General features: G+C 54.5%; 45 protein-coding genes, 5 tRNA genes and 1 riboswitch (1 of these 51 running past the window's edge). Of the genes, 16 read left to right on the top strand and 34 right to left on the bottom strand.

What is annotated here, in order from left to right; all coding sequences use genetic code 11:
- The 7 genes from argH to F605_RS0105115 form a co-directional block, all read right to left on the bottom strand.
- On the bottom strand, positions 1-78 hold the start of the coding sequence (gene argH, locus F605_RS0105145; protein ID WP_022864832.1) for an argininosuccinate lyase. The gene continues 1350 nt to the left of window position 1, outside the view; 78 of the gene's 1428 nt are visible here — the first part of the coding sequence; its start codon is at positions 76-78; its stop codon lies beyond the left edge, outside the window.
- A 1-nt stretch (position 79) separates the two neighbouring features.
- A complete protein-coding gene (locus F605_RS0105140; RefSeq protein ID WP_027723615.1) occupies positions 80-1294 on the bottom strand; it encodes an argininosuccinate synthase in 1215 nt (404 codons plus the stop codon).
- Positions 1291-2538 (bottom strand): aspartate aminotransferase family protein, encoded by a 1248-nt coding sequence (locus F605_RS0105135; protein ID WP_022864830.1) that lies wholly within the window; start codon positions 2536-2538, stop codon positions 1291-1293. Before F605_RS0105135 ends, F605_RS0105140 begins: the two co-directional genes overlap by 4 nt.
- Positions 2531-3427, bottom strand: coding sequence for an acetylglutamate kinase (argB, locus tag F605_RS0105130; protein WP_022864829.1), 897 nt, complete (start codon positions 3425-3427; stop codon positions 2531-2533). The genes F605_RS0105135 and argB overlap by 8 nt, the downstream gene beginning before the upstream one ends.
- Positions 3424-4605, bottom strand: a complete 1182-nt coding sequence (gene argJ, locus F605_RS0105125) for a bifunctional glutamate N-acetyltransferase/amino-acid acetyltransferase ArgJ (protein ID WP_022864828.1) — start codon at positions 4603-4605, stop codon at positions 3424-3426. The genes argB and argJ overlap by 4 nt, the downstream gene beginning before the upstream one ends.
- Positions 4602-5660, bottom strand: coding sequence for an N-acetyl-gamma-glutamyl-phosphate reductase (argC, locus tag F605_RS0105120; RefSeq protein ID WP_022864827.1), 1059 nt, complete (start codon positions 5658-5660; stop codon positions 4602-4604). Before argC ends, argJ begins: the two co-directional genes overlap by 4 nt.
- Before the next feature lie 219 nt (positions 5661-5879).
- Positions 5880-6368 carry a flavodoxin domain-containing protein gene (locus F605_RS0105115; protein WP_022864826.1) on the bottom strand — a complete coding sequence of 163 codons (489 nt, stop codon included), beginning with the start codon at positions 6366-6368 and terminating at the stop codon, positions 5880-5882.
- 76 nt (positions 6369-6444) lie between these two features.
- On the opposite strand from F605_RS0105115, the gene F605_RS11025 reads away from it, so the two are divergent.
- Positions 6445-7449 carry a hypothetical protein gene (locus tag F605_RS11025; protein WP_022864825.1) on the top strand — a complete coding sequence of 335 codons (1005 nt, stop codon included), beginning with the start codon at positions 6445-6447 and terminating at the stop codon, positions 7447-7449.
- Here F605_RS11025 and F605_RS10005 read toward each other — a convergent pair.
- Both F605_RS10005 and F605_RS0105100 read right to left on the bottom strand, forming a co-directional pair.
- Positions 7442-8239, bottom strand: coding sequence for a CDP-alcohol phosphatidyltransferase family protein (locus F605_RS10005; RefSeq protein ID WP_022864824.1), 798 nt, complete (start codon positions 8237-8239; stop codon positions 7442-7444). The genes F605_RS11025 and F605_RS10005 overlap by 8 nt on opposite strands.
- Before the next feature lie 81 nt (positions 8240-8320).
- On the bottom strand, positions 8321-9799 hold the full coding sequence (locus tag F605_RS0105100; RefSeq protein WP_022864823.1) for an alanine/glycine:cation symporter family protein: 1479 nt from the start codon (positions 9797-9799) through the stop codon (positions 8321-8323).
- A gap of 65 nt (positions 9800-9864) precedes the next feature.
- Between F605_RS0105100 and F605_RS0105095 the strand changes: the two genes are divergently transcribed.
- Positions 9865-12534 (top strand): DEAD/DEAH box helicase, encoded by a 2670-nt coding sequence (locus tag F605_RS0105095; protein ID WP_244865164.1) that lies wholly within the window; start codon positions 9865-9867, stop codon positions 12532-12534.
- 52 nt (positions 12535-12586) lie between these two features.
- Positions 12587-13309, top strand: coding sequence for a YggS family pyridoxal phosphate-dependent enzyme (locus tag F605_RS0105090; RefSeq protein ID WP_022864821.1), 723 nt, complete (start codon positions 12587-12589; stop codon positions 13307-13309).
- 19 nt (positions 13310-13328) lie between these two features.
- Here the strand turns inward: F605_RS0105090 and F605_RS0105085 are convergent, their stop codons facing one another.
- From F605_RS0105085 to F605_RS0105075, 3 genes are all read right to left on the bottom strand, one after another.
- Positions 13329-14621, bottom strand: a complete 1293-nt coding sequence (locus F605_RS0105085) for a hypothetical protein (RefSeq protein WP_022864820.1) — start codon at positions 14619-14621, stop codon at positions 13329-13331.
- A gap of 234 nt (positions 14622-14855) precedes the next feature.
- A complete protein-coding gene (locus F605_RS0105080; RefSeq protein ID WP_022864819.1) occupies positions 14856-15545 on the bottom strand; it encodes a GNAT family N-acetyltransferase in 690 nt (229 codons plus the stop codon).
- 6 nt (positions 15546-15551) lie between these two features.
- A complete protein-coding gene (locus F605_RS0105075; RefSeq protein WP_022864818.1) occupies positions 15552-16763 on the bottom strand; it encodes a molybdopterin molybdotransferase MoeA in 1212 nt (403 codons plus the stop codon).
- A gap of 115 nt (positions 16764-16878) precedes the next feature.
- Between F605_RS0105075 and F605_RS11020 the strand changes: the two genes are divergently transcribed.
- The 3 genes from F605_RS11020 (at position 16879) to mscL (ending at position 18870) form a co-directional block, all read left to right on the top strand.
- A complete protein-coding gene (locus F605_RS11020; protein ID WP_162138272.1) occupies positions 16879-17490 on the top strand; it encodes a 5-formyltetrahydrofolate cyclo-ligase in 612 nt (203 codons plus the stop codon).
- Between the two features lie 161 nt (positions 17491-17651).
- Positions 17652-18413, top strand: coding sequence for an SAF domain-containing protein (locus F605_RS0105065; protein ID WP_022864816.1), 762 nt, complete (start codon positions 17652-17654; stop codon positions 18411-18413).
- Between the two features lie 19 nt (positions 18414-18432).
- Positions 18433-18870, top strand: a complete 438-nt coding sequence (mscL, locus tag F605_RS0105060) for a large conductance mechanosensitive channel protein MscL (RefSeq protein WP_022864815.1) — start codon at positions 18433-18435, stop codon at positions 18868-18870.
- 12 nt (positions 18871-18882) lie between these two features.
- Here mscL and F605_RS0105055 read toward each other — a convergent pair whose 3' ends face one another.
- Entirely contained in the window at positions 18883-19074 is a 192-nt protein-coding gene (locus F605_RS0105055; RefSeq protein ID WP_022864814.1) for a hypothetical protein, read from the bottom strand.
- Between the two features lie 2 nt (positions 19075-19076).
- The gene (locus F605_RS09995) at positions 19077-23246 is read right to left on the bottom strand and encodes a hypothetical protein (RefSeq protein ID WP_022864813.1); all 4170 of its coding nucleotides are present in this window, start codon (positions 23244-23246) and stop codon (positions 19077-19079) included.
- Between the two features lie 191 nt (positions 23247-23437).
- Between F605_RS09995 and F605_RS0105045 the strand changes: the two genes are divergently transcribed.
- A tRNA-Arg gene (locus F605_RS0105045) sits at positions 23438-23510 on the top strand.
- Between the two features lie 110 nt (positions 23511-23620).
- On the opposite strand, the gene F605_RS0105040 is transcribed toward F605_RS0105045, so the two are convergent.
- The 4 genes from F605_RS0105040 to F605_RS0105025 all read right to left on the bottom strand — a co-directional run bounded on the left by F605_RS0105040 (position 23621) and on the right by F605_RS0105025 (position 27990).
- Positions 23621-25255, bottom strand: coding sequence for an inorganic phosphate transporter (locus F605_RS0105040; protein ID WP_244865162.1), 1635 nt, complete (start codon positions 25253-25255; stop codon positions 23621-23623).
- Between the two features lie 193 nt (positions 25256-25448).
- Complete coding sequence (locus F605_RS0105035; protein ID WP_022864811.1) at positions 25449-26783, bottom strand: MFS transporter; 1335 nt, start codon at positions 26781-26783, stop codon at positions 25449-25451.
- Positions 26784-26948: 165 nt separating this feature from the next.
- The gene (locus F605_RS0105030; RefSeq protein WP_022864810.1) at positions 26949-27281 is read right to left on the bottom strand and encodes a branched-chain amino acid transporter permease; all 333 of its coding nucleotides are present in this window, start codon (positions 27279-27281) and stop codon (positions 26949-26951) included.
- A gap of 1 nt (position 27282) precedes the next feature.
- Positions 27283-27990, bottom strand: coding sequence for an AzlC family ABC transporter permease (locus F605_RS0105025; RefSeq protein WP_022864809.1), 708 nt, complete (start codon positions 27988-27990; stop codon positions 27283-27285).
- A gap of 287 nt (positions 27991-28277) precedes the next feature.
- Here F605_RS0105025 and F605_RS0105020 point away from each other — a divergent pair.
- Positions 28278-28365: transfer RNA gene (locus F605_RS0105020), tRNA-Ser, on the top strand.
- 475 nt (positions 28366-28840) lie between these two features.
- Positions 28841-29869: a hypothetical protein gene (locus F605_RS0105015; RefSeq protein WP_022864808.1), complete on the top strand. Its 1029-nt coding sequence runs from the start codon at positions 28841-28843 to the stop codon at positions 29867-29869.
- Positions 29870-30215: 346 nt separating this feature from the next.
- On the opposite strand, the gene F605_RS0105010 is transcribed toward F605_RS0105015, so the two are convergent.
- On the bottom strand, positions 30216-30485 hold the full coding sequence (locus F605_RS0105010) for a hypothetical protein (RefSeq protein ID WP_022864807.1): 270 nt from the start codon (positions 30483-30485) through the stop codon (positions 30216-30218).
- Positions 30486-31145: 660 nt separating this feature from the next.
- Here F605_RS0105010 and F605_RS11015 point away from each other — a divergent pair.
- Complete coding sequence (locus F605_RS11015; RefSeq protein WP_022864805.1) at positions 31146-31928, top strand: DUF4190 domain-containing protein; 783 nt, start codon at positions 31146-31148, stop codon at positions 31926-31928.
- Positions 31929-32254: 326 nt separating this feature from the next.
- Here F605_RS11015 and F605_RS11010 read toward each other — a convergent pair whose 3' ends face one another.
- From F605_RS11010 to F605_RS0104985, 3 genes are all read right to left on the bottom strand, one after another.
- Positions 32255-35788, bottom strand: coding sequence for a CAP domain-containing protein (locus F605_RS11010; RefSeq protein ID WP_022864804.1), 3534 nt, complete (start codon positions 35786-35788; stop codon positions 32255-32257).
- A 259-nt stretch (positions 35789-36047) separates the two neighbouring features.
- Positions 36048-36119 (bottom strand) — tRNA-Asn (locus F605_RS0104990).
- Between the two features lie 38 nt (positions 36120-36157).
- Entirely contained in the window at positions 36158-36676 is a 519-nt protein-coding gene (locus tag F605_RS0104985; protein ID WP_022864803.1) for a hypothetical protein, read from the bottom strand.
- Positions 36677-36732: 56 nt separating this feature from the next.
- Here F605_RS0104985 and F605_RS0104975 point away from each other — a divergent pair.
- Positions 36733-36807: transfer RNA gene (locus tag F605_RS0104975), tRNA-Ile, on the top strand.
- A 94-nt stretch (positions 36808-36901) separates the two neighbouring features.
- Here F605_RS0104975 and pheT read toward each other — a convergent pair.
- Positions 36902-39550 carry a phenylalanine--tRNA ligase subunit beta gene (gene pheT, locus F605_RS0104970; protein WP_022864802.1) on the bottom strand — a complete coding sequence of 883 codons (2649 nt, stop codon included), beginning with the start codon at positions 39548-39550 and terminating at the stop codon, positions 36902-36904.
- Positions 39551-39552: 2 nt separating this feature from the next.
- Positions 39553-40638 carry a phenylalanine--tRNA ligase subunit alpha gene (gene pheS, locus F605_RS0104965; RefSeq protein WP_022864801.1) on the bottom strand — a complete coding sequence of 362 codons (1086 nt, stop codon included), beginning with the start codon at positions 40636-40638 and terminating at the stop codon, positions 39553-39555.
- Positions 40639-40832: 194 nt separating this feature from the next.
- Here pheS and F605_RS0104960 point away from each other — a divergent pair, with 194 nt between their 5' ends.
- From F605_RS0104960 to ppgK, 3 genes are all read left to right on the top strand, one after another.
- The gene (locus F605_RS0104960; protein ID WP_022864800.1) at positions 40833-41657 is read left to right on the top strand and encodes a substrate-binding domain-containing protein; all 825 of its coding nucleotides are present in this window, start codon (positions 40833-40835) and stop codon (positions 41655-41657) included.
- Between the two features lie 128 nt (positions 41658-41785).
- Positions 41786-42697 carry a type I methionyl aminopeptidase gene (gene map, locus F605_RS0104955; protein WP_022864799.1) on the top strand — a complete coding sequence of 304 codons (912 nt, stop codon included), beginning with the start codon at positions 41786-41788 and terminating at the stop codon, positions 42695-42697.
- 3 nt (positions 42698-42700) lie between these two features.
- On the top strand, positions 42701-43459 hold the full coding sequence (gene ppgK / locus F605_RS0104950; RefSeq protein ID WP_022864798.1) for a polyphosphate--glucose phosphotransferase: 759 nt from the start codon (positions 42701-42703) through the stop codon (positions 43457-43459).
- Positions 43460-43646: 187 nt separating this feature from the next.
- On the opposite strand, the gene F605_RS0104945 is transcribed toward ppgK, so the two are convergent.
- A complete protein-coding gene (locus F605_RS0104945; RefSeq protein ID WP_022864797.1) occupies positions 43647-44516 on the bottom strand; it encodes a hypothetical protein in 870 nt (289 codons plus the stop codon).
- A 171-nt stretch (positions 44517-44687) separates the two neighbouring features.
- Between F605_RS0104945 and F605_RS0104940 the strand changes: the two genes are divergently transcribed.
- The gene (locus tag F605_RS0104940) at positions 44688-46088 is read left to right on the top strand and encodes a class II fumarate hydratase (RefSeq protein ID WP_022864796.1); all 1401 of its coding nucleotides are present in this window, start codon (positions 44688-44690) and stop codon (positions 46086-46088) included.
- A 7-nt stretch (positions 46089-46095) separates the two neighbouring features.
- Here the strand turns inward: F605_RS0104940 and F605_RS0104935 are convergent, their stop codons facing one another.
- The 5 genes from F605_RS0104935 to glyA form a co-directional block, all read right to left on the bottom strand.
- Entirely contained in the window at positions 46096-47727 is a 1632-nt protein-coding gene (locus F605_RS0104935) for a DUF6056 family protein (protein WP_022864795.1), read from the bottom strand.
- Positions 47717-48562, bottom strand: coding sequence for an exodeoxyribonuclease III (locus F605_RS0104930; RefSeq protein WP_022864794.1), 846 nt, complete (start codon positions 48560-48562; stop codon positions 47717-47719). Before F605_RS0104930 ends, F605_RS0104935 begins: the two co-directional genes overlap by 11 nt.
- 26 nt (positions 48563-48588) lie before the next feature.
- Positions 48589-49698, bottom strand: coding sequence for a BMP family lipoprotein (locus tag F605_RS0104925; RefSeq protein WP_022864793.1), 1110 nt, complete (start codon positions 49696-49698; stop codon positions 48589-48591).
- Positions 49699-49712: 14 nt separating this feature from the next.
- A complete protein-coding gene (locus F605_RS0104920) occupies positions 49713-50615 on the bottom strand; it encodes a bifunctional methylenetetrahydrofolate dehydrogenase/methenyltetrahydrofolate cyclohydrolase (protein ID WP_022864792.1) in 903 nt (300 codons plus the stop codon).
- Between the two features lie 74 nt (positions 50616-50689).
- Positions 50690-51982 carry a serine hydroxymethyltransferase gene (glyA, locus tag F605_RS0104915; protein WP_022864791.1) on the bottom strand — a complete coding sequence of 431 codons (1293 nt, stop codon included), beginning with the start codon at positions 51980-51982 and terminating at the stop codon, positions 50690-50692.
- Positions 51983-52007: 25 nt separating this feature from the next.
- A riboswitch (ZMP/ZTP riboswitch) is annotated at positions 52008-52079 on the bottom strand.
- Positions 52080-52242: 163 nt separating this feature from the next.
- Between glyA and F605_RS09975 the strand changes: the two genes are divergently transcribed.
- Complete coding sequence (locus tag F605_RS09975; RefSeq protein WP_022864790.1) at positions 52243-53718, top strand: amino acid permease; 1476 nt, start codon at positions 52243-52245, stop codon at positions 53716-53718.
- A 344-nt stretch (positions 53719-54062) separates the two neighbouring features.
- Here F605_RS09975 and F605_RS0104905 read toward each other — a convergent pair whose 3' ends face one another.
- The 4 genes from F605_RS0104905 to F605_RS0104890 form a co-directional block, all read right to left on the bottom strand.
- Positions 54063-55262, bottom strand: a complete 1200-nt coding sequence (locus tag F605_RS0104905) for a glutamate--cysteine ligase (RefSeq protein ID WP_022864789.1) — start codon at positions 55260-55262, stop codon at positions 54063-54065.
- Positions 55263-55272: 10 nt separating this feature from the next.
- Positions 55273-56028 carry a glutamine amidotransferase-related protein gene (locus F605_RS0104900; protein ID WP_022864788.1) on the bottom strand — a complete coding sequence of 252 codons (756 nt, stop codon included), beginning with the start codon at positions 56026-56028 and terminating at the stop codon, positions 55273-55275.
- Positions 56029-56060: 32 nt separating this feature from the next.
- On the bottom strand, positions 56061-57152 hold the full coding sequence (locus F605_RS0104895; protein ID WP_022864787.1) for a pseudouridine synthase: 1092 nt from the start codon (positions 57150-57152) through the stop codon (positions 56061-56063).
- A 316-nt stretch (positions 57153-57468) separates the two neighbouring features.
- Positions 57469-57553 (bottom strand) — tRNA-Ser (locus tag F605_RS0104890).
- Positions 57554-57671 lie beyond the last annotated feature (118 nt).

Raw genomic sequence — 57671 nt, 5'->3', positions numbered from 1 at the left:
AGATACTGAAAGTGCCGCTAAAGCCTGGGAAGGGCCGCCCGAGAAGCGTCCTCCCCATAGCGATACCTGCTCGCTCATATTATTTCTTGCTTTCTTTTTGTTCCCGCGCCGCTGCCAACTGGGTTGAGAGCCCATAGATTCCGATGAATCCCCGCGAGAGGGACTGGTCGAAGCTGTCTCCTGAATCGTAGGTCGCCAGGTTGAAGTCGTACAAGCCGACTGTAGAGCGCCGGCCATCAACTACTGCCCGCCCGCCGTGCAGAATCATCCGGATATCGCCGGTGACGTATTTTTGACTGTCCTCTACGAAGGCATCGAGCGAGCCTTTCAGCGGCGAATACCATTGGCCTTCATAAACCAGTTCTGACCAGCGCTGTTCCACTTGCCGTTTAAAGCGTCCTTGTTCGCGCTCCAAGGTCAGGTTTTCTAGGTTTTGGTGGGCAATAATCAGCGCCACTGCGCCGGGAGCCTCATAGATTTCCCGCGACTTAATCCCTACCAGCCGGTCTTCCACCATATCCAGGCGACCTATCCCCTGGGCGCCCGCCCGACGATTCATTTCCTGAATAATCTGCAGGGATGACATTTCTTGTCCGTCTAAAGCAACTGGAACACCCTGCTTAAAACTAATAACTACCTGGTCAGGAATCGGTGGATAGGCGGGATCATCGGTGTAAACATAGACGTCTTTAGTGGGCGGATTCCATAGATCCTCTAGGTATCCGGTTTCTACTGCGCGCCCCCACACGTTCTGGTCGATCGAGAAGGGGTTATGTTTGGTGGTTTCGATCGGGAGCTCGTGTTCTTCCGCGTACTTAATAGCCACGTCCCGGGTTAGCGCCAGGTCACGTACCGGAGAGATACATTTAATTTCCGGGTTTTGACTGGTGAGCGAAACCTCGAAACGTACCTGGTCATTACCTTTCCCGGTGCAACCATGAGCCACGGTATCGGCACCAAAGTCTTTCGCTACTTTCACCAAGTGTTTACAGATCAGCGGCCGAGAAAGCGCAGATACCAGCGGATATTGATCCATGTAAAGACCATTAGCTTTGATTGCCGGCAGGCAATATTCTTCGGCGAACTCATCTTTCGCGTCAGCCACATACGCATCTACTGCCCCGCAATCCAGGGCACGCTGGCGAATTACCTCCAGGTCTTCCCCGCCTTGCCCTACGTCAACGGCGCAGGCGATCACCTCTTTGCCAGTTTGTTCTCCGATCCAGCCGATGGCCACCGACGTGTCCAATCCGCCCGAATATGCTAGTACTACCCGATCTTTACTCATGGTTATTCTCCTTTTGCTAGGTCTAGTTCTACCTGCGTGAGCGCTTCTTTTAACGCCGGTATTAGGGTTTTTGCTTCCTCGAGTTCAATAATTAGGGGCGGCGCCAAGCGAATAATATTCGCCGCCGGAGCATTGACGATAAATCCCGCCTTAAACAGTGCTTTTGCGAGCTGGGGGGCAACATTTTTTTCGAGGACGAGGCCGCGTAACAGTCCTTGCCCCCGGGTCGTTTTGATCCCCGGGATTTGCGCTTCGGCGATCGCCCGCATCCAGGCGTCCCCCACTTTAGCGACGTGAGCCGGCAAATCCAGTTCCTCCATCAGGGTGATGGTACGCGTTATTACTGCACTTACCAGCGGGTTCCCTCCGAAAGTGGTGCCGTGACTTCCCGGTTTGAGGGCGCTGGCAGCGCGCTGGTTCATCGCTACGCAAGCCCCCACCGGCACCCCGGCACCTAGGCCTTTCGCCAGGGTCACCACATCCGGGATTATTTCTTTTCCGTCATGATAAATCCCCTGGTGGGCAAGCCATTTTCCGCATCTACCCATCCCGGTTTGTACTTCGTCAAAAATTAGTAGGGCGCCGGTTTGGTCGGCGAGCTGGCGTGCGGCCGCTAAAACTGCGGGGGCTAGGGGGATTACGCCTGCTTCGCCTTGTAGTGGTTCCAGGAAGATCGCGGATATTCCTTTCGGATCTACTCCCTGAATGCCGGCTACCGAAGCCTCTACGAACTCCGTAGGGCCGACGAAGGGAGCAAAAGGCTCACGGTAAGGAGCTTTATAGGTCAGTGAAAGCGACCCCAGGGTGCGGCCATGAAATGCGCCTTTTAGCGCAATCGCCCGGCCTCCCGGCTGAGCAGCTAGCGCCATTTTCAAGGCGGCCTCATTGGCTTCGGTTCCGGAGTTAACAAACAACACCCGCGCCTGGGCAGCGATTTTTTCGCTCGTCTGACTTGACCATCCGGCAGCGCAGATTCTTTTTACTGCCGCCGCGGCCTCTACCTGCTGCGGGGTAGTGAAAAAGTTAGAAACGTGGGTAAAGCGGCTGACCTGCTCCCCGATAGTCTTCACTATTTCTGGATGGGCGTATCCGAGGGCATTAACCGCAATCCCCGCCAATAAATCTAGGTATTCTTCCCCGTCGGCGTCCCACACCCTACTGCCTTTACCGTGCGTAAAGCAGGCTTGCGGCTGCCCGAAAACCCCTAACAGGTTTTCTTGATAGGCGCCTATCCATTCGGCATTAGTCATGGTTATCTCCCATCACCATAGTTCCAAATCCGGTATCGGTGAAGATTTCTAGCAACATCGAGTGCGGCACTCGCCCATCAATAATGGTGGCTCGGGGTACCCCTTGCTCACAGGCCTGGATGCAGGCCTGTACCTTGGGGCGCATTCCCGCTTCCAAGGTAGGTAACATTTCGGCGGCTTCACTGGCTTTTATCTGTGAGATCCGGGTATTCGGGTCTGGCCAGTTACGATAGAGCCCTTTTACATCGGTGAGTACGATCAACTTCTTAGCCCCTATAGCTCCCGCGACCGCAGCGGCTGCTAGATCCGCATTGATATTTAACACCTGCGTGGGGTTGTCTTGATTGACTGCGATTGAGGACACTACCGGGATCCGTCCGGACTGTAGTAAATCTTCTATTGGGCCGGGGTCAACTGCGGTCACTTGCCCAACTAACCCTAAGTCGACAGGCTTTCCTGCTACTGTGGCACTTTTTTTGACTGCCCGCAGGAATGCCCCGTCCTCTCCGGAGATGCCAATCGCGGCAATCGATTTTTCATTGAGTAGGGAGACCAGTTCCCGCTGCACCATCCCGGTGAGCACCATCCGCACAACTTTCATTACTTCCGGGCTGGTGACTCGCAGACCGGAGACGAAAGGAGCCTCGATCCCCAAAGTTTTCAGCATAGAACTGATTTGAGGCCCGCCGCCATGAACAACTATGGGTTCAATCCCCCATTCATGCAGGAAGCTTACATCCTGGGCGAAAGCTGCCTTGAGGTCTTCGGAGATCATGGCATTGCCACCGTATTTGATAACGATTCGCGAGCCGGAATATTCGCGCAGCCACGGCAGGGTTTCTAGCAGGATTCCGGCTTTATCTCCGGCAGATAGGTTTTTTGCACTCATGATGAATAGTCCGCATTGATATGAATATATTCGTGGGTAAGATCGTTGGTTAGCACGCTGGCCTGAGCTTTTCCAGCTCCTAGGCGTACCTCTAAATGCACCTCGCGACTGTCAAAGGGGACGTCTTCCCGGCTGCCCCAGGCGGCGCCGTTTTTACATACTTGTACCCCGTTGAACAGCACCGATACTTTGGAGGGGTCGTAGGGGCAAACACTTTCGGGAACGGTTCCCAGTTCGGAAACGATTCTGCCCCAGTTCGGGTCGCATCCGGCGATAGCGGTTTTTACCAGGTTTGAGCGGGAAATAGTTTTCGCCGCGATCAAAGCGCCGGCTTCGTTTTCGGCTTCGGTAACCGCGATCTCTACGGTGTGCTGTGCCCCTTCCGCGTCATCAGCGAGCTTGCGCGCCAACTGGGCGCAGGTTTCGGTCAGTGCCGCGGTAAATCCGCTGGGGACTTTTCCACTTTCCCCGGAGGCCAGCAAAATCACGGTGTCGTTGGTGGACATGCACCCATCAGAATCTAGCCGGTTAAAGGTTTTCGCACAGGCCACTTCCAGCGCTTTTTGGGCAGTTTCAGCATCGAGGAGGGCGTCGGTGGTGATCACACAAAGCATGGTGGCCAGAGCCGGGGCTAACATACCGGCTCCTTTCGCCATCCCCCCAATTTGGTAGCCGTCTGCCTGGTAATGAACAGTTTTCGGTTCGTTATCGGTGGTGAGAATCGCCCAAGAGGCATCAGCGCCGCCCTCTTCGCTAAGACTGGCGGCCGCAGTTTCAATCCCGGAGAGCATCTTGTCCATCGGCAGGGGCGTCCCAATCATCCCGGTAGAGCACACCAGTACTTGCCGCGGATCCATTTCCAGGGCTGTTCCAACTGCTTTCGCGGTGGCCACCGTATCTTTAAGACCGTTTTCCCCGGTACAAGCATTGGCGCTGCCGGAGTTAAGCACTACCGAGCGCATCCCGGTAGCCCCTTTACTGAGCACTGCCCGCGAGTAAAGTACGGGAGCGGCCGCGAAACGATTGGAGGTAAACACCCCGGCGGCCACCGGATTTTTCCCAGTGTTGAGGACGAGGGCTAAGTCCTTGCGTCCGCTGCGACGCATCCCGGAAGCGATTCCACAGGCCTTGAATCCCGGTATGCTGGTTACGCCTTGGAGTCTTTTATCGTTTTTCATGGGGCAACTCCAATCTGGTTAATGCCGCTATATTCGGGCAGGCCCAGCGCTAGGTTCGCTGATTGCACGGCAGCCTGCGCGGTGCCTTTACCCAAGTTATCGAGGGCGCTAAGGGCAATAATCTTGCCGGAACGCTGATCTAGCGCCACCTGTACCTGCACGTTCGCACTTCCGGTCACCGCTTGGGTTTGCGGCCAAATACCGGCTGGAAGTACCTGAATAAGGTTTTCTTCTTGATAAAAATCTTGATAGAGGGCGTGCAGCTGCTTCGTAGAAGTTTTTTCGGTAGCCCCGGCGGTTACGGTCGCCAAGATTCCCCGCGACATGGGCACTAACACCGGAGTAAGGGTGACTTTGTAGTCGCTAGCGTTTCTGCCGCTACTAACTGCAAAATTTTGCGCGATTTCAGGGATGTGTCGATGAGTTCCGCCCACTGCATAGGGTTGGGCGTTTCCCAGGGCAGAGGTGGCCAAAAGGTGTGGCTTTAGCGATTTTCCGGCCCCGGAATACCCCACCGCTAAGGTGGCCACAATATCTTCCGGATCTATCAAGCCCGCGGCCACCAGCGGCTGAAAGGCCAAGGTAACGGCAGTTACGTTACAGCCAGGAACTGCGATCTGCTTAGTTTGTTCCAACAGCTGGCGCTGACTCGAACCACCGAAGCCCTGCAGTTCCGGCATCCCATAGGTCCAGGCCCCACAGTATTCACCGCCATAGTAGTGGTCCCAGGCGTCTTGGGAAGTGAGCCGATGATCGGCTCCGCAATCTACCAGCAGGCTTTCCACCCCGGCCGCACGTAACTGTTCCGCTATTTTCCCGGATTGTCCGTGCGGGAGAGCCAAGAAAATCACGGCGCTGTCTTTTAGCACCCCCGGGTCAACTGCTTTTAATTCCTGCTGCGCTAATTGCGGAAGTTGGGGATGAAATTCCCCTAGCTTTTTGCCTACCGAGGAGGACGCGCACAGCTGGTCAACCTCAAAGACGGGGTGGGCAGCAACTATCCGCAGGATCTCTCCGCCGGCAAATCCGCTAGCACCAATAATTGATACCTTCATAGTGAATATTTATATCAAGTATTGAATACTTATACATAACTGCCGGGCGAGGCTGTGACTAGAGACACCTATAAAAGCTGGGCGCTACAAAACCGGATCAACTTTGCACAACCGTCCCTCAACCACCTCTATATATACAACTGTCCGCAGGTTGGCACCTAGCGAGGAATTCTCGCTAGGTGCCAACCTGCGGACAGTATCGAAAGAAAAGGAAAAGGTCTAAGCCTTGATTTCTTTAATAATTTTCTTTGCCCAGTCGCGGACTAAGTGGTCATCACGGAAGTCGCCCTCAACGGCTCCCCCCAGGCGGGCTACGGTGCGCTCGCGCAAAGACAGCTCCGTGGGGTCAAGTCTGCCGGGGAAAGTAATGTACTCTTTGGGCTCAATATTCAAAAGTACCGGACCAACCCGCGAGGGGTCTTGGACTTTGTCTTTCGGTACTCCCGACAGCCCTACCGAAAATGCCCACAGCGGCGTGCGGCGCAGTTCCGAAGCAAAGCGGCGACAAAAGTCATTGGCATTATCCATCCATTTGGTTAGATAAACCGCTGAGCCAATAATGACTGCTCCGTATCCATCTAGACTGTAGACTTCTTCTGGTTTTTCCAGATCCACTTCCAGACCGGCATTCTCCAGTTCCTCTACAATAACTTTTCCAACTTCTTCCGTCGCTCCATGCTTGGACGCGATAGTTACTAAAACCTTCATATCTCTAGTATGACCATTTTTTTCTTTCTTGTCGCGAAAAGACCGGAATTTCTAGATTTCTCATAGACTTGAAGCCATGGCGATGATCGATCCCTCCTTCAAAAATGGGCAAAAGCTCACCGATCTCGCTGTGGTATCCAAATATGCCTTGGATCCGGTGGTTATTTGTCGCAGTGCCGGTTTGCACCGCATCTCTGAACTGGGACGCGGCTGCACCCGGGATGTTTCTTGGCTATTTTCTCTTCCGGAACAGAGCCTTGACCACTTCCTGGCGACGAAAGAGGGCGACCAATTCTTAGGGCAGCTACGGGCAGATTTACAGAGGGCTTTCACGGTATGGCTGGGGGCCGGCACCCGAGAAGAGGCCGAACGGTTTTCTCGGATGCTAGGTACTGGAAGAATCCTTGATGTCGCGCAATACCCTAATGGCCGGGATTATCCCCGGCGACTAGTGGGAGCGATTATTAGCTCTCCGCAGGAAGAAGCTACCAAAATCCCCTGGATGCTCGATCCTGAAGACCTGCTGAAAGCGATCATTGACCGTTGGGAAGGTCTGAGTGTTCATGCCCGGCAGCGTATCCGCCACGCATTTTTGGGGATTGATGCGACCCATCTTCCTCCTAAGATATCGGGTGGCCTGAAGGCCTGTGGGATTATCGAGACTCGGCGTTCACCGCTAGTAAAATGGCTAACTGACCCCAAGGTGCTGGCTTATCTGGTGGTAATTACCTACTCCAGCCTGCGGGTGTTACCGGTGAGTCTAGTAAAAGAGTTTCATGGATCTCTGCTGGTGCTATGGACTATGGATATTGTTACTGCTATCCCCTACACCTGGGGGGTACTGGCCATGTTTACCGCCAAGCGCCAAATGGTTCGCATCGTAGGTACGTTTACTACCGCGATTACTTTCGCGGCTCCCTATGTATATTTCGCTATGACCGGCAAAGATTACCCTACATACGTGATAGTAATCGTCATTTTATTTATTATTTCTGGGTTCTTTGTAGAAGGCTCCAAATATCTACGCGAACGTTACCTGGTGAATTTTTTACTAAACCCACAAGAAACCGGAACTAACTGACATCTTTAGGGTTTGGTTGCGCCTGCTTGCGTTCCGCTTGCGGACCTACAAAAGTACGGATCACGCCGTTCCCGATAAAGTAAATGCCACTAATCCACCATGCCCACCACACGAAGGGGTTACGTTCGGGGAAGTAAATAGTCAGCCAAATAATGCAGGCCAGCCAAATTACCACTGACAAAATATTGAGCCACCGCAGTTTTTCTACCCGGAAGGGGTGACAGAAAGTAAGCGGAGAAAGCGTTAACACAATAAACAGCAGCACGATTGTCAGGTTGAACCACCAGGGCAACGCCACCAGATATAGATAGAGGATTACGATATTCCAGGCGGCCGGGAATCCCACGAAATAGTTATCGGAACTTTTGGCTTTCTTATTGCAGTAGCAAAACATGGAGGAGGCACAAACTGCTACCATCAGCAATTCTGTCACTATCAAGTCAATTCCCTTACCGGGAGTTCCCGGGGCGAAAACTAAGGTTTGAGACATGAAAATTGCGGGAATAAATGTCCAGGTCAAGTAGTCGACGATAAGGTCTAGAGCGGAACCATCAAACCAGGGAATAACTTCTTTAACCCGATAACGCCGCGCCAGGGTTCCATCCAAGCCATCAACAATCAGACTAATCGCCAGCCAACCCCACATTTGCAGGTAGTCGTGGCGCATTAAGGCAAGTACCGCGCACCCAGCCCAGACCACCCCGGAGGCGGTGAAGGCATGAACTGCCCAAGATTTCAGGTAGTCGCTACGCGTGAACTGAGAATCTACTTTCATGGGGATCTGTTCCATAGCCCCTATTTTGCCCTAGGCTTTCAAATACATGAAAACCTGAAACCTTAGCTCTTGGTTTCTTATAACGAGCGAGGGCATCTAGGCCTCAGTAGACAGGGATTTGCCTGGCTCTTCACTCCATACCTCGGTGGGTAACTCTGCCGGCAGATAGGGATTGTTTTTAGCAATGAACACCGGCACTGCCTCTTTATCGCGTCGCCGCGATGCCGAGTAATCCTTTAAGGCGCCTACTGCCCACTTCCATAGCAAGGTAATCGCTATCAGGTTGGTGATGGTCATAACCGCCATGGCGATATCCACCGCGTTCCATACTAGTGGCAGGGATACCACTGCCCCCAGCACCACCGAAGCCACGGAAACTATCCGCACCAACCAAGATGCCCAGGTTTTAGAGGTCACAAAAGACATATTCACATCGGAATAGACATAGGCGGCAATAATCGAAGAGAAGGCCAGCACCGAAATAATCAGCAACATTAAATAGGTTGACCACTCCCCTAACTGGGAGGCTACCGCCACCGTAGTTAAAGAGGCGGCCTGCGACGGATCGGCACCGGTCAGCACCGCTTTGGGCGCGCTCAAAATAATGATGGCGGTGGCAGAACACACGATGATGGTGTCTACAAACACCCCGAGCGATTGGATGAGACCTTGGCGCACCGGGTGAGAAACCGTGGCGGTAGCCGCGGCGTTGGGGGCAGTTCCCTGCCCGGCCTCGTTAGAAAACAGGCCGCGCTGCACCCCGTTGATCAGGGCAGCGAAGATTCCCCCGCCAATTCCGCCTCCGAGCGCCCCGCCGGTAAATGCGCTCTTTACGATTAAAGCTAGGATCGCGGGAATCTGCCCAATATTCATGACCAGGATAATCGCCGCGATAATCACGTAAACCACGGCCATAATGGGAGCCATCCATTCGGTTACCCGCGCCACCGAACGAATTCCTCCTAAAATAATCGGAGCTGCGAACACGAACAGTATCACCGCGATAATCGCCGAGTGCGTGCCCTGCTGGGCTGCAGTCGTGCCAAGAGTGGCCATAATCGATCCGGCAATCGCATTGGACTGCACCGAAGTGATCACGAAACCGCAGGTGATGATAGCGATAACCGCAAAGATAGAACCAAACCAGCGTTTGTGCAGCCCCAGCCACATATAGTAGGCCGGGCCGCCGCGGAAAGTACCGTCCTCGTTTTTAACTTTAAAAATCTGTGCCAGGGTGGATTCCATAAAGGAGGTAGCCATCCCCACTAGCGCTACTATCCACATCCAGAAGATCGCACCCGGCCCGCCGATGATTAGCGCGGCTGCCACTCCGAACACGTTACCTACTCCCACGCGCGCCGCCAGGGAAATAGTGAAGGCTTGGAAGGAAGAAATTCCTCCACGCGAGTCTTTGCGGGAGGACAACACTACGTGCCACATATGGCGGAAGAGGCGAAATTGCACTCCCCGGGTAATCACCGTGTAGAAGATTCCCAGTCCAATCAGGATCCAAACTTCGGCGTAGAGGGCGATAGCATCGGCTATTTGCTTCACGATTGCGGCGGCTTGATCCACGTTATTCTTTTCCTTTCATCCGCCCAAAAATCTTTTCGGCGTCCCTATTAGGACAATCCGGCAGGATGAAGTTACGCAAACGTGTCCACACTGCGGAAGCTGGTTACAATAGCCACATGAGTATTGCTCCCCTAAATCAGCTGCTGGACGATTTAGAGGACGCGGGTAAGCTGGATGACCCTTTAGAAGTCCTCGAGGGGTTCAGTAATTGGGCGGCATCCACCCGCCGAGCTTTATATCCCCATCAAGAGGAAGCCGCTACCGAAATTTTTGCCGGTCACCACGTGATTGCCGCGACTCCTACCGGGTCAGGTAAATCCATGATCGCTTTAGCAGGTCATTTAGCGGCGCTGGCTAAAGATCAACGCTCCTATTACACCGCCCCCATAAAAGCCCTGGTGTCAGAGAAATTCTTTGACCTGGTAGAGCTGTTTGGTGCCCGCAACGTGGGAATGATTACCGGCGATATTTCTTTGAATGCGGAAGCACCGATTATTTGTTGCACCGCGGAAATCTTGGCTAACCAGGCACTACGCGATGGCGCCGAACTAGATGCCGGGGTGGTCATCATGGATGAATTCCACTTTTACGGCGACCCTGACCGCGGCTGGGCCTGGCAGGTTCCGCTGCTGGAACTGCCTAAAGTCCAGTTTGTTTTAATGTCTGCGACCTTGGGGAACGTAGATTTCTTCATCCGGGACTTGGAAGCGAGAAGCGGGCGAGAAGTGGTGCTCGTTGACGGAGCCTCCCGCCCGGTGCCTCTGGAAATGGAATATAGCGAGGACGACTCCCAGTACCTGCTAGAAAGCCTGGTAAAGGCGGGACGTTGGCCAATCTACCTCGTGCATTTTGCACAAAATGATGCGGTGAAAACCGCGGCGGGACTGGCGTCGGCTAATCTGCTGGACCGCGAAAAGCGGGAAAAAATCGCTGACCACTTAAAAGGAGTTCATTTCACTAAGGGATTCGGACAGACTCTCTCGCGACTATTGCGCCTGGGGGTGGGCGTGCATCATGCGGGCATGTTGCCTCGTTACCGCCTGTTGGTGGAACAGCTGGCGCAGCGGGGACTGCTAGCGGTGATTTGCGGAACGGACACTTTAGGGGTGGGGATAAATGTTCCTATCCGCACCGTGGTCTTTACTTCCCTAGTCAAGTTCGATGGGCGTCGCCAACGCCACCTGTCGGCGCGGGAGTTCCACCAGATTGCCGGCAGAGCCGGGCGCGCCGGGTTCGACACCATGGGGTTTGTGGTGGTGCAGGCACCGCCCGAGGTAATCGAGGCCAAGAAATTGGCGGCGAAGGGGCAAAAACGCAAGGGCGCGCCGGCGACAAATAACCAAAAGCCGAAGGTGTCCTGGGGACGGTCAACTTTTGAACGCCTGGTTGCCGCGCAGCCGGAACCGCTGCGTTCCCATTTCCGGATTGACCATTCCTTAGCGCTTAATGTGCTTTCCGGTGGGCGGGATGCCGGGGAACATTTGCTGTGGCTGGCGCGCAATAACCATGACGTCCCGCAGGAGACCAACCCCCATTTGCGCCGCTTAGGGCAGGTTTATTCCTCATTAAAACAGGCGGAAGTGGTTCGGCATTTACCTGCTGAAAAGGCGGGAAAGCTTGGGCGCCTAGTGCTAACCCATGACTTGCCGGAAGATTTTGCGCTCAACCAGCCGCTATCTCCCTTCGCCCTGGCTGCTTTGGATTTACTTGATCCCGATAGCCCCGACTACGCCCTAGATCTGGTTTCGATTGTGGAGTCGGTGTTGGAGAATCCCCGCCAGGTACTGCTTGCCCAGCAAAAGGCTCAGCGCGATCAGGTGTATCAAAAGCTGCGTTCCGAGGGCGTGGAATATAACCAGCGGCAGGAGATATTAGAAGAAACCACCTGGCCACAGCCCCTGAAAGAACTGATTGCCGGCGCGTTTAAGACTTTCGCCCACTCTAATCCTTGGGTTTATGGCTCTGAGCCTTCCCCCAAATCAGTGGTGCGCTATCTGGTAGAAAATGCGCTGACTTTTACCCAGTTCATTTCCCGTTTCGAACTTGCCCGCAGTGAAGGGGTAGTACTGCGCTACCTGACCGATGCCTATCGCGCCCTGGGACAAATCGTGCCGCCGGAGAAACGGAATGAGGACTTTGACCAGCTATTAATCTGGCTGGGCAATACAGTTAAGGGCGTGGATTCCTCGCTGCTGGATGAGTGGGAGGCGATGGCCAGCGGGAAGCGCCGGGAAAACCTCGCGGAGGATGCCGAGGAAGAACCCGCCTTTGGAAGCGGCGAAAATCAGCTACCCAGCGCTAATCCTTTCGCTTTGCGCCGCCAGTTCCGCAATGCCGCCTGGCAGCGCGTAGAAGCCATAGCCTTCGACAGCTTGCCGCGCCTACAGGATTGCCAAGATTTACATCCGGAAGGGTCTGCCTGGTCGGATGAGGATCGCGGAGCCCTGCTGGATGACTACTGGGAACGCTTTGATGACCTGCCTGTGGATCAAGGGGCGCGCGCCAGCACTCACGCGGCAATTAGGGAGGGCGAACAGGCACGAGAGCTACTTTCTCGCTACCTTCCTGCTGATAGCGACTTGCTGGACGGTAGGAAGGTTTGGGCGCTGCTGCAAGAAGTGGATGATGGCAGCGGGCTATGGGAATGGCGAATGCTATTTGCCCTAGATATCGCGAAAACTGATGTGAGCGGGGAGGTACATCCCTACCTGGTGACTTACGGAGATATATCCTAGGGCGCTATCCGCAGAACTTTCTATATTTGCCGCGCCCACTAGAGTGGGAGTTATGGATATCGCAACCGGGATTGAACAAGTAGACCAGCGGATCACTAAAGCCTGTGAGCAGGCGGGACGGGCGCGCAGCGAAGTTACTTTGGAGTTGGCGGTGAAAACCCGCACTAGTGAGCAGATTATAGCGGCAGCTAAGGAGCTGAAAAAACGCGGCCTGCCGGTAGTGCTGGGACACAATCATGTCCAGGAAGCCCAAGCTACCAATGAGGCGGTGCGAGCCGCAGACCTGGGCGCGGAAGTTCATATGATCGGTCGCCTGCAGGGCAATAAAATTACTGCCGCCCTCAAGGTCTGTGACCTGGTGGAAACCGTGGATTCCCTAAAGACTGCGCAACGACTAGTTCGCCGCTTAGAAGCCAACTATCCGGGGCGGGTTCTGCCGTGTTTTATCGAAGTGAACTGCTCACGCGAAGCCTCCAAAGAGGGAATCAACCCCGAGGACGCCTGGGAGTTAACCCAGCAAGTGCTACAAATGGAGCAGCTCAGCTTGCGAGGATTTATGACCATTGGGGCGCTTAGCTCTGATGAAGAGCGGATTCGCGAGTCCTTTAGGATTTTGCGCCAGCTGCGGGATCGCACACTTGCTGCCGGAGGACGCGGGCAGGTTGCCCGCGAGCTGTCGATGGGAATGTCCCAGGATTTAGAAATCGCGATTAGCGAGGGCGCAACTATGGTGCGGATCGGCACCGATGTTTTCGGCGCGCGCGATTACCGTTAAGGTTTGTCCCAGCCAGTTCTTAGTTGGCGATCCGTCGAGTGTTCAAAATGGCCTCCACGTCTACCGGCTTGCTTTGCGCCACCAATTGCGCGGTAGTCAAAGATTCCTCGCTATGCGGGCGCGGACGCGAAGGACGATAGGGGGTCTTGCCCTGTGCCGCCAAATGTTCTGCGAGCAGCTCAGACGCATCTACATCCCGGCGCGCTAACCGCGGTTTGAGGGCATAGATGGGTTTCGGCATCGGTGTGGGCGTCCAGCTGCGGTTGGTTTCTGCCTGGTCTTCTGCTTCCGCCGCTGCCTGCGCAGCGACTGGCGAGCTCTCCGCTTCCGCGGCCGTATCCGCGCTGACGTCCTCGGCGGATATTTCGGTAACTTCCGCTACCGTAGTGGTTTCTTTCTCGGATACCGCAGTGACCGCGTGGTCTTTATCTTCGCCGCTTTTATCCTCTACAGGAGCAACTACCACGTTTTCTTCTGCAGTTTCAGACTGTTTCTGCGAGCGGGCGGCCGTTATTTCCCGAGTATCTGTCGCCGCCGTTTCTTCTACTTGATCTGTGGTTTCGTCCTCGCGAATTACAAAATATTCCCGCAAATTGGCGGCGCGCCGGGCAGCCGTAGCTAGTTTGCCAAGCGCCATGCGCCCGCGGTTTTCCCCAGCAGATTCTACTTTGGTTTCGCTGGCGGTAGCTGCGGCGCTGGTTTCGGACTTTTCGGCGCTGACAGCGCTCTGAGCAGATTCGGCCTTGGCGTGCATTTGGGCGAATTTCTTTTCGCTGGCACTCACCCGATGCCCCTTAGCGGGGCGCATCTCGAGGGCGCGAATAATTTCTTGGGCACGCTGATCATTTTCCCGGCCGGCTTTAGCAGCTCGCGCCCCCAGAAATAGAGTTCCCGCAATGGTGGCTAACGGAATAAGTGCCCACCACCAGGAAAGTAGACTAACGGCAGCCGCCGTAACCAGCACCATACCTACCGCGAACTGCACCGTAAGCAGGGTGAGACGGCGGCGCGCAGCTTGTGATCGTCGCTCGATTTGACGCGCCCGGGTAATCCGGGCGGCCATCAGTTCACTGTGATCACGCTGGGTTGGTGCTACTGGTCGCTGCATGGTTCCTCCTAAAACTGGGGGGTTTACGCTGTAGCGTTGCCGCTTTTGTGCCGGTGGCTGCGTGTTAAGTACCCGCAAATTGGCGCTAAAACGATCATCGCCATGAGATTGGGATTGCCGGCGCTTGGTGTCAATAAAGAGGGGCAGGTAGATTCCCCCCAGAATTAAGACCAATATCGGCAAGGCCAATCCAATAAACTCCACATATCAAAAATAGGGGATTTAGGCGCCAGATTCTCTCTTCACAAAGGCGTGTTGAACAGGCAAAGTTATGAAATCTTTAGCAAAATGCAACATCTGCAACACTCGCACCAATAGCCACAATAGCTACGGAATTTTTCCGCTTTTTACCGTGGCAAGAACCGTTGCTTTAAGCAATCTCACGTTCGCGGAAACACTGGTTAGCACGGCGGAAAATTAGCCTCCCGCCTGCTCCCCCTAGGCTTCCTCACCTTTCAGACTCGCTCTTTTTTCTAGCTGTGCCAGGTAGCCACCCGCAGGGATTTCCTCAGCAGTTGCCGCATACCCCAGGTGATCAGCCCAGCTTCCCGCAATGCAATAAAAATTCTGTTTCCGTCCCTCGAAACGCAGCCCCAGTTTCTGCACTACCCGCAAAGACACATTATTTTCGGGACGAATATTGATCTCTACGCGATGCAGGTAGGGAGCCCCCAAACATAGATCCAACACCATCGCTACCGCAGCGGTAATCACTCCTCGGCCGCTATAGGCTTCGGCTACCCAATATCCCAGGTTCCCCGAATGCGAGGCTCCCAGAGCAATATCCCCAATAGTTACCTGCCCCACCAACTGATCATCAGCATAAACAGCAAACGGATAGTAACGCCGCTGACGCACCAGGCGGGCGCTACGACGAATGAACGCTTCCAGCTCCATATCCTCTGGGGGATACCCCGGGGCAACACTGGCTTCCCAAGGCGCCAACCAGCGTTGATTATCGGCTCTTACCTGCGCCGCCCGCCGATGATCCCGCGCTACCATTTCCCTAATAGATAGCTGATTTACCGGCGGATCACCCGGTTTAATCAGGCCGCGAGCTACGGGATTATCCAGCTGTGAATAGTAGCGCGGCCTGCGGCGAAAAGTTAAACGCTCGTAAAGCAACACGGCGCCTTAATCTAGCACCATGCAGTGGAAATAGTCGCCCTCCGAGACGGAAGTGACTGCCTCGGGGATAACTGCCAGCGCGTTCGCCCGAGCCATAGTAGATAGTAAAAGATCTTCTGGCTCGCCAGTTAGACGCGCGCGGTAACCACTATCGGGAGCACCTACGATTTTCACGGGTACAAACTGCCGTCTACCCGCCGGGGAACGCCAACCGCGATCCACTCGCGCGCGCAAAGAAGGACGGTACAGTTCTTCCCAACCAGCCATATGTCGCAGGCAGGGGCGTACAAAAATCTCGTAACTAATCTGGGCGGCTACCGGATTCCCGGGAAGACAAAATATCGGGGTGCCTTCCCCCACCGTGCCATAACCGAGTTGTTTGCCAGGAGTCATCGCCACATTGTCAAAGCGCGCAGTCCCTAAAGGTGCCAGCACCTCTTTAACTGTATCGGCACTACCGTAGGACAGCCCCCCGGTGGTGATAATAATATCTGCCCGAACTAGCTGGTCTTCAATGGTTTCCGAGAGTGCTTTTTGTTCATCGGGCACTGCTGCCACTCGGAACGTGTCGGCGCGCGCATCCGCCACTGCAGAAGAAAGCGCATGCCCATTAGCATCGAAGACCGCCCCGGCGCGGATCGGTTTACCCGGCTCGATCAGTTCATCTCCGATAGACAAAATTACTACCCGCGGACGCGGACGCACTGTGACGCGCAGGCGCCCTACTCCCGCCAATAACGCTACTTGCCGCGATCCAATACGTGATCCGGCACGCAAAATCGGGGTACCGGCACTTACGTCTTGCCCCCGTCGCAAAATATTTTTTCCTTTGGTAGGCGCGGACAAAATCTGAACCCGCGCCGGCGCCTGGTCGGTTTCCTCTAACGGAACTACCGTGTCGGCTCCCACTGGTAAAGGCGCACCCGAGGCGATCCGGACGGCACTATTTTCCACTAGGGTGCACGGTTCTGCATCCCCCGCTTTCACCTCGGCGATTACGTCCAGGTAAACCTGACGCATTTTGCCGGCTCCCCCCACGTCTTGGGAACGTACCGCATAGCCATCCAAGGTTGCCTGGTCGGTGACCGGCAAATCGAAAGGTGCGCTCACGTCCTCGGCTAGGACACACCCCACCGCATCCGGTAGCAACACGTCCAGGGGATCTAGCGGCGCCACTAGGGAAAGACAAGTATTTAGATGTTCCGCAACCGTGCGCATTACCCCTCCTGAGTTCTCGTACTGTTACCAGGTTACCTGCCAGGGTCTTTAGCGCGGCAGCGAAAAGCCGACTATGGGCAAACCCACGAGCGTCTATCATTGACTCATGGATTCTGTGATTAGTAAGCCTGCACTGCGGAAAAAATTCCTTGATCGGCGCCGCTTAACGTTTTCCCCTGCTCAACGTATCCAGGCCGAATCGCAAGTTCTCGCGGCTGCCAGACCGCTATTAGATTCCTTAAAACCCGGCGAGGTAGTAGCCAGTTATCTTTCTTTCGACACTGAAGTTCCTACCTTTTTACTCAACGAAGCTATTTTAGATTCCGGTTTGAAACTGGTGGTTCCCTGTGATCTGGAGCAGCCACGTTGGGGACAGCTAGATCCGGTACAACATACTCGCGCTCTATACCGCCGTTTCAATCCCCACCCGCCGCTACTTTCCAAAGAGATGCATGGTAATGACCTGGCGAAACTGGGGTTAAAGTTTATTTTCTTGCCTGCTTTGGCAGTGGATAGGACGCAGGTGCGCCTGGGACGAGGCGCCGGCTGGTACGATCAAGCCTTGGCGCACTGCAATCTGACTTCTCCCCCTCGACCCCAACTAATTGCGCTAACTCATGACTGGGAAGTCTTACAGGCGGGGACGCTACCCCATGAACCGCATGACCAGTTAGTTGACCAGGTACTTACCTCCTCGGGGCGTTTGCAAAAACTAGACAGCGAGTAGATTTACGATCCCGTTAGCGGGTTAGGTTCCAGTTGGGTTGTAGTGTCCCCTAAGGGGCAGCTCATGGCGGTTACTTCCCCAGTGAGACTCTCCCCCAGATTTACCGCTCCAAGAAGGAGGAATTAACCTGCGGTTAATGGTTTTCTGCAGGTAGCGTTTCTTTGTCCCCAAGGGGTAAATTCCACAATGTTTTCCGGCAGATTATCTGGTATTTCCCTAGCGCTCAAGAAATCGATAAAAATCTGGTTATGCGCGAGTTCCTTTGGCGTTGGCGACGCACTATCGCCCTGGCAGCCGCAGTTGCAGTAGTCGTCACCTTACTGCGTTTAGTACTACCCCAAGTGGTCACGAAACCACTCGTAGTTGCCGCCACCGATATTCCGCCAGGAAGCATTATTGAGGCTGGCCAAGTAACTGTGAAACAGATTCCCGTGGCCGCTCTCCCGCCACAGGGATATAAGAAACCTTCCCAGGCAGTCGGTCAGCGAACAGCCGTTCCCATTGCTGCCGGCACTACCCTGTTTCCGGCGTTATTTTCTTCTTCTCCTTTTTCGCGACATTCCTTTAAAGGGAAAGTGATTTTGGCATTACCTTTGCGAGAAAGCGATCAAGGCCTGGCCAACGCCGGTGATGAAGTGATTTTCTTCCTCGGAAATGCTCAAGATAGTAACTCTGCCCCCGATACCAGCCCGGACACGGATAGTGCGCAAACTATCCTCGAGGGCGGGGCGAGAAAATCTGCGGAGAATAAGGGACTCTCCGCACAAATCACGGCGCAAGTATTATCAGTCAGTGCCGCTAGTGGATCTTTGACGGGCGGACAAAAAGCCGCCACCATTGAGGTTGCGGTTAAACCCAGTGCGGCTGGCCGCCTGGTCCAAGCCAGCAAATCTGAACCGCTACAATTGGCCAGGACAGGTTAATACAACTAAATGAGGAATAATGAGTAAAGAAAATACTGGTTTCATTGCGGGATTCAAAGAATTTATTTCCCGCGGCAACGCCATCGACCTGGCAGTTGGGGTAGTTATTGGTGCCGCCTTTGGAGCGGTAGTCACCGCCATCGTGGATAAATTCATTAATCCGCTAATTGCGGGACTAGTGGGCAAACCTAATTTCGATAACGTATTAGAGTTCCACCTGGGCAACGCAACTGTGCAACCGGGCGCAATTATTACCGCCCTCGTGAACTTCCTGCTGGTAGCTCTTGCGATTTACACCTGCATTATTGTGCCGATGAATAAGCTGATGCGTATGCGTGACGCTAAAGCTAAGGCTGATGAGGAGGCGGAAGAGCCCAAGGCAGATCCCCAGGTAGAACTGCTGACCGAAATCCGCGACCTCCTACAATCCGAAAAATCTGCCTCCCAAAACAGCTAACCCCGAAACAAGCTACTGGTTATGCTCGCGCCAATGAGGGGGCATTTCGGATAGGTAGTCTACTTCCGGGCGCTGATCAGTAGTTTCTCGATGGTCGCGGTGATCGGAGAGCGGATCGGCACTTTCCTGCCAGGAAGTGGGTTTCCCTTCGCGGATGCGCCGGCGATCCACCTCGGAGTAGGTACGCGCTGCCGGATGCTTCATAGTTAAGCGTTCCGGGTGACGACATTCTTCAGGATGGTTTCCACCTGACCGTCACGGCGCTGCAAACCTAGCTCATTAAAGAGCAGTTCCACTTCTTCATCCACGCTGCGTGGCTTATCGTCCGAACGAATCCAGGCGAGCAGATCATCTAGCTGATCATCACCGTAGGCGGTTAGGGGCAACCCTCGCGAGATGGCAGGACGCTTTACACTGCGCTCTTCTTCACTTGTTGCCTCTTGCGAAACGAGGGAAGCAGCGGGCAGTGGCGCGGGTGCCGGGGAGGCCGCGGGCGCGGGAGCTGTCGCTGCTTCCCGCTGTGCCTGCGCTTTTTTGCGCTCCTCAACCACATCAACTACCAGATCCAGTAGCTGCTGAGCTTGCGTGGCCGGATCCATAAATACCGCGGTGGAATAAACGATGCTTACTACCCAGCCATATTCTTTGAGCCTTTGCAACCAGTGGCGTTCGCGGCGCCGCAAAGATTTCTCGGCTACATAGTCCGGGTTGTCGGTAAGTACCGCCACTAGTAGTTCATCAGGATAGTCTGGATGCCCGATGGCTAGCGGGATCCGCATGCCGTTCTTGGGTCCCAGGTTGGGAATCACGGTCAGCCCCACTGAATAGAGCCTTTCCGCTAGATCCAGTAGCAAGCGATCAGGCTGAGATTCTTCCTCTCCCATTGCCTGCGCGGCCTCAACTGGCCCGACAGTTTGCGCCTCGGCGCGGGCGGCCTGTAGCAAATCGTAAAGCATCTGGGAGCCAGGGTGATGCAGACGTTGCGGATCGATAGCTTCCGGTGCCATCGACGACACCAAAGATAGCTCTCTACGCACCATAGAAACTGCGTCTACCAGTAGTGCCGTGCCGTCAGCAGCCGAGATAACTCCAAAGTCATGGAGTACTTGCCCGTGAGGAGTCTTGGCGAAACCTACCGATAAAATCACGTGGTCCCGGCGCAGTCCTGCAGCTCCCGCCGCGTCTACAATCACAAAGGGTTCTTCTTGGTTACTACCCAAGAATTCATCTAGCTGCGGGTTACGAGCGACTTCACTCATAATCGCGGCACTGATCCGCCGGGCATGCTTGACCGTCAAAGCTACCACTCCCAAAGACTCTTTGCTTTGAGACTGGGCGTGCAAGCAAACTTGCCGCACTACCTCTTCAACTTCCTGGGAAGAAGTTTCGACGCATTGGGCACCAGGAGCAGGCATTCCCCGTCCATCGACTACCGTTAAAGTCACCGGGCGAGAGGGGCGCGGCACCGTAACCGGCATCACGTCCCGTCCATAGTCGTGATCGGCCAGGAAGGAAGCTACCCACTCATTTACCCGCGAACGGGTAGGAGGCGCAGTTAACTGCGGGAATATGCCCGCAAACTCCGAAACCGTGCCTTGCTCACTGCGGCGAACATCCCCCACGACTATCACTTGTTTCGCCCTAGCAATCGCGGGAATAACTTCTGCCAAGTCGGTATTTTCCACTCCGTCCAGTACCAGCAAATCCACGGGGTGATCATTGCCGAGAACCTGGGGTACCAGTACCGGAGGAATCGCGCGAATCGGCCGTAGCCGCTCCACAATCGGGAATTGCCCGATCACTTCTGGCAGGTCGCCGCGGGCATCTTTCAATACTTGCTCTAGGTCAGAGACCGTTTCCGACTGGGAATCTACCAGTTTGGCTATCTGGTGGCGTACCTGGTGCAGAACCTGTCCCGACAGCGAGTTAACCTGGGCAATATCAAGTTCACGCAGCCGCGCAGAGAGTTCGCTGAGGCGTTCTCCATCGAAATGCGCCAGCCGGTCATCTAGACGCAGCATCTCCGCCAACGCTGATGCCCACCAAGAAAGATCTAGTTCTGCTCGTAGCAACTCGAAAGGAACTCGCCGTGCCCGCAGGTCATCAACGAGTTCATCGAGACCGAAATCGTGTAGTTCTTTCAGAATTGATACCCGCTGCGGCAGACGTTCGGCGCCTTTTTCATCTTGGGACAAGTTATCAATCAAACTGGCTAACTCGTCCAGAGGCATTTGCGTTAAATCGCCAAATCCAGTGGAAAAGAACGGCTGTAACCGCGCGATATGGCTGCGTAAGGCTTCCTCTGCTTTTTGCATCTGGTCAAGGCGTCCCGGCAGTACCGGCCAGCCTCCACCGGGAGAATATTCGCGCCAAATCCGGCGCTGCTGCTGCACCCGGATCAGCTCTCTATGTAGGTCTTCCACTTTTCGTCCCGGCCGCACCATGTCTTTAGCCTGTTTGATCAGGCGACGCCGCTGGGATTCCTTCATGTTGAGAGCGCGTTCTTTACGCCATTTCTTAGTAGCGGTGGCAATCACCATATCGGCAGCCGAACGCTCGAAAATCTGAGGCTTGAACACGTCCATGGCTTCGCGCAGACCGTCGAGCATCCGCAATTGGTCATGCCATTGGTTCAGATTCTTGGCTCGCAGCAGCCCGGTTTCCTTTTGAGCGCGATCAATATCCGCGCGCACCTGCGGCAACAGGCGACCCGCTAGCTGACTGACGCCCTCTACTGCGGTATCAACCATTTCGGGAGAAGAAATTACTACCGAATGCCAGGGATTTGTGGCTCGCGTTTGCGAGAAAATCCCCTCTTCGGCGGCTTGCACCAGTAGCTCTTGGGCTCGTTTCGCCCCATCGGAAGCAATATGATGCAAAGTTTCCAAATCGAAACGTACTTTAGTGCGCGGTCCGGGCTTCATAGAGGTTAAATCGGCTAGTACCTGCAAGGCATCATAGGCGGACACCTGCCAGGGATCGCGTTTGCGATGCAGCTGCTCCATATATCCGCCCAGTTGGGAGCGCACCTGAGTGAGTTCGTTACGCATCTTCATAGTGGCTTCATCGGCGGCCGGATCTACTGCTTCCACCGGGGCGTTTAAAGATTCCAGTAGCTTGGCGGGGATAATGTCGCGCCAACGGCTACGATTCGACAAGTCCAGGGTGAGGCTCTCTAGCCCTAAACGATTCAAATACCCCAACACCTGCTGTAGGCGACGCCGCGCGCCGGGCACATAGGCAATGGTACGCCCGGCACTGGCAGCGTCCGCTAGAATTGCGGCCACCGTGGAAGTCTTTTCCGATTCCGGAGGCGCATCTAACAGCAGATTTGCCCCGGAGGCCACCGCATCTAGCACGTTATGCTGGGCGGGATCTAAATCTCCTACCCCATGCTCGGCCAGGGGATCACGGTCGGTCAATACCGGTTGCGGCAGCGGAGAAAGCACTGCCCCCGCGGCCTCTGCATCTCCGCAAAGCGCGGCAGTAACCTCGGACTGTTCCAGGAGATCTTGGTTGAGCGCAAAGTCTTTGACCAGGTTGGAAAGGGGATGCAGGTATTGCCCCACGGTGAGCGAATCGTAGAGGTCAAATCCCAGCAAATGCCGCAACCCCAGGCGCCGCAATTCGTGCAGGGCATTGGTGGGGCTAAAAGCTACCGCAGCCTGCGTACCTTGCAAAATGGAAACAATTTCTGCTTGCTCACCCTTTTCCCGCAGTGCCGCTTCCAGTGGGGGCCATACTTCTACGGTGCTGTTCAGAGTGATCAGCACATCCTCATCGGCGGTTAAAGACAGCTCTACCGGGCATAGTAATGCCGGTCCGGTAATAGTGCGCGGCTCATTGGCGCGTACTTTTTCAATATCGTATACCGCGCTATCTGCAGCCTGCTCCTCGGCAGTATCTTCGCGGATAGAGAGGTTGCTTTCTGTATTTACTGCCGTTGCAGCGGTTGCCGACATTTTCGTGGTCGAGGACGCAGATTTACTCGCGGCGCGTTCCCAGGCGGCTCCCAGGCTGCCGCCTTGCCGCCAGGAGGCAGTCCCAATCGCCAAATAAACCGGCGCGCTACCGTAGCGGGATTCCCGATCACGCGAGGCAGCGAGCACTTCGCGAGCCCGGATACGGCAATGAGACAGGGCACGCGGTTCGCGCACCAGGTTAGATAACCGAGTCGGACGCCCTCCATATAACTGTGCTAAGCCCCCGGGGTGGGCAGCAGACAGCTCTAGGTAGCCGGAGGAGGTTTCCTCGGCAATCGTATGCTCCAAGCTAGCATTCCAGTGCGAGAGCATCTCCTGTACCAGCTGTTTACGGGTTTTGGGCGCCGCTGTGTCCGCGGCGACCTCGCTGGTAACGTCTTCCGCTGTGGTCATCTCTGTTTCCGGGTTATAGCTCACGATGCCACCATACGCGAAAGCGGGGGTTTGCCCTGGTTGCCATGCCCTAAGATCGCGAAAACGACAATTCTCACGTCCTGCTTCTCCCGCAATAAGCCGGAGCGCAATTTTGAGCCTGCCTAACCAGTGTTATCCTAGACTGGCTGAGGCGCTGACGGCCGCCTTGCGCCCTCGTAGCTCAGGGGATAGAGCACCGCTCTCCTAAAGCGGGTGTCGGACGTTCGAATCGTCTCGGGGGCACTATAAACGGCGCTACTTCCTCTGTTTCTTCCCTTTAAAACCTCTTCGGCCAGGCACCACCCCGAGGACGATCCTCAGGAGTACCTGGCCGAAGGGGGCTAACTATTAGCCTACAAAATCACCCGCAATACGCTCACCGTAATCGCGGAGATAACCGCCGCAGCCGGCAAGGTAATCACCCAGGCCAGCGCAATCGGCTTCATTAATGACCAGTTGGCAGCTTTATTAACGATCCCGATCCCGAGCACTGCACCAATCAAAATGTGGGTAGAGGAAACCGGCAGCCCCAGCAGCGAGGACCCCATAACTACCGCCGCAGCCGAAAGCTCTGCCGCGAATCCCGAGGCCGGGTGCATTTCGGTAAGCCCAGATCCTACGGTCTTAATAACGTAGCGACCAATGAACCACAGCCCCGCAATCAGGGCGATCCCCAAGGTGAGCATGACTGCTCCCGGGACAGCGCTTTCTGTGGAAATACCGCCGGTACGCAAGACGTCTAGCACCGCAATGAAGGGGCCAATAGCGTTGGCGATATCGTTCGACCCATGCGAGAAAGCGAATGCGGAAGCGGTAAAGACCTGCATCCATGAGAACAACAGGAAGGTTGAGCGGGAAAGATCACGCCGTTTGAGGGAACGCGCAAAAATAAAGACTGCCATCCACACTGCTGCCGCCAACATCGTCAGGATTAACAGGTTACCCAGCATAGATAAGTTGATATCCAGGTTATCTAGCCCTTTGAACAACATTAGGGAGCCGATGATGACGGCTCCAAATGCCGCCAACAATGGCACCCAAGTATCTAGAGCTTTGTGGGCGTTGAGATCATCTTTTTCTCGGTTGATACGTTCGAGCTCTTTGAAGTAGTCAGATTCCAGATCAGAGGGATCATAGTCCCCCATATTCATGGTGGTAGCATCCCGTACCATCGCGTTGGTGTAGGAAACCTGTTGGATTTCATTGAGCCGCTCGAACCAGGCCTTGTGGCGATTACGCAGATCCGCACGTTCCTGTTTAATTTCACGTAGACGCTGGTCAGCGCGTTCGTTGTAAACCAGGATCGAGGATTTAATCGATTTGAATAAGATATAGGCCACTACCCCGCCCAATACCGGGGACAGCACCCAAGAGATGGCAATTTTCCCGATGCCTCCCCACTGCACCATGCTCCAACCCCCGGTGTGGGTGGTAAAGCCTACGGTCAGAGCAGCGCCGACGATGCCACCTACGATCGAGTGGGTGGTTGATACCGGCCACCCCATGCGGGTCGCTACCAGCAGCCATACTGCCGCCCCTAACAGGGAAGATGTCATGATTAGCGCAAAGTCTATAGCTTGCAGATTCGAGATGGCCGATAGGTCTACGATTCCCGAGCGCACCGTATCGGTTACTTCTCCTCCGGCGATTACTGCCCCGGACACCTCAAAAATCGCGGCCACTACTAGGGCTTGTTTCATTGATAGGGTGCCCGCACCAACGGAGGTGCCAAAGGAGTTAGCCACATCGTTACCGCCGATATTGAAGGCCATGAACACCGCAAAGGCGATAGTTATTACTAGCAGTAACGCTTGATCGGTTTCTCCTACGTAATCGAAAGCCCAAAAAATGAACCAGATGGCACTTCCCAAGAGCAGACCACCGAAAGCCAAATGCCAGTACACATCTTTTTTCGCCAGTTTTTGGAAAAAAGTCAGTTGTCCCAAAGGTGCTTCCACCTCTGTAGGGGGCATATCAGTTTTAGTCACGGGATTAACTCCCTCCAGATGAGAAATTTTAACTTTCACCTGGAAGCTAACAATCTAAAGTTACCTGTGGGTTAACAACGCGGAACCGGCAGGAAAACTATCGAGAGGAACAAAATCCCAGAAATTTGGATATACCTGGGTTTTCTCTAATTTTTACGCTGGTAACACCGGGGTATGTGCCTGGAAGACTGCCTTAGGTTCCGGTGTCTCGTGACTGGTTATCCATAATCCGTTGACGCTCCGCGCGTTCTTTCCGACGCCGCATCGCTCGTTCGCGCGGTCCTTCGATGCTGACAAAGGGGCGGGAGGCGCGCAGGGTAACGTCTACTTTCCAATGCCGCCACAGCCAAATGCCTACTATTAGCGCAACCAGCAAGGACGCGATGGCGCCGACGCCTAGTGACCACCGGGGGCCCCAATGTTCCGCTACCCAACCGATTATTGGTGCCCCGATCGGGGTGGTTCCCAGGAAGAAGAGGAAATAAATGGACAGTACCCGCCCTCTGATTTCTTCCTCGGTAGAAACTTGGATAGTGGCGTTAGCGCTGGTAAGCAGATTCAACATTACGAATCCGGTGGGGATCAGTAACAGGGCGAAGATTTCGTAGGTGGGAGCCAGCGCTAAGGCGCCCTCTAAGATTCCAAATAGGACGGCGGAGACCACCACGGTGAACACTCGGGGCTGACGCCGCCGGGCAGCTTGCAGGGCTCCCGCCAGGGCGCCGATCGCCATAATCGAGCCCAATAAGCCATATTCACCTGCACCTTTACCGAACACTCGGGTGGCCATGACCGCTTGGGTGAGCTGGAAATTTAGTCCCAACGCCCCCACTACCGTAAGGATGGCGATGATCGCTTTAATGTCGGTACGGTTTTGCACATAACGCAGGCCTTCGCGCATCATTCCTTTGGTGCGGGAAGTTTTTTCCGGGCGATAAAGCCGGGCAGGATCCATCAGCGACAAGCCGAGGACCGGAACGATAAAGAGGACGAAATTGGCGATAAAAACCCAGCCCGGCCCGATGCCAGCGATCACAAACCCGGCGAGTCCCGGACCAATCAGACGTGCCGAGTTGAAGGCGGTAGAGTTTAACCCCACCGCATTAGGGAGATCTTCCTTAGTGACCAGTTCCGACACGAAAGCTTGCCGTGCCGGGGAGGTTAGGCAATCCGCTACCCCAGTTATCAGGGCGATTATGTAAATATGCCAGAGGGCGGCGACTCCCGTGAGCAGCAATATCCCAGTTAGGAGCCCGCAGAGGGCAACTATGCATTGGCAGATCTGAATGATGCGGCGCCGATTGAAGCGGTCAGCCACCATTCCTGCCGGTATCGACAGCAATAACTGCGGCAAGAATTGCAGCGCAGTGACTACCCCGACTGCAAAGCCGGACTGGTCGGTGAGTACCATCAGCACCACCCAGTCTTGGGCGACTCGCTGCATCCAGGTGGCAGTGGAAGCAAAAATATTAGACATCCACCACAGCCGGTAGTTGTGGTATTTGAAGGAGGTAAATGTGCGTGACAAAGCTACCTCCTCAAACCTTGCAATCTAAATCCCTGCTTATTTACCCTAGTCCTCTTGGAATACCGCCCGCAGCTTTCCACGCTAAAAGCGTAGCCGCGGGGATAAAGCCGGATTTCCGGGCGGGTTTTAGGGAGCGATTCCCGGTGTTTTACCCCAGTCGCGCCCTCATGCCAGTAACATCCCCAGCGCCCAATAGGTGGCAATTCCCGCCACGATAGATGCCATCGCGTTCGCCCATTTCCAGTGGATAGCAGCGGTTATCAGGATTCCACCAACTGCCGGCACCCAGGAGGAGAGCGCGTGAAAATCCGTGTCCATCAGCGCATAAACCACCAGGATTACCATTACTCCCAGCGGCATACTGGTGGCGACCAAGCGTACCAGCGGCGATTCTTCTTTCCCGCGCAGCGCCACAAAGGGGAAAGCGCGCAATGCGTAGGTAACTGCCCAGATCACGGCAATAGCACCGAGGGCGTAGGGGTAGGTTAAAGGGTTCATTTTAGGCACCCTCTTTCCCGGAAGGACTGCGGCGCATTACCCAGGCGCAATGCAGTAAAACCACCACGGTGAAAATTGAAAGCGCGGTGATGAGCATATATTTTCCGCACCAGATGGAGCCGATTAAGCCGCAGGCTAGCGCGGCTAACCCTAGCAGCGGATAGTCGCTTTGCCGGTAGGCATCTATTGCCAGGGTGACAAACAGGGCGGGCAGGGCGAACCCCAGGAAATCGGTGTCGAAGGGTAGGGCTTTGCCCACGAAGGCCCCCACGGTTACCCCGCCTACCCAATAAAGGTGGCAGAGCAGATTTATAGAGAGGACGACCGGTCCGGTTAGGCGCTTATCTCCCAGATGGGAGACAGTCAGGGCATAGGCTTCGTCCGTGAGGGAGTGGATCGCGTATAAGCGGGCGGGCGCAGATTTTATTTTGCGCAGCGGGAAACTTAGCCCGTAAAACACATGCCGGAAATTGACGAATAGGGTGGTGAGGGCGATTTGAAATAAATCAATCCCGCCTAGGATGAGGGAGACCGCAGTGAACTCCATCGAGCCCGCATAGATAATCGCAGCCGACAAAATAGTCAGCCAAATGGGGAATCCTTGGGTGACCGCAAAAGCACCGAAAGCGATTCCCAGCGGCAGATACCCCATACCCACGGGCCCGGTTAACCGCGCGGCTTGTTTTAGCGCTGACCGCGGTGAGGGCACGGATGCTGACGCTTCCCCTGGGGGTTGCGCCCGATCGGGCGGCTGACCTTGCTGTGCATGTTCATCATGTTAGGCATTTCTGCTTTTTTCCCGGCTGCGGTCTTAAACCCTGGGAATGAGGACAGGGGCCGAGATACTCCCTCCAGAATTAATGTTTTGCCAGTCAGGAGCGAAATCGCTGGAAATATTGAGCAACCTTTACCTCGAGGAGCTAGTGACCGGATGCACGCGAACAGTTTTTGCCGCTAACCTTGCTGTCCGTTAAACTATGGAGGTGCTTTGACATTGGAGATGTCGCATAGTGGCCTAGTGCGCTCCCCTGCTAAGGGAGTTGGGGTGGATAGCCCCTCGAGGGTTCGAATCCCTCCATCTCCGCTGGTAGGTGCGGGTTTACTCCCACAGCTCTTGTCCATTTGTATCCGCAGTACATTTCGATTTCCATTCGCCCAAAAAAGCCTTAAACTGCCCGCCAACACCCCACTTCCCGAGTGCGCAAATGCAACCAATCAGCTGGTCGACCAGCTACTTGGAACCGGATTCGCCGGCGGGTTCACCACTCTTTCCACCGCCAGTCTAGTGGCTGTGGAACTGAGAAAAATGAGGGCGCAACTAGCGGGTTAGCCTACACGCTTGCCCCCTTGTGAGGTTCCTACATCTTGGCGTATTTGGGAATCGCGCTGACGCCGCCGTCGTAAATAACTACCAGCCAAATCGGCTACCGGGCCATTACTTTGGCGCCCCAAAAGCAAATCGCTTAGAGTTTTATGACTACCATTACTAGACAAATAAGCCTTTCCCTTTTACTCTACCTAGGTAAGGTTAACCTAAGTATACGGAAGGGCTTTTGTAGATGAAAAGACTGCCTAGATTATTTACTGCACTGGGTTTGAGCGCGCTGCTGTTCCCGCTCGGTGTGACTACAGCGTCAGCGGTAGAGAATCCGCTGAAATGCGATAGCGGCATCAAATGTGGACCATACAAAGTGCAGGCGACCTATGTTCCCACCCAAAACGACGGTGCAGCAAAGCCGTGGGGAGAAGTTAGCGCAGAGGTAGTTGGGGAAAGCATTAAGAAGGTTCCTGCAAATACGGCGGAAGTAGAATTCACTTATCGCGTGAGCGCGACGCAATTACCAGTTACTCCCCCGCGTTTTAGTGTACAAATATCCACCGAAGACTATACGGCGAAAGCTTATCGCGTATTACTCACCAAAGACGGCGCACCGGTAGAGGCGCAGTGCACTATGACGCCGGAAACAATACCCGCACAGGGTAAGGCAATAGTGAGCTGCCCGATGGTGGCGGGGGCCAACAAGCTGGAGCTGTGGCATGCCGACCCCGGCATTCAAGACATGTATGCCAGGTGGGATTTGAATTCCCAACCCCGCCCGCAGGCGCCAAGCGTTGACCAGAATTTGCAAATAACCTACACCGCCAGCACCGGTGAGGTACAGGCACAGCCGCTAACCGGCACGGTGAAAGACGGAAAATGGGAAGGAGTGTTTACCTACAAAGTAAAGCCTTCCCAGGTTGGCGGGGAAACCGTTAGCGCCGCTCCAACGATTACGGTGGTCAGCGGTAATTCTTTGACCGCCGGCGATTTAGCGCAAGTGCCCGCCGTGCAAGTGACGACGGAGGCTACGCCGGCACCCGAGCCGCAGCCTGTGCCGGACACACAACCGCAACCGGGATCGCAAACACGACCAGTACCAGCTCCGGCAGCGGACAAGCATAATTCTAAGATCGTTAAGAAAACTGTGATTGCCAACAAGTCGGACGGTAAGCAACTACCGCAGACCGGGGCAACTTTGCCGCTCTTCTTGCTCGGAAGCGGAATCCTGGTTTCGGCCGGAGTAGCTATACGAAAAATTTCTGCCTAGCTTTATTCGCTTAAGAGTTAGGGCTAGATAGAAACTGGCGGGTTCCAAGCATAATTTGCGCTAGGAACCCGCCACTTTCATCTTCGCTATTGTCATTGGGTTCGTCAGTTATCGTCAGTTTTCTTCATTTTGTTTGGCGCGCCTATACCAGCAGTAACCGAATCCCCCTCCAGGTGTGAAACGCTACATTCATTTCTACTACAGCCATCGCATCAAACTCACCCTCGGCGGATTAACCATAAAACAATACAGACACCACTACTAGCCGGTAGTCTAAAACTGCCCAAAAAATAATCCGCACCTCCATTCAGGTATTAACCGCGCATTTTGAAAAACATTCCTTAGGTTAAGCGACCTGCAGGGATTTGAATTTTTTGTATGCTCCCGCTCTAGTCATCCCTAAATAGTCACCTATCATTTCCCAAGTTGCCCCCTCTTCCCTAGCGGTACTTACCGCTTGGGCAATGGCGTCCTGGGCACGTTTTTCTGCCTGGATTGCTGCTGCTAGTTGCGCAAGTCCTTTACCGCGGTAGACGGAAGCCACCGGGTCGGGTCCTGCCCCATTGTTAGCGTTTTCAATCTCATCAATCATTTCTTCAATAGTCCGTTTACTCACCGCTTCCTCCTTAAGTATTTCGGTCTTGCTTTCATCGCATGGAAGATGACTTGGTTTCGGATTCCTGTTTCCAGAAGCGTGCCATCTGTGCCAGCTCCTATCACTATGCGGTATCCGTCCATGGGGAATACATCTATAGGGGTATTTACTGCGTGGAGTAGGTCTATGGTGCTTACGCCGTGTTTATAGGCGCTTTCCTTAACCTCCACCTTGTTAACTTTAGTTAACAAATCTGCGTCATGTCAACCACTGGAAACAATACTGTTTCATTGCCGGGCAAACTCTCGGCAGATAGTTGGTTACGCAGGAGATGGATTCTCCCTCCCCCACTTATTTTCTTAGTCCAGGCAAATCTCTCCGGCACCAAGCAAATAACTTTGCGGGGGAACTTTTGGCCAGACGCAATGCATTTTTAGATAAGGAATCGCTAAATCTGCCCCTAGTAGCCAAAAGACGGCAAATATACTTGACAGATTCCCCCCCCCCCCCGAGACAATCGCATTGTACTTGGGACCGGGGTTGTTTCAGAGTTTTGCTTACATGAATTTACAAAGCAAACCAGTACATCCCCATCCTTTAGATACAAACTTGTAGGTCTTGCCTTCCCGGCTAAATCCTACAAACCGTTTCAACAACAAAAATTACAGAAAGTAAGTAGCCATGTCGGATACCCAGCCTCCAGAGCAAAGCAACATTCAAGCACAAAATTTCCAGCCGCCGATTGCACCTAAGAAAACCTCAGGACTAGGGATTGCTTCTCTCGTACTAGGGATTATCGCAATAATCGGCTCTTGGGTTCCTATTCTCAATAACCTCTCTTTCCTGCTAGCCGTTATTGGTCTAGTGCTTGGAATCGTAGGCATAGTTTCTATCCGCAAGGGAAAAGTAGGAGGAAAAGGGCTAACGATTGCAGCAATAATCATCAACGTTGTTGCTATCGTGATCGTTATTTGTACTCAGTGGGTGTTCGGGAAAGCGCTTGATGAGGTATCCAAAGAAGTGAACGCTGGATCGACAGTTGTCAGTACGACTCAAAAAGCTGATGCCGGTGATTCCAAGAAGACCGATCAGAAGACAGACAACTCCAAGCTTGCTATCGGAAAATCTGTTACTTTGGACAATGGTTTACAAATATCAGTTGATTCTAAAGCGGAAAAGACTGATCAGGCGGGCGACAAATACCTGCTTGTGACCGTCACTTACAAAAACACCGGGTCTGACCCAGTAGACTACAACGAGTTTGACTGGAAGCAAACCTCAGAGTCGGGAAATATGGAAGATCCAGGAATTCCCATCCTGGACGAAGAACCACTAAATACCGGAACCTTAAAAGCCGGGGGAACCGTGACCGGGATTATTCCGGTCAAACCGGACGCTGCCAGCCTTTCCTACTTCGGAAACATCATGGACAAAGAAGCTACGGCTACCTGGCTACTCAAATAGTTTTAAGTAATACCTAGTTTTCATCTATCAACTTTTTGGCTACCTCTTGGCTCCACGGTCAAGAGGTAGCCAAAACTTTTTAAGGGAAATACAGTAGCTCTGCTGATTCCCTGACTACAATCAGACGTTCCGCTGGTGCCCGTTAGCCGGCGGAGACATAGCTTAGGGGTCAAGCTGTGTTCACTCTGCCGCCCCGTTATAACACGGCGATAAACCGATGAAGCTGTACAGCCTCGGTTTTACCGCACCTATTTAGATAAAACCGATCCCCTGGGCTGATCTTTTTAGCCCAGGGGATTTCGGTGTGCTAACGGATATTTAAATCCCTAGATTTCTTGCGAGCGACGGCGACTGGCAGCTACCAGCCCCACTCCGGTGATTACCGCTAGGGAGTTTAATGCCACCAGGGAAGTCATAGATACCCCGGTTACTGGCATTTGTTCGCCGGCTACTTGCCTGTCGGCGTTAGCCTTCCGTGTTCCTGCCGCATTCGTTGGTTGTTTCTCTCCTACCTGGAATTTGAAGGTAGCGCGCTCGCCCCATTCGTTGGTAGCGGTAATGGTGTGGGCACCTAGTTCCATCGGCGCACTCACATTTACGATAAACTCGCCTTTCCCTACCGCCGGATGCACTCCCAGGTCAACCACGGTTGAACGCATAGTGACCTGGTTTTGACTGTCAGGACTGAATCCGGTGAAACGTACCTGGAACTTTGCTCCCGGCAAGAACTGGGTTTTCCCGTTGACTGAGGCAGCTGCTTGCACCTGATGGTAGCGGTTGTATTCTGCCTGGGCAGCAGCGAGTTTCGCTTGGGCTTGCCGGTTTACCTCGGCGGCCTCCGCCTGTTCTTTCTGCGCAGTCTTGGCCAGTCCCGCTAGCCGATCTGCTTCCTTCTGCGCCTTTTGGGCAGCGGTATTCGCATTCCGATAAGTATTAAAGAGGGCAGGCAATCCCAAATTATTGAGGTCGCTATCGGTAGCGTCCAGACCATTCTCCAAGGCGTTCTGCCCATCGATAGCCTTCAGTTTATCCGCCAGCGCTTGCTTAGCTTGCTGCTCATTTTGCAGGTCGGTGGCAACTTTGGTTACCACTTCCAGGTCTTTATTTGCTTTGTCGGCCGCAGCTTGCGCCTGTTTTAGGTCTTGAGCTGCCTTTTCTGCCTTGGCTACCAGCTGATCGTGAGCCCTCTGCTGCTCAGCTAGCGGATTTAGTTCCGCTTGTGCGGCCGCACGTTCATTTTCAGCCTGGCTGACTGCCGCCGCAGCCTGCTGGTTTGCGGTGTTGGCGTCCTCCAGAGCCTTATCTGCTGCTTCTTTAGCTACCTGTGCCTGCTGCTGCGCCTGAGTCGCCGCCTCCAACTGGCTGGCAGCTGCTTGGGCTTCATCTTTCGCTGCGGCTAGTTCTTGCTGAGCCTGGGCTAACTCCTTTTGCGCCGCTGCCAAGGCATCATCAACCGTGAGCTCCTTTAGCGCTTGCCGTTTTTCATCTTGTATGGCTTCTTTTGCTTTGACCTGCTGCTGCGCTGCCTCTAGGGCGTTCTGCGCGGCTACTGCCTTGGCTTTGGCATTCGCGAGGGCGCTCTCAGCGGCAGTAGCGGCTTCTGCAGCTGTCTGCACTGCCTGCTCTTTTTCCTTTGCCACACCCTCGGCAGTCGCCTTCTGGTTCTCAGCGTCCTTGACCTTTTGGATGGCAGTTTCGATAGCCGCAGCCGCTTCAGATTCTTTGCTTTGCGTATCCTTCCAGGCGTCATTCTTGGTTTTGGTTTCTGCCTGAGCGTCGGTTAACGCCTTTTCGTCACTGGTGACTTTTTCGCCTGCAGCTTTAGCCTTAGCCTGCAAGTCTGCCAGCTTCGCCTGCGCTGCCTCCAGATTCTTCTTTGCGCCCTCCGGAGTCACCGAGTTGTAGTAGTCCATAAACCGTTTTTCGTATTCATCAACGGTATACGCTTCCCCAGCGGTATATGTGTTTTGGTTAGCAAAGACCTGGATATGCGTTGGCTTATGCTTGCTATCAGGATCAGTACTTGCGGCGTAACCGGTCACATTATAGTCACCGATCAGGTTTGTATAATGTCCTGTTACTCCGTTATTACTCCTCCCGTTCCAAGTCTCACCGGCTTTTTGAGAAAGATAATTACGCTTCTCTCCCCAATACCAGCCATCGGGATAGCAAAATGACCCCCCAAAATAGCAAGTCACGTATTGAAAACCGGTTCCATTATTTGCTTTCGTTTCTTTCCCATATTTAGCTTCCTCCCCAAAAGGATTCGGAAAAGAGGATCCATCTCCGGCTCCATTTGCCAGATTTTCGGCATACCCCCAACTGTCTGGGTTTTCATGCTGCTGCCGGGAATGATTCTCATGGGTATCGGACCAGTTGGCATTGGATTGCGCCATTGCCATCAACAAATCAGTGACTTTCAAAGGCGCTAGTCCTTCTAAAGCTCTTAACCGATTTGCTTCCCGGATCCACTTGAAAGTGACTTTCATATTTTCCAGTGAAGTGGCGTCATTGGGGTCGCCTTTTTTGGTGTAGCTAGCATATTGGGCATTATTTAGGATGTCGATAGCGGCTTGTGACCCCATGGCTTTAAAGAACCCGAAGCTGCCTTGGTTGAATTTTTTGGCTGCTTCGTCCACCGCTTTTTGCGCATTCGCTACTTCGGTTTCTGCGGCTTTTACCGCCTCTTCGGCTTTCCGCTTGTCCTCGCGCGCCTTTGCCAGATTTGCTTCGGCTTGCGCTTGCGCGGCTTTGGCGTCCTCGGCGTCCTTCTTAGCAGCTGCGGTTTCACCTTGGCGAGTAGCTAAAGTAGCCTCGGCCTTGGCCTGCTCTTCCTGAGCAGCCTTTACCTGCGCAGCGGCAGTCTCTACTGCCTGATCAGCTTTGGCTTTATCTTGCTTCGCCTGCTCAACGTCTTTTTGCTTTGCCTGCAACTCGGTTTCCGCAGTAGTGACTGCTGCCTGCGCCGCCTCTACCTCGCTTTGGCGCTGACGTTCCTGAGCCTTAGCGGTTTCTACCTCGGCTTTAGCTTTATCTAGGGCCTCTTGAGCTGCTTTTATTTGTTCTTGCAGAGCCGAGGATTCGCCCCCAGAAAGATCTTTAACTTTCTTCTCTAATTCCTCTACCTTTTGTTGCTTGGCGCTGACATCGGCTTCAGCGGTCTGCTTCGCGGTTGCTGCTTTAGTCTGAGCTTCTGTGGCGGTCTGCAACTGAGCTTCCGCAGTCGTTACCTGCTCTTGCGCTGTTTCTAGTGCCTTTTGCGTCTCTGCCTGCTTTGCTTCTGCTGCCTGCTTATCTTTCTCAGCTTTCGCTACCTTATCTTTGGCCGCCTGCAGCTGCTCGGCATCGGGAGCAGGCTTATCCGCAACCACTTTATCAGCGTCCGCTTTAGCTTGCTCGGCTTGAGCCAAGGCTTCTCCTGCGGCCTTAGCGGCGGCATCGGCAGCAGTTTTCTTCTCATTAGCCTTTTTGAGGAGATTTTTGGCATCACTTGCCGCCTTCTCGCTATCCGCTTTCGCCTTAGCTAGAGCGTCAAGGGCATCTTTCTTAGCCTTCTCGCTGGCGGCAGACTTTTCCCCGGATTCTTTCGCGGCGTCCTGAGCCTTCTGCGCGGCATCCTGTGCTTGACTATCAGCATCCGCCGCTTTCGCCGCACTTTCCTGTGCCGCTTTCTTTGCTGCCTCCAGCTCATTTGCCGTTTTTACTTTCGGATTGGTCTGCTGGTTTTGCTGCTCACCCCCGGTGGGATTAACGGGATCACTAGGCTCGGGTGCGGCTTGCGCAATCCCCGTAGCTGGTAGCACCCCCGCCAACGCTAAAGCGAAACCGGTGGCAGTTAGTTTTGTAGCATGCTGCTTCATTGCGTAACAATCTCCTTTAGGTCACCCCTCAATGACCTATCTCTACCCTCAACTTTGAAATTTGGAGCGCCCCTAACGGTGATTAGAATCACCAGGGCAGACAATTAAGAGCCTATCAGATAGTTACATAGCCACTAACGGACGTAAGTCGCACAAGCGCAGCGCAGGGACAACCTTCCCTGATTATCTGCTTCGACCGCCCCTAGCATCAGCGGTAAAATAAAAAATCCTCAGTGCCAGCGAGCACTGAGGTTTTGAGCTCCCCCAACTGGATTCGAACCAGTAACCCTTCGATTAACAGTCGAATGCTCTACCGTTGAGCTATGGGGGATCGACTTGAATAAGACTACCGTGAGAGAGCGAAAGTTCCTAATCTTCCAGGTCGAGAACTATCCCCAATTTCTGTTCCCACTCAGCCGCTATCGAACGCAGATACTGCTGGTCACCCGGGTTTTCAAAGCTTGCTATGGGAGGATGTAAACGTAAATTGCGGTTATCGTCACGTAATATCTGTGCGCTAACTCTCTGTCCGGAAGGTAGTTCCAGCGGGGTAACAAATACCTGCGCCTCGCTTAACGCTTCCCGGATGATGTCCATGAAGTTGTGTTTGGGAGCCTCAATCGGGGTAAGCACCAGATCTTCACCCTCATGGAAAACAATCCGCAGCGTGCCCGCCTCACTATCCCAGCGGGCGTGAGAAACTTCATCCCAACCAAAACGGGACTTTACCTGCCCCGATTCCACTTCCGTTAATGCCTGCATGGTCACCACTAAGAAGCGCTCCTCCGCTACCTCCAAGAATTCGAAAACTCTATCCGAGGAGGTGAGGACGCTTTTAACCGCCTCCGGGACCCTGCGTCCCTGCAATTTTCGCAAAATGTTCGTCACGTTCTCAACCCTAAACAAAATTCAGTATTCCGCCCACCATCCGGTAGGCTAGATTCGCCCCGTTAGCTCAGTTGGTTAGTAGCAGCGAACTCATAATTCGTGGGTCGCGGGTTCAAGTCCCGCACGGGGCACCCATGTATTCCTTGCTCCCCACACCGCTCACTTTTGATATTTTTAGCGGTGAGGACGAGTTTACGCCCTCACCGCCGCCAACAATTATCTTTGTTAGGCGCGCAAAGTAGCCTTAAACTTCTTCGCGGTAGCCTTGATGATCCGGGTGCGTACCGCCTGAATCTCGCTAGCACTGAGCGTGCCTTCCCCAGAGCGAATCTTCACCGAGAACGCCAGCGACTTCTTGCCTTCGCCCAGCTGGTCGCCACTGAAAACATCGAAAAGACGTACTTCCTCTAGCAAGTCTCCCGCTTGTTTCTCAATCACCTGCTGCACATCCGCTGCGGGAATATCCGCATCCACTACCAGCGCAATATCTTCTTTCGCGGGCGGGAAGGACGATACTGGCTTAACCTGCAAATCTTTCTTCGGCATGGCGGCCGTGAACTTCTCGAAATCAATCTCGAACGCGCAAGCAGATTCCGGCAACCCGAAATTGCGGCAAACCGCCGGGTGGAGCTGCCCGGCTAAACCAACGCAGGCTCCCCGTACCACGATCCGCGCGCACCGCCCCGGATGGAAGGGCGCGACTGCTTCGGGCGAACCCGGCTCGCCCATCACGTTATCGTTAGCTAGGCGCTGGCGACCATCTTTGCCTTGCACGCGCATCGGTACCGCCAAAGTTTGCGCCACCGTAGTCACGAACTCTACCGCGTCCGCCCAATCATAAGCGCGGCCAGCACTCAACGAACCCGCCAATTCTGCCTGCCCCACCAGGACACCAGCAATATGCTCCGGCTGGTAAGGAACTCCTTTTTCGAGGGCGCGCTGCTGGTCAGGATCCGGTTTTTGCTCCACCCCGAAAGAACCGGTAAGTTCAGTTCCCATTCCCCGGGTAACCAAACCGGTTTCAAAAATCGCGCACTGCTCATTACCACGGGCAATATTGCGCCGAGCCACCCCTAGCAAAGTATCTAGCAGCGAAGTGCGCAGCAACGGTTGATCATCCGCCAGGGGGTTAGCCACCCGCACCGCCTGGCGCCGCACATCCTTTTCCCCTAGCAGTTCATCGTCAAATACATCCTCGGAAATAAAGGGATACGAAAGTACCTGTACCAGGCCGCCTTGCGCCAGCGCCCGCCCCACATCGCGGCGGGCCCGCTGCTTGGGGGTATATCCGCGTCCGGCAATCGGGCGCGGCCTGCGCGAAGGAATGGTGTCATAGCCGGCCAGCCGGGCAATTTCTTCTACCAGGTGCGCTGGTCCGGTCAAATCGGGACGCCACGAAGGCGGCTGGGCAATAACGTTGCCCTCTTCCACCCGCACTTCACATCCCACGTCTTTCAGCAGACCAGTGATGGTTTCTTGATCATATTCCACCCCGGTCAGCCGTGCCGGTTCATGCAGTGGCATCACGATTTCTGCAAACGGCTCGGTGTTATTGAGGTCGCTGACCCGCCCACTATCGGTGCCCCCACCATATTCCACCAGAATATCTACTACCCGCTGGGCAGCTACCGGCGCTAGCTCGAAGTCCACGCCACGTTCGAAACGTTTGGAGGCTTCGGATGGCAATTTATGCCGCCGCGCAGTACGCGCAATCGAAGTAGGCTGGAAATGTGCTGCCTCTACCAGCACATTCACCGTATCGGCGGTCACTTCAGTGGAGGCCCCTCCCATAACTCCGGCCAAACCGAGCACGCGGGAACCTTCTGCTCCCTGCGGGGAGTCGGTGATCAGTAAATCTTCGGGATCCAGGCTGCGCTCTACCTCATCGAGGGTAGTCAGCTTTTCGCCGGCTTTCGCCCGGCGAACCACGATCGGACCACACACTTTATCCAGGTCATAGGCGTGCAGGGGCTGCCCCAAATCCAGCATCACATAGTTGGTGGCATCGACTGCCAAAGAAATAGAACGCATTCCTGCCTGTTCTAGGCGGCGCACCATCCAGTCGGGAGTCGGCGCCTGCGCATCAATGCCGGTCACGATGCGAGTCACAAACCGGTCGCAACCAACCTTGCCGTTTACCGGGGTCTCATCTGCGACTTTAACTACGAAACCATCCGCGGTGGCCGCCGATACTGACCCGGAAGGCAGATTTTCCGCCAGCCCCAAGTCAGTGAACTTAGCCCCCGTGGAATGGGCATATTCGCGTCCCACCCCGCGCATTGCGAAACAGTAGCCGCGATCGGGGGTGATATTGATTTCTAGGGTTTCCTCCCCTAATCCCAACAGTTCAATCACTGATTCGCCAGGCGCGGGCAGCTCCCCGGCTGCGGCTTTTTCGGGCAGTAACTGCTCCAGGACGATGATTCCGGCATGGTCATCACCAATCCCCAGTTCCCGCTGAGAACAAATCATTCCGTCAGAAACGTGTCCATAGGTTTTGCGGGCGGCAATCTGGAAATCACCGGGCAAAACTGCGCCCGGCAGTGACACCACTACTAAATCTCCCACTTTAAAGTTGTGGGCGCCGCAAATAATTCCACGACTGGGCAGCTCGGAGGGCTCTTTTCCTTCCCCGGGACGGTCATTAAACTCGCCGACATCGACTCGACAATAGTTAATGACTTTCCCATTGGATTGTTCTTTGGCATCCAGGGTCAAAACCCGTCCCGCCACCAGAGGTCCGATTACCGCGGCGGGATGGATCGCTTCTTCTTCCAATCCTACCTTCACCAGGTCATAGGAAAGCTGTTTGATATCCGTACCCGGCACTACCTCGACGTGATCTTTTAGCCAATCAAGCGCTACAAATGGCATTGCTAGTTTCCCCTTCCGGTAGTGCCGAACTGTTTAGAAAATCGCACGTCGCCCTCGACAATATCGTGCATATCGGTGATTCCATGTCGCAGCATTAGGGTGCGTTCAATGCCCATCCCGAAGGCGAACCCGGAATACACATTGGGGTCGATTCCGCAGGCGGTAAGCACATTCGGGTTTACCATGCCGCAGCCGCCCCATTCAATCCAGCCGGGCCCGCCTTTCTTTTGCGGGAACCACAGATCCATTTCTGCGCTGGGCTCAGTAAAGGGGAAGAACGAGGGACGCAGCCGGGTTTTGGCTTCCATTCCGAACATGGATTGTGCGAAATGATCCAGGGTGCCTTTCAAGTCTGCCATCGTCAGCCCCTTATCTACAGCTAACCCCTCTACCTGGTGAAACACCGGGGTGTGGGTGGCGTCCAGTTCATCGGCGCGGAAAACTTTCCCGGGGCAAGCAATATAGACCGGGACGCCCCGCGAAAGCATTACTCGTGCCTGTACCGGTGAAGTGTGGGTACGCAGCACCAAGTTGCCATCCCCAGGGTTTTCTCCTCCCAGGGAACGCCCATCTACATAGAGGGTGTCCTGCTCTTGCCGCGCCGGGTGATCCGGATCGATGTTGAGGGAATCAAAGTTGAACCATTCGTGTTCGATTTCCGGGCCTTCCGCGATTTCCCAACCCATAGACACGAAAAAATCAGAAATATCTTCCATCAGGGTTTCCAGGGGATGACGCGCCCCTTGCGGGTAACGCTCGGCAACCTGGGTTACGTCCAGAGCCTCCGCCGCCAAAGTTTGGGCTTCTTTTTCCTTCTCGAGGGCGGCTAGGCGCTGGTCATAGGCAGCATGCAGCTGTTTCTTAGCGCCACCCAGATTCTTGCCTGCCTGGGCTTTGTCTTTCTTATCGAGGTTACGAATCTCCCGGTTAGCCAGGATGATCGGCGCACTGTCGCCCAGATGAGCTCCGCGCGCCCTCTTTAATTCTTCTAGCGAGCCGGCAGCAGAAAAATCGGCTTCCGCCGCCGCAACTGCCTGGGCTATTCCCTCTTGATCTAGCGGGGAGATAGGTGTGGTCGCTTCAGACACAGGTTCACCTTTCTTGATATTTCTTTCTCTTTTGTCTTCCACTCTAGTTGCCGAGCAAATTCTGGGGTAATTTAAGACCGCTTAACGAAAAGTTTGCAGATTTCACACCCTCCTCGGCATTAAAAAACCAAGATTAGCGGCTTGAACATCATTAATATGTAGAATGGAATCAGACTTGCAATCGAGGAGGCATTTTGGCGACCCTGGCTGGAAAAACGAAAGTTGATATCGTTGTGCCCTGCGTTGACATGGGCGCCATTAACTCTGCTTTGTTGCGTGATATGACGGTACTGCTAGCCCAGGCCGGGGTTAGCGTGGTTTGCACGGTTCACCTCAAGGATCATCCTGATAATCTGGTCTCCACCATTAAAGAAACAGATGCCGCGGTTTTGCCGCTTCTACCACTAGATCAAAACACTCTTGACCTCTTAAAAGAATGTGGCGCTACAGTACTTGATTCGGTGATGCACGGGAAGGACCGACAGAATCCAGCCAGTTTAATGACCTTCCAAATGCTAAAAATCCAGGTTGACGCCTTGCAGGCACGTAATCGTCGTCATCTGGCCTTTGTGCATTGGCAAGGTAAATACCCTGACGAGGCCGCTACCGTTTATTATTTCTTCGCACAAATGGCTTGCCAGGCGGCGGGGCTATCTGCTCCCACCCAGCTGATTCTTCCCGAAGATCCCGAGAATATTCCCTCCTACTTACTAGGGGCCCTGCAAAAGAACCCCACTTTAGATGGTTTCTGCGCCATGGATGATTTAACCGCAATGGCAGTGGTACATGGATTGCGCGAATGCGGCAAAATGGTCCCCCAAGATGCCTCCGTGGTAGGTGGCTATGATTCTCCCTCCGGTCAAGTATCGCGGCCACCGCTGTCCTCGGTAACAGTGGATACTCCCGCTTTGGCCTATCAAGAGTTAATACATATTGCCCAGCGCGAGGGCGACGAGCTCGACCTGGGACAAGCCCCCGGCGGCCAAATTCTGCAATATGTTGCCCGCGAGTCGGTCTAGAGTTTTTCACTGCCGGTAGTTTTTAGCTAGCTGCGGCTGCCAAAGTGCATCCTCATCCCAGATACCTGCAACCGCGGAATAAAATACTTAAAATCTGGAACCTTTACCCGAACGCGTAGAATAGCGGTATGAATGAATATCCAGGACTTAGCCTCAAAGAACTTGCCGAACGTGCCCCACTAGGAAATCAGGAAGCCGGAAAGGTCAGCCCCGAGCTAGAGGTACCTAAAAATATCGAACGCCCGGAATACCTGTTCCATAATGGCCCCGAAAAGGTGACTGCTTCCGATACCAAATCCCCGGAAACAGTCGAAAAAATTCGTGCCGCGGGACAGATCGCTGCCGATGCCCTCGCACTGGTAGGAAAGGCCGTTCGCCCGGGGATAACCACCGATGAACTAGATAAAATCGGTCACGAATATATTATTTCTCAGGGAGCCTACCCATCCTGTCTGAACTATATGGGATTTCCAAAATCCCTGTGTACCTCGGTAAATGAAGTTATTTGTCACGGAATCCCGGACGATAAACCGCTACAGGAAGGCGATATTGTCAACGTGGATATCACCGCCTACAAGGACGGGGTACACGGAGATACCTGCGCCATGTTTAGCGTAGGTCAGGTGGATAAAGAATCCCAGCTGCTGGTAGAGCGCACTTATAACGCCATGATGCGGGGAATCAAAGCGGTGAAGCCGGGACGCGAAGTCAACATTATTGGCCGGGTAATCAGCGCTTACGCGAAACGTTTTCGTTACGGAGTGGTACGCGATTTTACCGGTCACGGCGTGGGGGAGGCGTTCCATTCGGGTCTGATCATTCCTCACTATGATTGCGCGCCCTCTTATGGCACCGTAATGGAGCCGGGAATGGTGTTTACTATCGAGCCGATGCTGACCTTGGGGACAATCGAGTGGGAACAATGGCATAATGGTTGGACAGTGGTCACCAAGGACCGCTCGCGCACAGCTCAGTTCGAACACACTGTGGTGGTAACTGAAGAAGGTGCGCAAATACTGACCCTGCCTAGCAAGGAGTAGCTAATGGCTATCGCATTTGGTATCGATATCGGCGGATCTGGAGTTAAAGGAGCTCCGGTCGATTTAGAAACCGGAGAGTTAACTCAGGAACGTTTCCGGATTGAAACCCCTTACCCGGCAACCCCGCAAGCGGTATCGAAAACCGCAGCGGATGTCCTCGCTCATTTTGACCTTCCCGAGGACGTTCCAGTAGGAATTTGCTTCCCGGGTCCGCTCCCGGGCGGCTACGTCCGTTTTATGGCGAACCTGGATCAAGAGTGGGTTGGAAAGAATGCGATCGAAGTATTTTCCGAGGCTATCGGGCGCCCGGTCGCTGTACTAAATGATGCGGATGCTGCCGGGTTGGCCGAACAACAGTACGGGGTGTTCAAAGACCAGCCGGGCGTGACCGTGTTCACCACTTTGGGGACGGGAATCGGAACTGCTCTGTTCGTGGACGGGGTGATGGTACCTAATACTGAGTTGGGGCACATCGAAGTTAGCGGCCATGACGCGGAAACCCGCGCCTCGGCGGCAGTTCGCACCCGCGAAGATCTCTCTTGGAAGAAATGGGCTAAACGTCTCACCAAATATTACCGGGAAATGGAAAAGCTCTTCAGCCCAGATCTATTCGTAGTCGGCGGCGGGGTCTCCCGTAAACACGAGAAATTCTTGCCCCTAGTAGATATTTCTACCCCGATTATTGCTGCCGAGTTACGTAACACTGCCGGAATCGTGGGGGCAGCGGCCGCGGGAGCGGCTCGCCAACAAAAACGCGCCTAGTTCCCCCCCGGTTTTAACTGGTTATTTTGAGGACGCGCCTAGGTTTTATCCCCTAGGCGCGTCCTATTTTGTCATCAGGAAAAACTGATTCCACAGGACTATCACTGCTGATGGGAAATCCAGGGAACTAATAAGGCATTACCCTAAAATCTGCTTTCCCTAATTCCTCACTTGCCAGTGCCTGTGCCTACTGATTATTTCCGGGCTCGCTCGGTTCGGGGTTAGGACTGGGATTCTCTGTCCCGCCGGTGCTCGGCTTTGGGGTAGGAGTCTCCTGGGTAGGAGCAGGGGCGGCAGGCGTAGTTTGCGTGGCACTCGGTTGCCGCCTGGTCTCGACCTCGGTGGGCTGGGTGGTGCTAGGTTCACTCGTTTCACTACTGGAGCGGGTAGTTTCCGGGGTCGAAGAGCTGGTAGTAGTAGTAGTACTTTGTGAAGTCGTAGTTTCATGTTCTTCCGGGGGCAAGACCTGCCGGGAAGAAATCATTAGCGCCACTACCACTACCGCTCCCGTCAGTAGCGCCACAATCGCAGTCACGATTCCCGCCACTTTCAATAAGCGACGTTTGTCGGCGCGTTCTTCCTCATATTCTTGCTCTTCCCGTAGCTTTTCCGCGTCGACTTGGGGATCGTAGGCGGGAGGAACCCCCTGCGGATAAGAATCCACTTCCGGAGTGGCAGCGGCGGGATCAATCGGGGGTAGCTGGGTAGTAGCCGCTCCCGAATCCGGATAGGGATTCTCGGAGCCACCAAGTACCCGGGTACCCGCCGCATGGGCAGGAACATAACCGGTACTGGTTGCGGCGGGAGCATTAGTGTTAGGAATCGCTTCCGTTTGGGCGCCTGCGGCTAAGGCAGCGGCATCAGGAACTGCCGAGGGCGCTCCTGCCGGCGGATTCGGTACCGAGATTTTTCTTTGCGCGGCGCTATCAACATCAGGCTGAGCTACCTGTCGAGTGATCCGCCGATTAGTTTGCCGTCCCCGAGGAACATAGGCATTTGCCATCGCTCCCCCAGGCAGATATTCGGTAGGTTTATCGTCTGAGGCATCTTTGCTCATGGTGCTCCCACTTTCTGTCGTTACTTCCAGTCTAAGGGGCTACCACCTCTAAAATCACACCTGCAGCAAATTTCAAGACTTTTCCCCGGATTTTTAGGACGTTCTTCGCACCTAACCCAGGTAGGCTAGTAGCTAAGTAATCGTTTATCACTAACATCAAAGGAGCTACACGTGAGCGAAGAATATCGGATTGAACATGACACCATGGGGGAAGTTCGAGTTCCTAAGGACGCCCTCTATGCAGCCCAAACTCAAAGGGCGGTAGAAAATTTCCCGATTTCAGGTCGCACTCTTTCCAGCCACCATATTGCGGCTTTAGGGCAAATCAAACGGGCCGCGGCAATCGCTAACGCCGAACTAGAGGTAATCGATACCGAAACCCGTGACGCCATTGTTAAAGGCGCAGAAGAGGTTATCGCTGGTAAACATGATGACCAGTTCCCGATCGATATTTTCCAAACCGGATCCGGCACTTCCTCGAATATGAACACCAACGAGGTCGTCGCCACCCTGGCAACCGGATTTAAGGGCAGCAAAGTTCACCCCAATGACCATGTGAACGCTTCCCAGTCCTCTAATGACGTGTTCCCCTCCTCGATTCATATCGCCGCTTACGAGGCCGTCGAGCACGCCCTGCTGCCGAAGCTAGATCAGCTGGCCACCAGCCTAGAAAAGAAGGCGAAAGAGTTCGCCAACATCGTAAAGGCCGGACGTACCCACCTGATGGATGCCACCCCGATCATGCTGGGACAAGAATTCTCTGGTTACGCTGCCCAAGTCCGTAAAGGCATTGACCGCGTAAAGGACGCCGAAAAGAACCTGGCAGAACTGCCCTTGGGTGGTACTGCCGTCGGTACTGGGATTAACACTCCCGAAGGTTTCTCCGAGCGAGTAATTGCCCTGATTGCCGAGAATATGGATTTGCCGTTCCGTCAGGCCGATAACCATTTCGAAGCCCAGGCCGCGCAGGATTCCCTAGTAGAAATGTCCGGAGCCTTGCGGGTAGTAGCAGTTTCCTTCGTGAAGATCGCCAACGATCTGCGTTGGGCCTCTTCTGGGCCGCGCTGTGGCCTCGGCGAAATCACTTTGCCGGATCTACAGCCGGGCTCTTCGATTATGCCCGGGAAGATCAACCCGGTTCTGCCGGAGGCAACCGTACAGGTAGCTGCCCAGGTAATCGGTAACGATCAGACGATCGCTTTCGCGGGTGCGCAAGGCAACTTCGACCTATTGGTGATGCTGCCGGTAATGGCGATTGACCTGCTAGAGTCGATTAACTGCCTGGGAGCAGTCGCTGGTCTGCTAGCTGAGCGCTGCGTAGACGGTATCGTGGCGAACCCGGAGCACTGCCTGGAACTGGCCGAATCTTCGGCTTCCATTGTGACTCCGCTGAACCGTTACATCGGTTATGAAAATGCCGCTAAGATCGCTAAACACGCGGTGAAAGAGAAGATGACAGTCAAGGAATCGGCTCTGGATCTGGGATTTGTTGAGCGCGGGGAAATCAGTGAGGAAGATTTGGACAAAGCTCTAAATGTTGCTGACATGACTCACCCGAAAGCCGGAAAGTAATAAGCAACTAGATTAGATCGCGTTTGGTAGCGGGGCGGGCAGACTTATGCCCGCCCCGCTGCATCACAATTTTGGTTCCAGCAGGCAAGTTATGGAACTGCCGCAGCACCTGATGATATTTCGGGATCGGACGGTTCCAAAGCAGTAGTCCGCCACCGGCCAGAGTAGGCGGATAAACCAAGGTGTCACTCTCCCCGGCCCGAATCTGCTCACATTGAGAATCAAGGTCTGAAAGCTGATAGGCGGACACCCCCACCAAAACCCCATATACCAAGGTAGTAACCAGGCAAGCAGCGAGAGTACCTTGCAGGAAACGCTCACCTTTGTGGCGCAGTGGCGCCCCCGGCAGGCTATACGCCAGCACCAAAAATCCCCCTAAAAGTAAGAACAGGTAGGAGTGCATGTAGACGCGGGCAATGGTCTCCCCTGCTGCTAAGGGGATAGGAATCGCCGCGATTGCCAGGATTAGCAGCAGCACAAAGGGAGAGCGGTAAAGCTTCGGAAGATGGCAAGTAAACAGTATGAGACAGATTAAGACGCTGACCGCCAAAAACAGCAGGAGCACAGTCGAGTAGAGAGGGAAGTCAAAGTTCAGACGCGGATTGCGGATTCCCTGATGAGGTTGCGCCTGCAGCCAGTCGATGCGCCGCATCCTAAAGTAGGAAACCAGCTCACCGCCGCCAATTAATCCCATAAGTGCCAACCAGATTCGGCGTAACCTGCGGGCACTCCCGCTGACGGAAATAGTGCTGGCCGTCAACCCCAGGCAAGCAAGCAGAAAAATCAGAAAAATCAGGCCGTGCCAGAAGAAACCGGCCACCCCATTAGCCATGCCGGTGATCAGGGAGGTGGCGCCTCCTCCCGAAAGCCCGGACGCAAACTCTTCACTGCGTTTATAGTGACCAGGAGCCGCAACCTGGATTAGGAACACGATGCTGGTAACACCTAACAGCAACCAGGCAGGCAGCGGAGCTTTACCACGCTGGCGAATCAGAGTAGCTATCGCCAGGGCAACGAGGCATGACGCCCAGATTTCCAGGTGCAAACCCACCAGGATGGTGCAGATGACGGCCAGCAAGGTGCGCAACCAAGACCAGGTATTAGGGTCTATTGCGCTATCTGCCAGAAAAGTTTTCGCAAATGGCCAGGCAGCCAGGAAGAATAGCGGTAATGGGAGGACATATCCGATAGAGGCTGCCATCCAAATGAACGCCGAACCTACCAGGGTATAGTTTCCCGCGCAGAGCAGAAAAAATATTCCCGCTACCCCTGCGAAAATAAGACGGCGAGGACGCACAGGTAATTTTTCCCAGCTGTCACCCAATAGTGCCCGGAAAAATACCCAAACACTGATTGCCGCCAGCAGGGTGCCAACTGCCATTAGCGTCCTCCAGATGGGATCCGGAAGCATAAACAGGGCGCGCGCCCACACATCGGCAGTGCGCCCCGAACGTTGGAAATAATCAAATCCGATTGCGGAGATTACTTCCGCGAAACTGGTTTGCCCTTTGGGGTGGGCGCCGAAGTTAGTCGCAAAATTCCAGTCGTCAGAATGGAAAGGCGCCACCAGCCATCCGGCTAGCCACACCAGCCCCGAGATGGCAAAGAAACAGTAGTGTCCTTTATGTTTAGAGATCATAACTAACAACCACGGGAGCATGGTCGGAAAAACGCTGGTCGTAGGCTTCGGCGCGATCCACCTGCTGGGTGCGCGCCAGCGCTGCCAATGCCGGAGTGGCCAACTGATAATCAATGCGCCACCCGGCATCATTATCGAAGGCTTTACCCCGCCAGGACCACCAAGAATACGGGCCTTGCACCTGCCCGGCGAGGGTCCGCGCCACATCTACCCAGCCCTGCTCGCGCCAGCGATCCAGGAAAGCGATTTCCTCGTCTAAGACTCCGGCGCGTTTATTGTGGTTCGGTTTCCAGTTTTTAATATCCAGCTCGGTATGCACCACATTGAAATCCCCGGCAACCAGCACTAAAGGTTCCGTATTTTCCGAGGATGTTTCCGCGTTCATCAGCTGCTCGAGCCGTTTCCCAATTCGCTCTAGGTGCGCCATCTTATGGTCTTGTTTTTCAGTTCCCACTTCCCCGGAATGGAAATAGGCGGAGATTACTCGCAGCTGCGCGTCCTCTTTTCCGCCTTGATTTTCCCGGGTTAATAGGGCCTCTAACCAGCGGCCGCCATCTTGGGGAACCTCGACCGGTACCGTATCCGCCTGCGAATCCGCTAGGTACCAGGGGGAGGATTTACGCACCGCCACTGCTACTCCCGCGCGCCCTTTGAGTTGCGAAGCGTTCACCACCACCTGCCAGTCATCCCCAAAAAGTTCCGAGGTGATTTCTTCGCTAGCGCGCACCTCTTGCGCCAAGACCACATCGGGATTTGCCTGTTCGAGCCAAGTATCCATTCCTTTACGGAATGCCGCACGGATCCCGTTGACATTAACTGTGGCTATTTTGAGCATTTTTCCCCTTTACCTTACGTCCAGCTCTACCCTTGGTGAGCTGCGAGTTTTGCAATATCGATTTTCCCGCTGTCAATCTGACTGCGAATCCCTGCCAATTCGGCGGTGAGGCTATCCGAGAACCGGGGAGCATAATCGCCCCAACCAGCCAATTTGACTCCAGAGTTCTTTAGCGTTCCCCGGTAGTCTTTCCCCGCCACAGAACCGGTTTGCAGCTGTTTCAGCAACTTTTTTACATACCCGGAAGGATCCACCACCGTGGAAGTGAGCACGTTACCTTTTAGCTGCGCCGAAGTGGCCGCCAAGTCTTGCCCGTTCCAGATAGCCACGGCTTCTTTCGCCGCGAGTCCTTCTACTACGGCAGATTCGCCCGGAGGCGCCATTACAAAAATCACGTCCACCTGGTTATCCGCCAATTTGAGCAGCTGATCGTGCAGCTGCTCGCTCACTACCTGGACTGGCCCACCAACACTTTGATCCCAAGCGGCCAGGGCTACTCCCGAACCTTTGAACTGGTTATAGTACTCAACCCCCAGACGGAAGGCATTAGCCCAGGAAGATGCGGTGTCAAGACCCGGATTCACCTCCGGGTCTCTAGCGGTATTGTCCGCCGCTAAATCACTCACTGCCCCCACGCGGCCACTCTTGGTGACTCCCGCAGCCGCATATCCAGCTAAGAATGCGGGCTGGCGGAGATCAAAGTCAATACCACTGGCATTAGTTAGCGCTTTGGTTTTCCCTACCGCCCCCATTACCGCAAAACCCATCTCGGCATGGTCTTTAGCGATCTGCAACACGGCTCCGGCAAATCCAGGTTCTAAAGAAAGCACATTTTTACATTTCTTTTCCTGGAGCTTGCCTGCAATCTCTCCCGTTTTGTCTACGCTGAGATTAACGGCCTTAGCACCCTGCTTATTCTCCGGCTTTGCCAGCGCCTCCCCTACGGCTTTCCCTAAGGCCACGGCTCTAATATCTTGCGAATTCTTTTTTTCCACTAGGCAAAAAGCTTTATTTTCCTGCGTGTTTGCCGAAGCCGCGGAGCGAGAGGAATCCTGAGACGTGGACGCGCAGGCACCCAGAGTAAGTGCCAAAGCCGTCGCCCAGGTTAAGCCAACCGATATTTTCCGCAAGCGCATCTGTTGTAAACCGCCTATTCAGCGTGCCGCATCGCGGTTTCTACCACGTTGAGCAGTAGATTTGCCCGGGTCATCGGTCCAATTCCTCCCGGGTTGGGCGAAAGCCAACCGGCCACTTTATCTACTCCCGCGGCTACATCGCCCTCTAGCCGCGCTTTCCCGGTTTGTGGGTTGATGGCCCCGCGAGATACCCCCACATCCAGGACTGCGGCGCCCTCTTTGACCATCTCGGGTTTAATAATTCCGGCCGAGCCGGCACAGGCTACAATCACGTCCGCTTCACGGGTGTGGGCAGCTAGATCCCGGGTTCCGGTATGGCAGCAAGTGACGGTGGCATTAATGTCTTTGCGGGTAAGCATTAGCGGCAAAGAACGTCCCACGGTGGTGCCGCGCCCTACTACGCATACTTGCGCGCCTTCCAGGGGCACTTGGTATTGCTGCAGCAAATCAATACAGGCACGCGGGGTGCATGGCAGCGGCGAGGTTACCGGTTCTTTGACTCGCAGCACCAGCCGCCCCAGGTTCATGGGATGTAGTCCGTCAGCATCTTTATCGGGATCAATCGCCTCTAACACCTGGTTAACATCGACCTGGCGGGGCAGGGGCAACTGCACAATATAGCCAGTACAGGCGGGATTTTCGTTTAATTTTTCAATCTCGGTTAAAACCTGGGCGGTGGAAACTGTCTCGGGCAATTCCACCCGAATCGACTCAATTCCTACCTCGGCACAGTCGCGATGTTTCCCGGCCACATAGGAAACCGATCCCGGGTCGGAGCCCACCAAAATCGTGCCGAGCCCTGGTTTGATTCCCTGCTGATGCAAGCGTTCTACCTGCTGACGCATTTGTTCTTTCAACTGCCGAGCCCGCGCCGCCCCATCTAGCAGAACCGCGTCCCCGCTCCAACCTTTACGCATTTATTCTCCTTAGTTTGCGGACGCGGGCAGACCCTGCCAGTCTGCCCGCGTCGCTATCGACTATTGCTTGCGCCTTACGCTACCTGGTTGAGCCCCACATACAGCGGGAAACGCTTAATCAGGGCTTTTACGCGCTCGCGATAGCTGGAAGTATCGACCTTCCCTCGGCAAGCATCTACCAGCACTCCGGCAATGATCTCCGCTACTTCGGTGAATTCTATCTTCCCGAAACCGCGAGTAGCCAGCGCCGGGGTACCGATACGCAGTCCGGAACCTACCCGGGGAGGACGCGGATCGAAGGGCACGGTATTGCGGTTAATGGTAATTCCGGCTTCATGCAACAAATCTTCGCCTTGCTGCCCATCTAGCGACGAGTTACGCAAATCCACCATCACCAGGTGTACATCAGTTCCGCCGGTCAACAAGGAAATCCCACATTCGGCAACATCCGGTTGGGTTAGCCGCTTGGCCAGGATCTTCGCGCCCTCTAAGGTGCGTTTTTGCCGGTCTTTAAACTCATCGCTGCCCGCAATCTTCATGGCGACTGCTTTCGCCGCTACTACATGCATCAAAGGGCCACCCTGTTGACCGGGGAAAACCGCGGAATTGATTTTCTTGCCGAGCTCTTTATCTCGCGACAGAATCATCCCGGAACGCGGCCCGCCCAAAGTCTTGTGGACGGTCGTAGAGACCACATCGGAATAAGGAACCGGGTTCGGATGCAAGCCGGCAGCTACCAGCCCCGCAAAGTGTGCCATATCTGTCCACAAATAGGCGCCAATCTCGTCCGCAATCTCCCGGAAGGCTTTAAAATCTTCCTGGCGAGGGTAGGCCGACCAGCCCGCAATAATCACTTTGGGGCGATACTTCAAGGCCGCATCGCGCACCTGATTCATATCTACCCAGCTACTCTCTTTATCTACCTGGTAGGCGGTGGCGTTATAAAGCTGACCAGAGAAATTGATTTTCATGCCGTGGGTCAGATGCCCACCGTGATCTAGTGCCAACCCCATAATGGTGTCCCCCGGCTTAGCCAGGGCAGCTAGTACTGCGGCGTTAGCTTGCGCACCCGAATGGGGCTGCACATTGGCGAAATCGGCAGAAAATACTTCCTTAGCGCGATCCCGAGCCAGGTTCTCGGCAACATCTACCGCTTTACAGCCCCCATAGTAGCGGCGACCGGGATAGCCTTCCGCGTATTTATTGGTGAGGACGGATCCTTGCGCCTGCAGCACCGCGCGCGGCACAAAGTTTTCGGAAGCGATCATTTCCAAAGTGCCGCGTTGCCGCTCTAACTCTTGGTTTAGCACCGCTGCAATCTCGGGATCTACTTGTGAAATGGATTGAATAAGAAGTTTGTCTCCCATTGAGTTTTCCTTATTTTCGTAGTGCCAAATCAGCCCAGGCGAGCGACTGATTGCCCCTTGCTCCCCGGTGGTATCCCACCTACGCCAGTCACGGTTACGCCCTAAGTCTACCGTGACCGAGGGCGCTTTTACCTAAATATTTCCTGATATAAACGCCTGATTCCAAATGCTGACTGCCTTCATTACCTTTCTCCGGCCTCACCTATACTCCCTATGTGCTCTGCTATTGAGCATAAAAGGTAAAACTTAGGAGAAATCTAATGAGCGAAACTCAACCGTCGGCAGCGGGGATAGCAACCCACCGCGATAAATCCGATGTCGGATACCGCCGGGCTTTAAAGTCTCGCCACATGCGTATGATTGCGCTGGGCGGGGCCATTGGGTCCGGCCTGTTTTTTGGGGCTTCCGGACGTATTTCCGAGGGCGGCCCCTCGGTAGCCATTGTTTATGCGATCTGTGGCGCCGTGGCCTATATGATGCTGCGCGCCCTCGCGGAACTGAGCCTGTATCGTCCCTCTTCGGGTGGCTTTATTTCCCACGCCCGCGAGTTTATGGGCGAACGTGGCGCCTATTTCACCGGTTGGTTCGCTTTTATCACCTATTCTTCGGCACTAATGGCCGATATCACCGCCATCGCCAACTATATGCATTACTGGGAAATCTTTCGGGTGATTCCCCAGTGGGGCTGGGCTTTTATCGCTTTGGCGCTGATGGTGATCGTGAATCTCGCTTCCGTTAAGTTCTTCGGGGAGTTCGAGTTCTGGTTCGCGATGATTAAGGTCGCGGCGATTGTAGTCTTCATGATTTTGGCGATTATTGTTTTGATTCTGGGAATCAACCTGACTGTAGGCGGCCAGGTTTACCATCCGGGAGCGGGAGCGATTACCAATCATGGCGGCCTGTTCCCCAAGGGTGCTTTCACTATGGTGACTATGTCGCTCGGGGTGTTGTTCGCTTACGGTGGCACCGAATACTTGGGCGCTGCCGCCGGGGAAGCGGAAGATCCGCAAAAGGAAATGCCGCGGGCAGTTAACTCTATGATGTGGCGCATTTTGCTGTTCTACGTGGGCTGCATCGCGCTGTTCACTTTGCTGTTGCCGCACAACGTTTACAACAAGAACGAATCCCCCTTCGTCACTTTCTTTACTGCGATTGGTATTCCCGCCGCCGGCACCATTATGAATATCGTGGTGATGCTCGCGGCAGCCAGTGCGATTAACGCCGAACTTTATACCTGTGGTCGCGGTCTGCGTTCACTAGCGGTTTCGGGCTCGGCTCCTCGTTTCCTGGCGGGTATGAACCGCAACGCGGTACCTTACGCGGCCATCGTGGCTGCCGGCACCGTGGGCATGGTTGGGGTAATCATTAACATGATTCACCCTTCCGAAGCGTTCGACGTTATCGCTTATATGGCAGGTATCGGGATTTGCTCTATGTGGGGATCAGTGATGATTTCGAATATTTTGTTCGTGCGTTACTGCCGCCGCACCGGGCTGGAGCGTCCGAAGTTCCATGTTCCCTGGGCGCCTTACACCAACTACGTGGTGCTAGCGGTGTTTGCCTCGATGATCGTGCTTATGTGGTTCGAGGGCGGACTCGGGCCGGCGGCGATTATTGCGTTTGCTTCGGTGACCGTCGTGTTGGCACTGGCCTGGTTGGTGGTGCGTAACCACGTTGACCATGACATGTTTACTGCATACGCTCCCGCCGAAACCGAAGCTAGCGATAGCCAATAACTAGCTGACTAGGGCACAGGAAAGTTCTCTGACCGCTAGCACTTAAGCGCGAGGGAGGGATTTTTCCTCCTGCCCAAGAATTGGGGGAGAGACCTGGTCTCTCCCCCAATTCTTATGCCCACCGCGCCTACTCGGATAAAATCCCTCCCCCGCGCTCACAGATGCCGAACAGCTACAATCCTTCCCCGTGCTAATAACGTGTTAGCAGTGCAGCACGCCCCTGGCAACGGGCGTGGGAAAAGCACTCCGGGGACCCCGTGAGCCTCAACAAGTTCGGCTCAAGCCCCTGTCGCATCTTTTCCCCCGCCCTCCTTAAGCGTTACTGCTAGGAGAGCTTGGCATTCTTAGCGGGCGCGGACTTTCCAGCCTTTGACTCCGCTCTTATGCAGGGATTTGTCTACGAAGTGCCCGGGATCAAGTGGCTCCCCCGCTTCCATTTCTGCCATCAGAAAGGCAACTACAGCCTCATAGGAGTTGGTATGTTCAAAAATGGTGCGTTGGCGCTGATAGCCGACTCCCAGTTTCACTATGTCGAGCAGCGACCAGAGTTCTTCCGCGCAGCCTAGATCTTCAGCGGCGGGCGAGAGTTCCTCTAGCCAGGCGGGTAAAGAATCCGTTAATAGTTCTTCTTCCCCCTCTGCGTCCTCAATCAAAATGGCATCCATCCCGTAGCGCGCAGCCCGCCAGCGGTTCTCTCGCACGAACCAGTCGGGCAGTACCGGCAGTTCTTTTCCGGCGTCTAGCTGTCGCGAAGCGGTTTCTACCAGGGCTTGGGTAAGAGCGGCGCAGGCGGCGACCTCTTTCAAAGTCGAGGAGGCATCGGCGACGCGCGCTTCAATGGTGCCGAACTTGGGCGAGGGGCGGATATCCCAACGTACCTGATCAAAGGAATCGATCACCCCGGTTTTCAGCATTCCGGAAGTGAAATCTTCCAGCTCCTCCCAGGTTTCAAATTGGTACGGTTTTCCCGCGGTAGGTAGCTGTTGGAACACCATTGCCCGATTGTCACAGTAGCCAGTGTCAACTCCTGCCCAGTAAGGGGAAGAGGCAAACAGCGCCTGAATATGCCCAAGTTTGCTGGTCAAATAGTTTTGGATCGGCAGTACTTTGTCGCGATCTTCTACCCCCACATGTACGTGGGTGCCGAAAAGTAGCATCTGGCGCCCCCAATATTGGGTGCGGTTGACCAGTTCTTCATAGCGTTTACTATCGGTCACCTGCTGGTAGCTGGGGTTAGCGAAGGGGTGGGATCCGGCAGCTGCTAGCTCTACTCGCAACGCGGAGGTGACCGGCCGCACCAGATTGATCCCCTCGGTTAGATCCATGACGCAGTCACGGACGTTGCGACGAGGACGGGAGATAACTTCTACCGTATTGAGTAGCATCTCCCGGTGTACCAGTGAGTTCTGCGGGTGTAAACGCTCTACTTCCTCGATCACTGCGCTAGCGCATTGACGCAGGTCAAAGGAGTCTTTATCAATTAGCTGTAGTTCCCATTCGATCCCAATGGTCGAACGCTCAGAACGAGAAAACTTGATGCTCATCAGGTGCCTCCTAACGGCGGTAATGTTCAGTAAAGGCTGATAGCAACCGGTGGGAACTGGTTACATCTTGACTCATGCAGCGGGCGATCACCGCTTCGCGTTCTGCGGCCGCATAATATGCGTCCCCGTACTGGTCGATGCGGATCTGCATTCCCGCAGTAGTGATTTCCGGATGAAACTGGGTGCCATACAGGTGATTACGGAAGCGAAGCAGCTGGTAGTGGCAGTAGTTTCCGCTGCCCAGCAAAGTTGCGCCCTCCGGAAGTTCCGCGAGGGAATCTCCGTGTCCAGTGTAGGAACGGATTATTGGCTCAAGCTCCCCGGTTACCGGGTCTTGCTGCCCCTCCGCGGTTAAAGTAACTTCCACCGCCTGCAGGTCTTCCCCGGTGCGGTCAGTCAAAGTGGCACCAGCCGCTTGCCCCAACATTTGCATTCCATAGCAAAGCCCCAAGGTGGGAAAATCGTTATCCAACAGGTAATGCAGCAATGGCATTAGCTGGTTATATAGCTGTCTTTGTATGGGATCTTCGGAGCCATTTGGCTGCTGTGCCCGAAAGGGAGATCCGGAAATAATGACTGCACTGTACCCGCCCGCAATATCTAGATCGCGCACCAGGCCAAGGTCGGTTTCTTCTGGCAGCAGGTAAGAATGTAGTTCCTGACCGATCTTTAGTCCGGTGACCTCGGCAATGGTTTGCAGCTCATCACGCGCTATCTTTCCGGCGGGACGGCATTGGATAAATAAAAACGGCAGCCTTTCTCGCATGGGTTATAGCTTACGGGTTAGCGCACCATCCGTCACGCCAATCCCTTCGGGCTGTAAGCACTTTCATAGCCTTTTGCCCAGGTGGGGGTGGGGGCAGTGACGGTTACGGTGTTAGCAGGATTTTCCGGATCGGGAAACTGCAGCTTGTGGGCGTGCAGGCACAGCTGGGGCTCGATATTTTCCGCCGCATCTGCAGGCAGGACTACCGGATAAAGGGGATCGCCCAACAGGGGATACCCGACATGCGCCAAGGTCGCGCGCAGCTGATGGGTAAACCCGGTTTCCGGCTCTAACTGCCACAACAGTTCTTCTTCTGGCACGGATTCCTCGCCGCCTGGGGTTACTCCTCCCTCCCCCTCCGGCTTTTCTATCTTTTCAGGGAGGGGGAATTTTCCGAGGACGAGGCCGCGGGTTCGGCTTTGGCAACGCGTCATCTTCTGCCCAACCGGAGGGTCTCCTATCGACACTGTCAGCGAGCCGGTTTCCTTAAACATCGGGAGCTGGAAATCGAAACTCTCCCCCACCTGGGGAATCACCGCTTCTACCCGGTTGCCACCGCCGCGGGTGCGCGCCAGGTAGGTTTTCTTTACTTGCCGGCGGTCAAATAGCTGCTGATAACGCGCCCGATACTTCGAATCTAGGGTCAGTAATAAACATCCGGTAGTGAGGCGATCTAGGCGGTGCGCGGCGGTGATCTGGTCATTGTGGAATTGGCGGCGAGCCGCTACCACCACCGAGCGGGCAATCCAGGAGCCGCGGGGAATAGTCGCCAAGCTTGAAGGTTTATTAACTACGATTGCCCCCTCGCCCTCCCAAAGCACCTGCAACTTCGGTAAGAGAGCACCTTCATCGGGAGCTACTCGATGCAGATAGTAGCGTTGCCCCTCCAAAAGCTGGCTATCCGGGGATAAAACAATCCCCAAGGGAGACACCACATCCCCCGCCGCGAACGCTGTCGCCACAAAATCCGCAATCTCCGCGGCAGACATTGCTAGTTTGCGTTCCAGCTGGGCTTGCAACTGCCGCTCTACACTATTTTCACCGTTAGCGGTAAATGCCACCGGGTCGATTCCTAGCCGCGCAGGCGGGCGCGCTACCTGCCTGCGCTTTCTGCGTCTTCCCACTACACCCCGCCTATTCGCTATCTTGGCCGCAACCGCTACCGCTAAACCCAACCTTGCGGCAAACGTAAAACCACTACGCGGCTTTACATACCGCCGCGTCGAAAAATGCCCACAAGCGCAAGCACTTGGGGCATACGACCAACACCCAAACCCCACCCCGAATACCTTGCGGTATTAGTAAAACCGCTACGCAGTTTTACATACCGCCACTGCTAAACCCAACCTTGCGGTATTAGTAAAACCACTACGCGGCTTTACATACCGCCGCGTCGAAAAATGCCCTCAAGCGCAAGCGCTTGGGGCATTTTTCTCCTTGCGGTAGCGGTGGGATTTGAACCCACGGTGGGTTGCCCCACACAGCATTTCGAGTGCTGCACCTTCGGCCGCTCGGACACGCTACCAGGTACTGTATTAGCTCTATCAGCAATTAACAGACCTTCAAAAGTTTAGCGGATTTATCCGCCAGAACTAAACTTTGGGCGCGAAATGTGATCACTCCCGCGGCTAGGCTCCTTAGCG

This window comes from Varibaculum cambriense DSM 15806 (assembly GCF_000420065.1).
Lineage (GTDB): Bacteria > Actinomycetota > Actinomycetes > Actinomycetales > Actinomycetaceae > Varibaculum > Varibaculum cambriense.
The sequence above is the reverse complement of the archived record's forward strand: the minus strand, read 5'-3'. Positions and strand labels throughout refer to the sequence as shown.

Coding starts and splice junctions, on each gene's coding strand:
- F605_RS11010 (WP_022864804.1), bottom strand. CDS start 35,788: ATGAAGCAGCATGCTACAAAACTAACTGCCACCGGTTTCGCTTTAGCG.
- F605_RS0104930 (WP_022864794.1), bottom strand. CDS start 48,562: ATGCTCAAAATAGCCACAGTTAATGTCAACGGGATCCGTGCGGCATTC.
- F605_RS11015 (WP_022864805.1), top strand. CDS start 31,146: ATGTCGGATACCCAGCCTCCAGAGCAAAGCAACATTCAAGCACAAAAT.
- pheT (WP_022864802.1), bottom strand. CDS start 39,550: ATGCCATTTGTAGCGCTTGATTGGCTAAAAGATCACGTCGAGGTAGTG.
- F605_RS0104925 (WP_022864793.1), bottom strand. CDS start 49,698: ATGCGCTTGCGGAAAATATCGGTTGGCTTAACCTGGGCGACGGCTTTG.
- F605_RS09995 (WP_022864813.1), bottom strand. CDS start 23,246: ATGACCACAGCGGAAGACGTTACCAGCGAGGTCGCCGCGGACACAGCG.
- F605_RS0105095 (WP_244865164.1), top strand. CDS start 9,865: ATGAAGTTACGCAAACGTGTCCACACTGCGGAAGCTGGTTACAATAGC.
- F605_RS0104945 (WP_022864797.1), bottom strand. CDS start 44,516: ATGAGCAAAGATGCCTCAGACGATAAACCTACCGAATATCTGCCTGGG.
- F605_RS0105115 (WP_022864826.1), bottom strand. CDS start 6,368: ATGAAGGTTTTAGTAACTATCGCGTCCAAGCATGGAGCGACGGAAGAA.
- F605_RS10005 (WP_022864824.1), bottom strand. CDS start 8,239: ATGGAACAGATCCCCATGAAAGTAGATTCTCAGTTCACGCGTAGCGAC.
- ppgK (WP_022864798.1), top strand. CDS start 42,701: ATGGCTATCGCATTTGGTATCGATATCGGCGGATCTGGAGTTAAAGGA.
- argC (WP_022864827.1), bottom strand. CDS start 5,660: ATGAAGGTATCAATTATTGGTGCTAGCGGATTTGCCGGCGGAGAGATC.
- mscL (WP_022864815.1), top strand. CDS start 18,433: ATGAGTAAAGAAAATACTGGTTTCATTGCGGGATTCAAAGAATTTATT.
- F605_RS0105015 (WP_022864808.1), top strand. CDS start 28,841: ATGAAAAGACTGCCTAGATTATTTACTGCACTGGGTTTGAGCGCGCTG.
- F605_RS0104905 (WP_022864789.1), bottom strand. CDS start 55,262: ATGAGCATCAAGTTTTCTCGTTCTGAGCGTTCGACCATTGGGATCGAA.
- F605_RS0104900 (WP_022864788.1), bottom strand. CDS start 56,028: ATGCGAGAAAGGCTGCCGTTTTTATTTATCCAATGCCGTCCCGCCGGA.
- F605_RS0105030 (WP_022864810.1), bottom strand. CDS start 27,281: ATGAACCCTTTAACCTACCCCTACGCCCTCGGTGCTATTGCCGTGATC.
- F605_RS11025 (WP_022864825.1), top strand. CDS start 6,445: ATGGCGATGATCGATCCCTCCTTCAAAAATGGGCAAAAGCTCACCGAT.
- map (WP_022864799.1), top strand. CDS start 41,786: ATGAATGAATATCCAGGACTTAGCCTCAAAGAACTTGCCGAACGTGCC.
- F605_RS0104935 (WP_022864795.1), bottom strand. CDS start 47,727: ATGATCTCTAAACATAAAGGACACTACTGTTTCTTTGCCATCTCGGGG.
- F605_RS0104920 (WP_022864792.1), bottom strand. CDS start 50,615: ATGCGTAAAGGTTGGAGCGGGGACGCGGTTCTGCTAGATGGGGCGGCG.
- F605_RS0105055 (WP_022864814.1), bottom strand. CDS start 19,074: ATGAAGCATCCGGCAGCGCGTACCTACTCCGAGGTGGATCGCCGGCGC.
- F605_RS09975 (WP_022864790.1), top strand. CDS start 52,243: ATGAGCGAAACTCAACCGTCGGCAGCGGGGATAGCAACCCACCGCGAT.
- F605_RS0105135 (WP_022864830.1), bottom strand. CDS start 2,538: ATGACTAATGCCGAATGGATAGGCGCCTATCAAGAAAACCTGTTAGGG.
- F605_RS0105090 (WP_022864821.1), top strand. CDS start 12,587: ATGGATATCGCAACCGGGATTGAACAAGTAGACCAGCGGATCACTAAA.
- F605_RS0105075 (WP_022864818.1), bottom strand. CDS start 16,763: ATGCGCACGGTTGCGGAACATCTAAATACTTGTCTTTCCCTAGTGGCG.
- argJ (WP_022864828.1), bottom strand. CDS start 4,605: ATGAAAAACGATAAAAGACTCCAAGGCGTAACCAGCATACCGGGATTC.
- argB (WP_022864829.1), bottom strand. CDS start 3,427: ATGAGTGCAAAAAACCTATCTGCCGGAGATAAAGCCGGAATCCTGCTA.
- glyA (WP_022864791.1), bottom strand. CDS start 51,982: ATGGGAGACAAACTTCTTATTCAATCCATTTCACAAGTAGATCCCGAG.